This window comes from Cupriavidus sp. 05T313, from assembly GCF_056396665.1.
This window is the reverse complement of record NZ_JBFTLX010000087.1, coordinates 1-57,087: the sequence shown is the minus strand read 5'-3', so window position 1 is coordinate 57,087 and position 57,087 is coordinate 1. Positions and strand designations below refer to the sequence as shown.

The window sequence follows — 57,087 nt, the reverse complement described above, 5'->3', positions numbered from 1 at the left end:
GTCTCTGGCGGCACGCGCGGTGATTGTTCGGTCCCTGCCGTTCGCAGGGACGGGCGCCGCGCAACTTCGCAATGATGGGTTTCGTGGTGGGCGCGGTGGCCCGCGCTCAGTCGCCCGTGGCCTCGCGCATGTCATGGTAGTGAACCGCACAACACCATCGTCAGATTCTTTCGTGTTCGCTGACCGGGCCAAGGGGCCCACCACGAAACGAGGACGGCTGTATTCCGTCAAGGCAAGCGCCGGTACGGCAGGGTGTCGAATGGCAGGGTATTTGCCGTCAGAGACAAAACCACGAAACCAGCAAAGCATGAGATAGCGCAGCCCGTTGCATCGCGAACGGCAGATGGCCGAATGGGCACGGCGCCCGCCATCGGGGGCCGCACCACGAAACCACTGGGTCATGCAGTCGTGCTGCCGTTAAAGCCGGTAGAGCATGCCAGCCGAAGCCACTGCCCGTACGACGGAATCACTGCCGCCGAATCGCCTGATGGCTCTGCCCCCGGCAGGGTCGGCTTTCTTCTCGTTAGTCTTCTTTGCCGAAGCAAAGAAGAGTGACCGGCGTCCCCCGCAGGGGGATGTCGTACGCTGTTGGGTCCAAAAGCCAACACCGAACACCAAACAGCGAGAACCCCAGAGAACCTGCAGAGAACCTCAGAACCCCCCCTCTCAATCCGTAGTACTAGGACTCCAAAACGCCTGATGAACAAACTCCGCCTCAGCCAACCGCGCCATCAGCCGATCCAACACATCCCCATCGACGGAAGTCGAAGTCAACACCGCCTCAATCTCCACATCGCTATCCCCAAACGCACGCACCTCAAGATCCCGCGTTGGATAATTCCCCGCCTCCAGCGTCTGCTCCAGCAACCGCAAGGCCTGTTTCTGCGAAGCACGCGGCGCGATCACATAGACCGTATTGGTGACTTCCACCGCAGGCGTATCCATTGGCTGCTGGTTGATCCGGTTAACCACCGGCCTGAGCAACGTATTGGCGGCCAGCACGAACAGGCACCCCAGCCCGGCCTCCAGTATCAGGTCAGCACCGGCGCTGGCGCCGATCGCCGCCGATCCCCATAGCGTGGCGGCGGTATTCAGCCCGCGCACATTCCCTTCCTCGCGCATGATCACCCCGGCGCCGAGGAAGCCGATCCCCGACACCACATAGGCCACCACCCGCACCGCGCCGTCGTGCCCGGCCATGCGGTTGGCCATGTCGACGAAGATGGCGGCGCCCACCGCCACCAGCACATTGGTGCGCAGGCCGGCGGTGCGTTGGCGGATCTGCCGCTCGTAGCCGATCACCGCGCCCAGCACAAAGGCGGTGGTCAGGCTGACGGTGGTGTCGAGCAGCGAGTCCAGGTTGATGTTCTGGAAAGCTTGGAGGGACATGATGGTTTTCCCCGGTCTTGAAAGTTATTGTTTTTGGTACCTGTCATTCTGTCTTGCCTGCTTTTACGCCCGCCAGGTGTCATCCTGATGTCACGGGCGGCGCCCCCCGCAAGGGTGGCGGGGGCGCCGCCGGGCGCTTACTGCCACCCGAACCGCCGGATATAGAAGCGCTTGACCACCGTCACCAGCAAGGCGTAACCCAGCACGATGCCGATCATCCAGGGAAAATAGCCCGGCGGCAATGCCTCCAGCTTGAAGTATGCCGCCAGCGGTCCCATCGGCAGCCAGATGCCCACCGCCATGATCGCCACGGTGGCAATGGTCAGCGGCCAGGCCGCGCGGCTCTGGATAAAGGGCAGCCTGGGCGTGCGGATCATATGCACGATCAGCGTTTGCGTGAGCAGCCCGACCACGAACCAGCCGGACTGGAACAGCGCCTGCGCCTCCACGCTGTTGGCGGCGAACACGTACCACATCACCACATAGGTCGTGATATCGAAGATCGAGCTGATCGGGCCGAACACCACCATGAAGCGGCCGATATCGCCCGGGTTCCAGCGCAGCGGGCGCGAGACCAGTTCCTTGTCCACGCGATCGAACGGGATGGCGATCTGCGARACGTCRTASAGCAGGTTCTGCACCAGCAGTTGCAKCGGCAGCATSGGCAGGAAYGGMAKGAASGCGCTGGCCACCAGCACGGAGAAGACGTTGCCGAAATTSGAGCTGGCSGTCATGCGGATGTACTTCAGCATATTGCAGAAGGTGCGGCGGCCTTCGATCACGCCTTCCTCCAGCACCATCAGGCTCTTTTCCAGCAGGATGAGGTCGGCGGCTTCCTTGGCGATATCCACCGCGCTGTCCACCGAGATGCCGATGTCGGCAGCGCGCAGCGCGGGCGCGTCGTTGATGCCGTCGCCCATGAAGCCAACCACGTGGCCGTTGGCGCGCAGCGCCAGCACCAGTTGCTCCTTGTGCAGCGGCGACAGTTTGGCGAACACATTGTGCTCTTCCACCGCGCGCGCCAGCGTGGGCGCGTCCATCTTCTCGATGTCCGGCCCCAGCAGCACGCGCGTGACGGGCAGCCCCACTTCGCGGCAGATCTTGGCGGTGACCAGCTCGTTGTCGCCGGTCAGCACTTTGACCGCAACGCCGTGTTCCGCCAGCGCTTGCAGCGCGGGGCGGGTGGAGTCCTTGGGCGGATCGAGAAAGGCAATGTAGCCCACCAGGGTCAGCTCGCATTCGTCGGCCACGCCGTACTGCGTCTGCGTGGTGGGCGTTTCCTTCATCGCCACCGCCACCACGCGCAAGYCTTCCTCGTTGAGGTCGTGCGTCACCTGGCGCACGCGTGCCAGCATACCGGCGTCCAGCGCCTGCGCCGTGCCATCGATCTGCACGCGCGAGCAGATGCCCAGCATTTCCTCGACCGCGCCCTTGCAGATCAGCTCGTTGTGGTCCTCGCGCTCGGCCACCACCACCGACATGCGCCGCCGCTCGAAATCGAAGGGGATCTCATCGACCTTGCGGTAATGCTGCGTCAGCCTCAACTCGCTTTGCAACTCCACATGATCGAGCACCGCGCGGTCAAGCAGGTTCTTCAGCCCGGTCTGGTAGTAGCTGTTCAGGTAGGCGTGCTTGAGCACGTCGGTGCTCACGCGGCCGAGCACGTCGGTATGCCGCTCCAGCACGATCTTGTCCTGGGTCAGCGTGCCGGTCTTGTCGGTGCACAACACGTCCATCGCGCCGAAATTCTGGATGGCGTCGAGCCGCTTCACGATCACCTTGCGCCGCGACAGCATCACCGCGCCCTTGGCCAGCGTGGAGGTGACGATCATCGGTAGCATCTCCGGCGTCAGGCCCACCGCCACCGATAGCGCGAACAGGAAGGCCTGCATCCAGTCGCCCTTGGTGAAGCCGTTGACCAGCAGCACCAGCGGCGCCATCACCAGCGCGAAACGGATCAGCAGCCAACTCACCTGGTTGACGCCGGCCTGGAAGGCGGTGGCCGAGCGTTCGGTGCTGGTGACGCGCGCGGCGAGCGTGCCGAAGTAGGTCTGGTTGCCGGTGGCAAGCACCACGGCGGTGGCCGCGCCCGAGACCACATTGGTGCCCATGAAGACGATGTTGGAGAGTTCGAGCGGGCTGTCCTGCCGGTCGCGCAGTTCCGCGAATTTTTCCACGGGCAGCGATTCCCCCGTCATTGCCGCCTGGCTGATGAAGAGGTCCTTGGCGGCGATGATGCGGCAGTCGGCGGGAATCATGTCGCCGGCGGAAAGCGCTACCAGGTCGCCCGGCACCAGTTTGCGGATCGGCACTTCGATCCTGGCCGGCGGGCGGGAGTGCACGTGCACGTTGAAGTATTCCGCGCTGACGGCGGCAACGCCGGCGGCCAGGTCGCGGCGGATCACCGTGGCGGTGGTGCTGACCATGGCCTTGAGGCTTTCCGCGGCCTGGTTGGAGCGCCGTTCCTGGACGAAGCGCAGGATGGTGGACAACGTCACCATGGTGCCGATGACCAGCGTTGCCTTCATGTCCTCGGTGAAATAGGAAATCACCGCCAGCAGCGTCAGCAGCAGATTGAACGGGTTGCTGTAGGAATGCCACAGGTGCAGCCACGCAGGCAGCGGCTTCTCATGGTCGACTTCGTTGGGGCCGAACTGCTTGAGCCGTTCCTCCATCTCGGCGCCGGTCAGGCCGTCCTCGTGCGAGCGCATCCGTACCAGCACGTCAGGCACGTCTTCTCTGGCGGCGCGCTTCAGGGATTGCGCCAGTTGCTCCGGCACCGTGCGTGAGGGGCCCGGTTTGCCCAGCGACTCAAACATCGCCAGCCGGCGGAAGTGGTGGGTCGCCCGGCGCGTGCGCAGGAAGGCGACGAAGAGCGTTTTCATCAGGTTCATCGGTGCGGTTTTCCAGTGGTTCCCGGCGAGCCGGGCGGCGATGCGTGATCGGGGCGGCTAGGGCGAGGCGCCGCCATGGACGGATACTGCAAGTGCAAGAAAATGGGGGGCAGCGTGGGAGGCCAGCCTCGCCAGGGCTCGTATGCAGGTGCGAGCCGGCGTGCCGGCAATGCGGCGCCAGGCAGGGTGCGAGCGTTAGCCCGGCGGGGGGCGGTGCGCGTCGTCATGACGCGCTTCGGCAGGACAGACCGGCGGCAGCGCCAGTGCGAGCAGCAGCACGGCGGCGCGGCCGGGGCGGCCGGCGTGCCAGCGCAGCATCTGCAGCGCCAGCAAGGCGTGTTGTGCGATGAGGAGAGACGGCATGAGGCCTCCTTGCGCGATGGCCCGAAGGCGCGCGCTGGCAGGGGCGGGTACCACATCGCGGGGCGCGGACGAGCGCGCTCCGTGGCTGGATAGCCGCAGGCTTTTGCAACGAACTGGGAGGGAGTCGCACGGAGAACCCGTGCAACGGACCACTACCCGCCGGTATCGGCTAGGCAGTGGCGATAAGACGCCTGGACTTGCCTAGCCGTTCAGAGTTTGGCCGGAGGCCAACTAGAACAACTGTCCATGGAGATGACTCCGTAGCGATAACGGGGCGAAGCGTAGCAAAGGCGATGCGCGCTTGGCAACCCTTTTCTTCCGGCTTCGTCGCGCGCTAAGACGAGTCCTAAATTTCATGCCGTTCGGACCGTGCGCCGCTACGCCGGCGTGTCCGCGGGTGCGATCTCGTTGCGCTTTCATATGGCGCCTCGCACCAACCTTTGTCAGAATAGGGGGCTGCGATCCGCGCGGCATCGCGTTGTGCCCTGCACGCACCGGATCCCTTCGGTTTCCTGTGTTCCTCAACCAGCAAGAAGTCTATGACCATAGTGCTCCCAAGTGAAACGCAGGCTGCCTTGCGTGAGTTGATCCTGCTGATTTCCTTGCACGATCAGGATGCCGCGGAAGAATACTGGGCCTCGTTTCAGCGGGCGCTAGCGCGCGCTGAAACAGGCTGCGACGGCCAAATGCTGCTGTGGCCCCTGAATGAGGCGATCGGCCATGCGGCGGGCTTCTACGTGGAATGGAAGGACACTGCCGCCCTGGTCCGCAGCGTGCAGGCTCTGTGCGACCGCGTCGGCGTGCGTGTCGGCTGGGGCGTGACCGATCCGCTTTCAAGTGCCTTTCTCGCGCGGCACGATGTGCCGCAATTGATGGCCATCGCGCAGGCTTCATTGCGCGCGGCGGGCTTTACTTTGTGGTGCTGGGACACACAGGCCGATGCCTACGCAGGATGGATGATCCGCAGCCGCGACGAGGCCGCGCTGGCTGAACTCGCCAGCCGCCTGCACCTGATGATCGATCCCGCCGACGAAACCTACTGAGCCGCCGCCGCGGCCCCGCACTTGCAAACGGGGCCGCGGCGCGAATGTCGCTCGCATTCACATTTGTTGACATTTGCGCGCGTTGCGCATTGCCGTCGGCTTTCCCGTTCGCCGACCTTGGCTCGCGCAGCTAAAGCCAGCCTCCTCCACGATCCGCCGGATGCGTTCGGCCTGGCTCTTATCGTTTCCCACCGAAGCACGCGCCGTTCCCTTGAGGACAACATTGTGGCGGGCGCCGGGCAAGCCGCGTCAGTCCCCTCGCGTTACCACAATCGCAAGGCGCTAACCTGTTCGCCGAGGTGTCCCTTGCGGCATCTCATACCCGCCGGCAGCAGTGCCCCCTGCTGCCGTTTTGCCAACCAGGCCATGCAATGTGGCCTGGCTTTTTTGCCTGGGAGCGGCACTTACCCCGGCGTGCGTGATTGCGCCGCGCCGGCGCCGACGTACAATGCTGCGCCGGGGCTCGCCAGGGCCCTCACCCGGTTCGCCAATCCGCATCAACTCCTAGCCGCCAATCACGATGGAAAGCGCCGTCACCGAGATTTTCTACCGCCTTTCCACGGCGTTCTTCTGGCCGGTCGCGCTGGCGCTGCTGGCGTTGTTTGTCCTTTCGCTGGCCGATCTCGGCAGCCTGCTGGTGCAGTCGCGCCGCCGCGCCAATGCGCCGGCCAGCGATCTGCCCGCGCTGGCCAATGCGCTGGCCGCCAGCCTGCGCAACGGCACGCGGCCGCATCTGGGCGCGGCATCGTTGTCGCCTTCGCTCGCCCGATTCTGGGACATGCTGGAAGCACGGCTGGCCCGGCTCGATTCGCACGAACACCTCGACCTGTGGCTGGATGAAACGCTGCAACGCGAGGAAATGCGCGTGGCCAACCGGCTCGATCTGACCCGCACGCTGGTTCGCATCGCGCCGATGCTGGGCCTGGCCGGCACCATCATCCCGCTCGGGCCGGCGCTGCAATCGCTGCTGGCCGGCGACATGGCCGGCATGGTCAATCACCTGGTGATTGGCTTCGGCGCAGTGGTCTGCGGACTGGTGCTGGGCGGCATCGCCTACGTGCTGACGCTGACCCGCGAACGTTGGGCGCGGGTCGACCTCAAGGAAATGGAAAACCTGTGCGAGCTGGTGCTGCGGGCCTTGCCCGAGGCAGCGCATGTTCGCGGCGCGGCGCAGTTCGCCGGAGCGCACGCCTGATGGACGCGGGTCAAGGACACCAGTTCAGGCGCCGGCGCTTTGTGCGGCGCCGCCGCGCGCAGGGCGAGCTGGCGTCGGTGCACCGGGAAGACCCGCTGGCCGGCGTCGCCAACCTGTTCGACGCCTCCATCGTCTTTGCCGTGGGCCTGATGGTGGCGCTCACGCAAGCCTTCAGCCTGACCCAGCTGCTCAATCCCGATTCGCAATTCACCATGGTCCAGCGCGACCCGCGGACCGGCGAGCTGCAGTTGCTGGAGAAGAACCGCAGGGAGGTCAAGGTCAGCAAAATGTCCGCGCAGCAAAAGACCGGCGAGGGCACGCGGCTGGGCGTGGCCTACCAGTTGCCGGACGGCAGCGTGGTGTATGTGCCGGAAGGCGCGGCGCCGGGCACCCGGCCTGTCCCGGCGGCATCGGCGCCGGCTGCGCGTTGATGGGTTCGATGCCGCGCACGCCGTTCACGGTGTCCCTCGCACCGATGACGATGCTGGCGGATGCGCTGTTCCGGTCTCGCCCGTTGCATTGGCTGTTGCTCGCGCTTGTCCTGCTGTGCGGGCGAGCCCACGCGGCGGGGTTGGTGCAACCCGCAGCCGATGGCGGCCGTGCCCCTGTCCGCGTGTTGCTGATCACTACCAATACCCATCTGCTGCCCGCCGCCGAGGCGCGCCTGCGTGAACTGGCGGGGCCGGGCAGGGTGCGGCTCGACGCCGTCACCACGGCGCCCGATCCCGCGCAGGTGGCCGCCGCCGATGTCGTCTACGCCTACTTCGCGCCAACTGCCGTGCTCCGGCAGGTGGCACCGGCTGTGCGCCAGGCGCGGCAGCGCGGCGCGCTGGTGCTGGCGGCGCCGGCCGCCTCCGCCGAGGCCGCCTGGGGCATCGGCATGGACGCCGCGCGTAACCAGGCCGCCGAGGCTTACTGGAGCGCCGGCGGCGCCGACAACCTGGCCGGCTGGCTGGCCTGGCTGGTGGCCGCGGTGCGCGGGGAGCAAGCCATCGCCGTGCCGCCGCCGCGCCCGCTGCCCACGGCCGGCATCTATCATCCGCGCGCCGCGCAGCCCTTCGCCACGCTCAAGGACTACCTGGCCTGGTATCGCGGCGGCGGAGCCGGCGGCCTGCCTGCACAGGCGCCGCTGGTCGGCATCGCCTTCTACGCCAGCAACTATCGGCAGCAGGACCTTGCGCATATCGATGCCCTGATCGCGGCGCTGGAGCGCCAGGGCATCGGCGCGGTGCCGGCGTTTGGCTGGCCGCTGTCCGGGCTGGAACCGATGCTGGCGGCCGACGGCCACAGCCCTTTGCGCGCGCTGCTGACGCTGAACCTCACTATCAGCCGGGCCGAAGACAAGTCCTGGCTGGAACGCCGGGGCCTGCATGCCATCAACCTGATCGCCACGCGCGACAGCCAGGAAGCGTGGCGCGCGGACGTGCGCGGCATCGGCGGCGAGCGGTTGCCGCTGCTGCTCAACACGCCCGAGCGTGCCGGCGCCACGGAGCCGATCCTGTTCGCCACGCTGGAGGACGAGGGCGGCGCCAAGACCAGCCGGGCCGTGCCGGAGCGCGCGGACGCCGCGGTGGCCCGCGTGCGGCGCTGGATCGCGCTGCAGGACAAGCCCGCGGCGGACAAGCGCATCGCCATCCTCTACTACAACAACCCGCCGGGCCGCGGCAATATCGGCGCCAGTTACCTGGCCACGCTGCCGTCGCTGGTGCAAATCATGGCGCGCCTGCGGGAAGCCGGCTACCGCACCGGCACCGCGTTGCCGGACACGGCCGAACTCACCGCGCTGCTGGAACGCAACGGCCGCAACATGGAAGAATGGTCGCCCGGCGAACTGGCAGAGATGGTGTCGCGCGGCAGGGTCAGCTTGCTGCCGATGGCGCAGTACAAGCGCTGGTTCGACGCCTTGCCGGCGGCGTTCCGCCAGTCGGTGCTGGCAGCCTGGGGGCCGCCGGAGCGCAATCCGCTGATGCTGGTTGGCGATGGCCACGGCGGGCAGGATTTCGTCATTCCGGGCCTGCGCTTCGGCAACCTGTTCGTCGGCCCCCAGCCGCTGCGCTCCACGTTCGCGCGTGCGATGGACAGCTCGCACGATACGGTGACCCCGCCGCCGCACTCCTATATCGCGGCCTACCTCTGGTACCGCCACGCCTTTGGCGCCGACGCGATGGTCCACGTTGGCCGCCACGGCACGCTGGAATGGCTGCCGGGCAAACRGGTGGGGCAGAGCGGCGGCGACAGTGCCGAAGTGCTGCTGGGCGACCTGCCCAACGCCTACTACTACATCCAGGACGGCGGCGGCGAGGCGATCCAGGCCAAGCGCCGCAGCGCGGCCGTGCTGGTCAGCCACCTGACGCCGCTGATCGCCCGCGCGGGCTGGCCGGACGCGCTGGCGAAGCTGGACGAAGTGATCGAGCAGCAGGAAGCCGCCGCCGACAGCTCTCCGGCACTTGCCGAGCAATACCGTTTGCAGGCACTGGCGCAGATCCGCGCGCTGGGCCTGGACCGCCAGCTCGGGCTGGACCTCGGCGCGCCCTGGGCGCAGGTCGAGCCGGTGATCCACCGCTTCCTGCACAAGGTCGAGGCCGAGCCGGTGCCGCTGGGCATCCATGCGCTAGGCGAACTGCCACCGCCGGATATCCAGCAGCAGGCGCTGGCCACCGTGCTGGGGAGCGCCTTTGACGCGGGCGAGACGCGCCGCATCGGCCAGGATACCTTGTCCCGCTGGGCGGGCGCGCTGGTGGAGGGACGCGAGCCCGACACCGCCGGCGTCGGCGATGGGCAGCCGCTGGCGGACAAGGCGAAGGCCGCGTTGTCGATGGCGCGGGAGTGGCTGGCGCGGTTGCGCGAATCGCCGCGCCGCGAACTCGACGGCCTGATCACCGTGCTGGCGGGCCGCTACTTGCCGACCGCGCCGCTGGGCGATCCGGTTCGCACCCCGCAGGGCCTGCCCACCGGGCGCAACTTGCATGCCTTCGACGGCGCGCTGATCCCCACGCCGGCCGCCTGGGCACTCGGCAAGCAACTGGCGGCGCAGACACTGGCGCGCTATCGCGAGGAAACCGGCGCCGCGCCGGAACAGGTGTCGATGGTGCTGTGGTACGGCGAGACCGAACGCCACCAGGGCGCGATGGAGAGCGAGGCGCTTTACCTGATGGGCGTGGAGCCGGTCTGGAATGCCCGCGGCGTGGTTGAGGATGTGCGCCTGATTCCCGATGCCGAACTCGGCCGCCCGCGCGTGAACGTGCTGTTCACCATTTCCGGCATTTACCGCGACGGTTTCGGCGACAAGGTGGCGCTGCTGGACAAGGCCGCGCGCCTGGCCGCCGCCGCCGGCGACAACGCCATCAGCCGCCACGACCGCGAGGCGCGGGCAACGCTGCTGGCGGCCGGCGTGGAACCGCAACTGGCCGGCCGCCTGGCCCGCGCCCGCGTGTTTGYCGCCAAGCCCGGCAACTACAGCATCGGCGTGCAGCAGATGGTGGAGCAGAGCAAGGATGTGCCGCAGGCCGGGGAACAGCCGGGCGCGCTGGCGCGGCAATACCTGCGCTATATGAACTTCGCGTTTTCAAGCGAAGGCTGGGGCGAAACCGCGCCGCAGGCGCTGGCCAGCCATCTCAAGTCCAACCAGGCCGTGCTGTTCTCGCGCGCCAGCACGCTGTACGGCGCGCTCGACAACGACGATACCTACCAGTACGCCGGCGGCCTGAACATGGCCACGCGCGCGGTCAGCGGGCAGGCGCCGCGCTTCTGGCTGCACAACCTGCGCCGCGCCGGCGAGGAGCAGACTGTCGATGCCCGCACCTGGCTGGCAACCGAGCTCAACGCGCGCAACTGGAACCCGCGCTGGATCGAAAACATGCAGCGCTCCGGCTATGCCGGCGCGCGCGAGATGTTCAAGGAGATCGAGCATCTCTATGGCTTCCAGGCCACGAGCCCGGAGCAGATGAGCGGCAGCTTCTGGCAGAACACGTATGAAGTCTACGTGGCCGACAAGCACGGGCTGGGCATGGACCGCTTCTTTTCGCAAAGCAACCCGCACGCGCGGCAGGGCATCCTGGCACGGTTGCTTGAGGTGGACCGGCAGGGCAGCTATCGCTTCACGGCGCAAGAGCGCGCCGATATGGCGCGGCGCTATGTGGAATCGGTCAACCGCGACGGACTGTCGTGCTCGGCCAATAGCTGCGGCAATCCGGTGCTGATGCAATACATCGCCGGGCTGGGGCAGCAAGCCCGGCTGCCGTCGGATACGCTGCGCGCATTCGCCGAGCGGCTGGCGCGCGCCATGCCGGGGCGGGAGCCGGCCGCGCAGGGCGCACGCGCGGGATTGGCCGAGACGCTTGCGGCACGGCCTGCGCGCCAGGCCGCGCCGCAGCCACCGGCGCCGCGTCCCTCCACCGAGCCAGCCACCGGGCCAGTCACCGGCCATTTGCTGGAAAGCCGCGTGCTCAAGCTCGCGCCGCCCGCGCCCCTGACGGGCCTTGCGCCCCGCGAGGCACTCCGGGCCGCCGTGCTGATGCTGCTGCTGGTTGGCGCCGGCGCGGGCGCCGAGTGGTGGCGCGGCCGGCGGCGCGGACCGGCGCAAAGCTGACGCGGCGCCGGTGGACAGCACCTCCGTATCTCTTTATGCTGATCCCCTCGCAGCGGCCGGGACCGCCGCCGCTTACCGGCTGCGTGGTGCATAACTTGCCAAACGCCCGCATCGCTTCGCAAGCCCCGGTTCAACCCCAACGCCGAATTCGCAAATCCGCCCATGCAGACCCGTAAAATCCCCGYCAYCATCGTCACCGGCTTCCTTGGCAGCGGCAAGACCACCTTGCTGCGCCATATCCTTGAAAACGCCGGCGGCCGCCGCATCGCGGTGATCGTCAACGAGTTCGGCGAACTGGGCATCGACGGCGAGATCCTCAAGGGCTGCGGCATCGGCTGCGACGAGTCCGGCGAGAGCAATGGCCAGCTCTACGAACTGGCCAACGGCTGCCTGTGCTGCACGGTGCAGGAGGAATTCTTCCCGGTGATGGAGCAATTGCTGGAGCGGCGCGCCGACATCGACCATGTGCTGATCGAAACATCCGGCCTGGCGCTGCCCAAGCCGCTGGTGCAGGCCTTCAACTGGCCCAGCATCAAGAGCGCCTTCACGGTCGACGCGGTGGTCACCGTGGTGGACGGCGCCGCGGCCGCCGCCGGCCAGTTCGCCGCCGATCCGGACGCCGTGGACGCGCAGCGCAAGGCCGACCCCAATCTCGACCACGAATCCCCGCTGCATGAACTGTTCGAAGACCAGCTAGGCGCCGCCGACCTCGTCATCCTCAACAAGACCGACCTGATCGACGCGGCGCAGCGCGCCGAAGTGGAAGCGCTGATCCGTCCGGAAATCCCCGCCGAAGTGAAGATCGTCGGCGCGCAGGGCGGCAAGCTGGATATCGGGCTGCTGCTGGGGCTGAACCGTGCCTCGGAGGAGAGCATTCACCTGCGGCCCGACCACCACGGCTCGGCGGACGATCCCGATCACGCCGACCACCATCACGACGAGTTCGATTCGGTGGTGGTGGAGCTCGGCGAGGTGGACCGCGATCCACTGATCGATGGCCTGCGCCAACTGGTGGAAAGCCATACGATCTACCGCATCAAGGGCTTCGCCGCGTTGCCGGGCAAGGGCATGCGCCTGGTGCTGCATGGCGTGGGCCGCCGCTTCGACAGCTACTTCGACCGCCGCTGGCAAGCGGGCGAGACGCAGTCCACCCGCATCGTGCTGATCGGGCAGGATCTTGACCAGCCCGCCCTGCAGGCCGCCTTGCAAACCGCGCTGGCGGGCGCCGTGCGCGTGGCTTGAGGCAGACCCTAGCCCAGGCACCCGATGCATCTGCTTTCCACCCGCCCGGGCGGCTTCGTCGACGATAACGCCGGCGTGGTGCGCATCGAGCAGAGCCCGGCCGAGATCGTGGTGCTGAGCGCGGCGGATACCACGCTGTCGCTGCTGGCCGGCGTCTTTCCGCGCCTGGGCGCGGACTTCCCCACGGTGCGGCTGGCCAACCAGATGTACCTGCGCCAGCCGGCCTCGCTCGACATGTACGTCGACGATGTGCTGCAGCACGCGCGGGTGGTGGTGGTCGATCATCTCGGCGGCGATAGCGACTGGGCTTACGGCCTGGAGCGGCTGTCCGAACTGGCGCGCGCGCGCGGCCAGTTGCTGGTGATGTTCTCTGGCGACCTGGCCGAAGATGCCAACCTGCTTGCGCGCAGCAATGCGCCGCAAGCGCTGGCCAGCAACCTGTGGCGCTACCTGCGCGAAGGCGGCGCGGACAACGCGGAACAGTTCTTCCGCTGCCTCGCGCACCATGCCTTTGGCTGGGGCGAGCCGGCATTGCAGCCGCGCGTGCTGCCGCAGGCAGCGATCTATCATCCGGCGCACGGCGTGGCCACGGCGGCGGACTGGCAGCGCGAATGGGAGCGTGACGGCCATCCGGACGGGCCGGTGGTGGCGCTGGTCTTTTACCGCTCGCACCTGCAGGCCGGCAACACGGCCGTGTTCGATGCCCTGATCGCGGCCTTGCGCGCCGAGGGCATGCGCCCGCTGCCGCTGGCGGTCAGTTCGCTCAAGGACACGCTGTGCCGCGACGTCATGCAGCACTTGTGCGCGGAGCACGGCGCGGCGCTGGTGCTCAACACGACGGCGTTCGCGGTTTCCTCGCTCGATGCGCCCGAATCGCCGCAACTTGCCGGCGATGCGCCCGTGCTGCAGGTCATCCTGAGCGGCGGCAACCGCGAGGACTGGCTGCGCGACAGCCAGGGACTCGGGGCGCGCGATGTCGCCATGCATATCGCCATGCCCGAGGTCGATGGCCGCATCATCACGCGCGCGGTCAGCTTCAAGGGACTGGCCTATCGCTGTCCTTACACCGAGGTCGACGTGGTGCGCTACCAGCCTGACGCGGAGCGCATCGCCTTCGTGGCCGAGCTGGCCCGCCGCTGGTGCCGCCTGCGGCAGCTCGGCAATGCGGACAAGCGCGTAGCGCTGGTGCTGGCCAACTATCCGGCCAACGAAGGGCGCATCGGCAACGGCGTGGGCCTGGATACGCCCGCCTCGGTCGTGGGTATTCTCGCCATGCTGCGCGAACAGGGGTACCACTGCGAAGGCTTGCCGGCGGACGGCGACGACCTGATGCGCGGGCTGACCCGGGGCATCACCAACGACCTGGCGCAACGCGACCTGCGGCCGGCTTTCCAGAGCCTGCCGATGGCGGACTACCTGTGGCAACTGGCCGCCCTGCCGGAAGAGAACCGGCGCGCCATTGCCGAACGCTGGGGCCGCCCGGAACAGGATCCGATGGTGCGCGAAGGCCGTTTCATGATCGCCGGCGTGCGCAGCGGCCATTTGTTCGTGGGGCTGCAGCCGGCCCGCGCGTACGCGCTGCCCGGCGAAGCGGGCACCCAGGGCTATGCCAGCTACCACGATGCCGATCTGGTGCCGCCGCACGGCTACCTGGCCTTCTATTTCTGGCTGCGCCACAGTTTCGGCGCCGATGCCATCGTCCATGTGGGCAAGCATGGCAACCTGGAGTGGCTGCCCGGCAAGAGCGTGGCGCTGGCCGACAGCTGCTGGCCGGATGCCATCCTCGGGCCGCTGCCGCATCTCTATCCCTTTATCGTCAACGACCCGGGCGAGGGCGCGCAGGCCAAGCGGCGCGCGCAGGCCGTCATCATCGACCACCTGATGCCGCCGCTCACGCGCGCCGAGAACTACGGCCCGCTGCAAGACCTGGAGCGCCAGGTCGACGAATACTACGAGGCGCTGGCGGTGGACCCGCGCCGCGCGCGGCTGCTGCGCAAGGCCATCCTGACGCTGATCGTCGACCAGCAACTGCATCGCGAGCTCGGGCTGGATGCCCCCGCCGACAGCGATGGCGAGGACGCGCTGCTCAACCGCACCGACGCTTACCTGTGCGAGCTGAAGGAATCGCAGATCCGCGATGGCCTGCATGTTTTCGGCGTGTCGCCGGCGGGCCGCCAGCGGCGCGACACGCTGCTTGCGCTCGGGCGCTTTCCGGTGGGCGACGGCAAGGGCGCGCAGGCCAGCTTGCTGACGGCGCTGGCCGCCGACCTGGCGCTGGGCGGCGGCTTCGATCCGCTCGATGCCGACTGGTCCGCGCCATGGCAAGGGCCGCGTCCGGCGCAAATGGCGGCGCTCGACGCGGGGCCGTGGCGCCATCATGGCGATACGCGCGAGCGGCTGGAGATGTTGGCCACGGCATTGCTTGACGCGGCGGACGCCGGTGACGGCATGGCGCGTTCCCTGCCGCGGACCGCTGCCGTGCTGGCACGCCTGCAGCGGGACGTGATGCCGCGCCTGGATGCCTGCGGCCCGCAGGAAATGCTGCAACTGTCGCGCGGGCTGGCCGGGCGCTTCGTCCCGCCCGGCCCCAGCGGCGCGCCTTCGCGCGGACGGCCCGATGTACTGCCTACCGGGCGCAATTTCTACTCGGTCGATACGCGCGCGGTGCCCACCCGCACGGCCTGGACGCTGGGCCTGAAGTCCGCCAGCCAGCTGATCGAGCGCCACTTGCAGGAGCACGGCGAATATCCGCAGTCGATCGGGCTTTCCGTATGGGGCACCGCCACCATGCGCAGCGGCGGCGACGACATCGCGCAAGCGTTCGCCTTGCTGGGCGTGCGGCCGAAGTGGGCGCCCGGCAGCTACCGCGTGACCGATTTCGAGATCCTGCCGATGACGATCTTCGACCGCCCGCGCATTGATGTGACCTTGCGCGTGTCGGGTTTTTTCCGCGATGCCTTCGCCAACGTCATGCGCCTGTTCGATGCCGCCGTGCAGGCGGTGGCCGAACTGGACGAGCCGGCCGAACTCAACCCGGTGCGAGCACGCGTGCAAAGCGAGCGAGCGCGGCTGGAAGCGCAGGGCGTGCCGGCCGCCGAGGCGCGCCGCCGCGCGGGCTGGCGCGTGTTCGGCGCGCGGCCGGGCGGATACGGCACGGGCCTGCAGGATCTGATCGAAAGCCGCAACTGGCAGGACGACCACGATCTCGCCCAGGCTTACCTGCATGCCGGCGGCTACGCCTACGGACAGGGCACGGATGGCGTCGAAGCGCGCGCCAGCTTTGCCGAGCGGCTGGCCAGCCTGGATGCGGTGGTGCAGAATCAGGACAACCGCGAGCACGACCTGCTCGACGCCAACGATTACTACCAGTTCCAGGGCGGCATGGTGGCCGCCGCGCGCGCGTTCGGCGGTGCCCAGCCGGCCATCTATCACGGCGATCACAGCAATCCGGCGGCGCCGCGCATCCGTACCCTGCAGGAAGAAATCAGCCGCGTSATCCGCGCGCGCGTGGTCAAYCCSAAGTGGATCGACGGMGTSAAGCGGCATGGCTACAAGGGCGCCTTCGAGATGGCCGCCACCGTGGACTACCTGTTCGGATTCGATGCCACCACGCGCGTGGTGGCCGACCACCAGTACGCCCTGGTGACCGATGCCTATGTGAACGACGCGGACACCCGCGCCTTCCTGCGGCAGCACAATCCGCGCGCGCTGCACGCCATCTGCGAGCGCTTGCTCGAAGCGGTGCAACGTGGCCTGTGGCAGGAGCCGGGCGCACGCCGCGCCCAATTGGAACAACACCTGCTCGACAGCGAGCAGGCGCTTGAAGGAATGCCCTCATGAATGCGACCGCCCGGCTCCTGCGCGTGCCGTTTCCCTTCAGTGCCCTGGTGGGGCAGCAGCGTCTGCGGCAAGCGCTGCTGCTCGCCGCGGTGGACCCCGGCATCGGCGGCGTACTGGTCAGCGGCCCGCGCGGCACGGCCAAGTCGACCGCCGCGCGCGCGTTGGCCGAACTGCTGCCAGAGGGCCAGTTCGTCACGCTGCCGCTGGGCGCCAGCGAAGAGCAACTGACCGGCACGCTTGACCTTGGCCATGTGCTGCAGCAGAACGAGGTACGCTTCGCGCCCGGCCTGCTGGCGCGAGCGCACCAGGGGGTGTTGTACGTGGATGAGGTGAACCTGCTGCAGGATCACCTGGTCGACCAGTTGCTCGATGTAGCCGCCAGCGGCGTCAACGTGGTGGAGCGCGACGGCGTGTCGCACCAGCACGAGGCGCGCTTCGTGCTGGTCGGCACCATGAACCCGGAGGAGGGCGAGTTGCGTCCGCAACTGCTGGACCGCTTCGGTCTGGCGCTGGCGCTGGAGAACTGCACCGATCCCGCGCAGCGCCAGGCCATCGTCAAGGCGCGGCTGGCGTTCGACAGCGATCCCGGGGCGCTGCGCGCGCGCTTTGCCGCCGAGCAGGACACGCTGACGCGGCAGGTGCGGCTGGCGCGCGCGGCGCTGCCGTCGCTATCGTTCAGCGATGCCGTGCACGAGCATGTCAGCGCGCTGTGCCTGGCCGCTGCCGTCGACGGCGTGCGCGCCGACCTGGTGATGTTGCGCGCGGCGCGCGCGCTGGCGGCCCTGCAATGCGATGCGGCGGTGGTGCCGGCGCATGTGGATGCCGTCGCGGAACTGGTGCTGCACCATCGGCGCCAGGCGGCGCCCGATGCCGACAGGCATGGCGATGCCAGCGATGCCGGGGAATCCAGCCGTGCCAGCGATGGCGGGGGCGATAGGGCAGATACCGGCGCGGCGGGCGCCGGCAACCCCTGGGGAGCGCTTCCGCCGCCGTCGGCGGCCAGCACGACGGGCATCGCCGCCGTCAAATCCGTGAGGCCGCTGCCCGCAAAAAAAGCCTGAGCCACCGGCAGGCCGCCGCCGATTCCGGGCAAGGCGGCAACCGGTGGCAGGCACCCCGTTTCGCCTCTCCCCGAGGCCTCCCGGCAGGCCTGCGCATCCACTGGCCGCGCACGCTCGCGGCCAAGCGCACCGAACCGCTGGCCGCCGGCCACCTCCGCATGCGAACCCAGCAGGCACATGCCGGCGTGTTGCATTGTTTCGTGCTCGACTGCTCGGCATCGATGCTCCATGGCCGCCAATTGGCGCTTGCGAAAGGCGTGCTCCTGCGCTTGCTGGAGCGCGCCTACCAGGCGCGCGCCGAAGTGGCGCTGGTGTGCTTCGCCGGAGGCCGGGCGGAGGTGCGCCTGCAGCCAGCGCGGGCCCGTCCGTGGAGCGAAGCCTGGATCCGCCCGATTGCCGGTGGCGGCGGTACGCCGCTGGCGCTTGGCATGGAGCGTGCCGGCCAGCTGCTGGCGCAGGCTGCGCACCGCCGTCCGGCGCAGCAGCGCTGGTTGTGGCTGCTAAGCGATGGCCGCAGCATGGAGCAGCCGCCGCGTCCGCATGGGGCAGATGCGGTGATGGTGGTGGATTTCGAGCGGCAGGCGGTGGCGTTGGGGCGTTGCCGGCATTTGGCGCAGAGGTGGGAGGGAGAGTATCTGGTGGCGGATGCGTTGATCGGGTGAGATACCAGCACTGTATGTTTATACAGTGTGGTGTAGGATGCCATTTCCTCCGCCGGATCATGAGCGTGAAAGCGAAACGTACACTCGGTGGCCTGGATGGCGGCCTTGGGCGTTGGCGTCAGGCTTGTCATTCGTATAGTCAGGCTATACATTTCTCATGATTTTGCAATGAGCAAAAGCTTCGCTCACTCCGGCCTGCAGCGATTCTTCGAGACCGGATCGAAAGCCGGGATTCAGCCTCGGCATGCCGAGAAACTTCGGATACAGCTTGGTGCTTTAGACCACGCCATCAAGCCGGAGGACATGGGCGTGCCCAGTTGGAGATTGCACGAACTCAAAGGCCGCATGGCCGGACACTGGTCAATCAGCGTCAATGGGAATTGGCGCATTACCTTCAGATTCGAGGATGGTGATGCGCTGGTTGTGGACTACCGCGACTACCACTGACCCTCAAAGTACTGACATCAAGGAGCCCATCATGACTCGGATGCAAAAGCCTCCGCATCCCGGCACGGTCCTCGCTGAATGGCTGGCGGGCCTCGACGACATGACGATCACGGCGTTCGCCGAGCACATCGAAGTGACGCGTGCCACGCTCTCCCGTATCGTGAACGGCCATGCGGCAATTACGCCCGATATTGCCATTCGCCTGGAAGAAGCGTTGGGTGCCAGCCGCGAGATGTGGTGCGGTATGCAGACGGCCTACGACCTCTGGATGGCCGCGCAGAAGCCCCGGAAACACATCAAGCCGATTGCTCGTCCGGTCATGGACGAAGCGGAGCCGTCCTGCGCATAGGGCACCGGCGGGAAGCCCATATAAGTTCCGCTCCGGCCACACTCGCTCAATGGCTTGAGCAAGGGCGCCGATGTGGTTCCCATTTCAGCGAGCGGCGCAGGTCCGCCTCGCCAGACCTCACCCCATCCGCACCTCGATCTCATCGTAGCGCCGGACCCGGTACACCACCATCGAGATCAGCCAGCTCAGCACGAACACGCCGATGATCACATAGCCGAGCATGCCGAAATGTTCGTTCAGCTCCCCGATCACGTCCCACAGGCCGCCTTCCAGCCCGAGCTTGTCGGCGATTAGTCCGAGCGCTTCGATGCCACCGATCACTACCGCGACGATCACCGATACCAGCGTGATGGTCATGTTGTAGTAGAGCTTGCGGATCGGCTTGGTGAAGGCCCAGCCGTAGGCGCCCAGCATCAGGATGCCGTCGGTGGTGTCCACCAGCGACATGCCGGCGGTGAACAGCGCGGGGAACACCATGATGGTCCAGAACGGCACGCCTTTTGCCGCCTCCGCCGCCGATAGCCCGAACAGCGCCACCTCGGTGGCGGTATCGAAGCCGAGGCCGAACAGCAGCCCCATCGGGAACAGGTGCCAGCTGCGGCTGGCCAGCCGGAACAGCGGGCGGAACAGCCGCGACAGCACGCCGCGGTTGTTCAGCAGCAGGTCCAGGTCCTGCTCCTTGAGCGCCTCGCCGCGCTTGACCGCCCGGAAGGCGCGCCACACGGAGATCAGGATCAGCAGGTTGAAGAAGGCCAGCAGGAACAGGAACAGCGCGGACACGCTGGTGCCGATCATGCCGCCCACGGCTTTCATGTCCGCAAAGCGCGTTTGCAGCGCGGCGGCGGCAACGGCGATGCCGATCGACATCAGCGTGACCACGGTGGAATGGCCGAGCGAGAAGAAGAAGCCGACCGTCACCGGGCGCTTGCCTTCCTGCATCAGCTTGCGCGTGACGTTGTCGATGGCTGCGATATGGTCGGCATCGACGGCGTGGCGCAGGCCGAGCGTGTAGGCCAGGACCGCCGAGGCCAGCAGCATGGGGTGCTCGCGGAACGCCACCAGCGCCCACACCCACGCCCCGGCGTTGGCGGCGATCAGGAAGACATAGAGCGCAATGACCTTGCGGCGCACGTCGGCGTCCTGGTCGTTGAAGATGCTGGCGAGGAAGCGAAACATGGGGGCTCCGTGAACGGTCCGGAATGTTGGGTAAATGGGCGACCGCCGGGATTCATGCCCGGCGGCGGCGCCTGCGAAACAACCTGCGCCAGCCGATCACCACGCCGCTGACAGCGCCTGCCAGCCCGACGATCGAAAGCAGCCAGACCGCCAGGTCCCAGGCGGGGCGATGCCGCAGCAGCCAGCCGAGATCCCAGCTATGCGCGGCATTGAACAACCACCGGTAGGCGCGCCGGCTGCTGTCGCTGCGGCCGAGCAGGTTGCCGTTGTCGGGATCGATATACGCCCAGGTTTCGGCGGCATCGTCAAAGCGCACGCGCAGCACCGGCAGCTTGCGCGGCTGGTGGTGGCTGTACCAGTAGGCGTCGTCTTGTTGCAGCAGGTCGCTGCCAGCGACAGCCGCGTCCGGCACCAGCCGGGCGGCAGCCTGCGCGAGCGCCCCGGCGGAGATCGCAAGCGGCGCCCCGGTGTCGGCACGGTAAGCCTGCGTCGTGACCGCGGCGCCGGCAGCGGCCCGCGCCACCAGCAAGACCGGCAATCCGGCCTGCCAGGCCATCTTGATTTCCCGCGGGGGCGCGCCGGTGCCAGGCGGCATCCCCGCAAGCGCCGTGGCGTCCCTGGCGGGAAAGCGCGGCAGGACTTCGCCCGCATAGCGCTCCAGCGCGGGCTGCGCAAACGCGCGCCCCGGAAACCACTGGTTGGGATTGACCGATAGCCAGCCGCTTGCCAGCCAGGCCAGCAGGAACAGCGAACCGGCCAGGCCGGCGATATGGTGCCAGGCCATCCAGCCGTGATAGGGCGAGGTGCCGCCGGCGCTGCCATGCGCAAAGCGGCGGCGCACGCGCAGGCGCAGCCAGCCGATCCAGATGCCGCTGATCGCCACGGCGATGCAGACGCCGGATGTCCACAGCACCACCTGCCGCCACAGCGGCGGATCGGCCCGCACCGGCGTGAAGTAAAGCCAGTGCGGGACCGCGCCAAGCCAGTTCCAGAATCGCTCGTTGCGGTTCGTGTCGCGCATGACTTCGCCGGTGCGCGCGGAGACATACAGCTCGGTGCCGGCGGCATCGTCCAGCGCAATGCGGTGCAGCGGGCGCCAGGGATTCAGTCCGTTGGGCACGGTCCACTGGTCCCGCTCGGCGGTCTCGATCCAGCGCGCGCCGGCGGCGCCGGAGAAGCGCCGGGCGATCTCTTGCGCGGCGGGGGCATCCACCTGTTCGATGCGGGCCGCGTTGCGCGCGGACACGGTGTGTGGCTTCCCGTTCCAGTCGACCATGCGATAGACGGGGTGCGCGCCCATCATTTCCAGGCGCAGGCTGCGCGGAAAGCGGGCGAGGCCTGCGCCGGCCATCGCCGCATCGGGCGAGACCCGCACCGTGGCCACGTCCAGCGGCGGCAGCCCCGCGAGGCGCTCGGCGTCGGTCAGCGCGGGAAAGGCCACATACATCATGACCAGTCCCGACAGGAACCACATGGCGATCAGCAGGCAGCCGGCGATGCCGGCCCAGCGGTGCACCAGATAGAGCCAGCGGCGCGTGAAGCGCCAGCAGGACTCGCGCCAGGACAGGGGCGTGCTCGCCATGGCCTGGCCTAGAAGTAGAAGTTGGCCGACAGCTCAGCGGCGCGCGGCCGTCCCAGCAGCCACTGGGCGCCGCTGTTGCCGGACGATTCGGCGTAGTCGCGGTTGAACAGGTTGTAGACCCGCAGTGTCAGCGCCGTCTTGCGCGATATGCGCCATTGCAGCGAGGCATCGACCACCGTGTACGACGGCATGGCCGTCGTATTGGCATTGTTGGTATAACGCTTGCCCACGTAGCGCAGGCCGCCGCCGGCCTGCCACCGCGGCGCGAAGGCCCAGGTCAGCCACAGGTTGGCCGCCTGCTGCGGCACGTTCGTCGGCACGTTGCCGTTGCGCGAGACCAGGGCGCCGTTCACGCTTTCGGTGAAGTCGTCGTACCGGGCCCGCAGCAAGGTGCCGTTGGCATCCACGCGCAGGCCGCGCATCAGTTCCACGCTGACCGAGGCTTCCAGCCCGCGCGAGGACTGCTCGCCTACCTGCACCGAGAGCGCCGGGTTGCCGGCATCGCGCGTGAGGAGGTTCTTCTTGACGATCTGGTAGGCGGCAAAGGTCCACTCGCCGCGCTGGTTCCAGAACGACTGCTTGACCCCGGCTTCGATCTGCCTGCCGGTAGCGAGCTTGAAGTCCTTTTGCGCATCCGAGGTGGTGATCAGTGCGCCAAGGGGGTCGGTGGCCGTGGCGTACTGCGCGTAGACGGAAAAGGCGGGTGTGAATTCGTAGACCGTGCTCGCGCGCCAGGTGACGTTGTTGAAGCTGCGGGTCCAGTCGTCGCCGGAGACCAGGTTGCCGCGCTCCAGTTCGGCATGGTCGAGCCGCACGCCGCCGATCACCGACCATTGCCGGGTCAGCTTGAGGCGGTCTTCGCCAAACAGCGCGTATTGCGTGGTGTGGGTACGGAAGCGCGGCGACGTGACGATGCCCGGCGGGCTGAAGAACTGGCCCGGATCGAACTGGTAGGCATTCACGGTGGAGGTACCGCCGTAGGGCGAGTTGTTGCTGTGGGTGAAGTTGATCCGGTTGACGTCGAATCCCACCAGGGCGGTATTGGCCATGCCGAACAGCTGCCCGTCGATCTTCAGGTCGGCGCGGTCGCCCACCTGCTCCTGGTTGTGCAGGATTTCCAGGTAGTCGGTGCGGCGCACCTGGCCGGTTGCCGGCAGGAAGGTATAGGACTCGGCATCGCGCCAGTGGCGCTGGCTGGTGAGGTAGTAGAACTGGTTGCGCACCGTCACTCGCTCATTGGGCTGCCATTGCGCGGCGAGCCGGGTCCAGCGGTCGCGGTAGGTGATCTCGGCATCGCCGACGTTGTAGTTCTTCTTGCGCAGGGAGGTGTCCAGGCTGCCGCTGACCAGCGGCGTGCCCAGGTATTGCATCGGGTGCTGGTCGCCGTCGTCATAGGACAGCGTCATATTGAACTCCGGCGATACGTCGAGCCGCACCGCGGCCGACACCGCCACGCTGCGCGAATCGCCCCGGTCCACCCAGCCGCCGGAGCGCGCGTAGTTGGCATTGAAGCGGTACGAGAGATTCTCGTTGACCGCGCCGCCGCTGTCGAAGGCGGCGCGCGCGGTGCGCTGGGTGCCGCCGGTGAGCTGCAGCTCGTTGGCGATCGGCGCGCGCAGCGGCTTCTTGGGGATCACGTTGACCACGCCGCCGATCGCGCCCTCGCCGTACATGACCGAGGCCGCGCCGCGCAGGACTTCGATGCGGTCCGYCGACCAGGTGTCGAAGGGGAAGGTCACGGTGCCGGAGGCGACGTAGAGCCGTGTGCCGTCGTACAGCTGCATCACCGAGCCTTGTCCGGAGAAGCCGCGCGCCGTGAGCGACGTGCCGCCGTTGCCGGGGGCGCCGTTGGAGGTTATGCCGGTGGTGCGGGTAACGGCTTCGCGCACCGACTGGTCGCCGCGCTCGCGTATCGTCTCGCCGGACAGCACCTCGACGCTGGCAGGCGTTTCCAGCGGGGTCAGGCCAAGCCGGCTGCCCGTGCCCGTGGGCTCCGACAGTGCCAGCCCTGGCAACTGCGAGTCACCGGTGACCATCACCGCCGGTAGCACCGTGGTGTCTTTCCGAGACGGCTGGGAGCGCTCCGAGGCTGGCGTATCGTCCGCGGCCCAGGCCGCGTCCGTGCCCAGCGTGGCAAAGGCCCCGAGCGAGAGCGCGAGCGCGCAGTGGTGCGCCAGCTTGCGCGGGGCGGGAGTGAAAAGGTGCCTGGAGGAGCCCGGCAGGGGGGTGCGGGCAATGCGAGGGCGCGCGGACATGGACTTTCCATCGTTGGCCGCAGGCGACCCCGCCTGGCGGCAATGAACGAAGAAGCCACGGACGAGCGCGCAGTGGCGGCGGGCCCATGGCCAGCCGCCTCACGCCTGGCCGCCCGTCCGCAGCCTCGGTGATCGGTCGAAGGCCGGTATCCGGGCTCGCAGGGGGACGCCTGCCACTGGGGCGCGTCCGGGGTGCCGCCTTCCCACGCATCGATGCGCAGTGGCTGCCGCTGCCTACGGGCGCGGCGTTCACGACGGGATCTCTCTTCACTGTGGTGCTTTGTACGATATAGATGCCGCTTCTTGCTTTTTTCTTGCGGGCTTTCCCCAGTTGACGCTAAAGAAGGCGCAAGCCGTTCCGATATCCCGGAGATGCCGCGTGTCTCCCGCATCGCTGGTACTTGCCTAGAAAAAGCGAACTTCATGAATCAACTGACCTTGCGAAAAAAGCTGTGGATCCCTCTCGTGCTGGCCTGGCTAGGTCTGCTCCTGCTGACCGTGATGCACGCCTTCCAGACCCGCCAGTTGCAGATGGCGGACCGTCGTGGCGAACTGGCCAACGTGGTCGATATGTCGCTGTCCCTGGTGCGCGACTATGCCGAGCAGGCACGCCAGGGGAAGATGACCGAGGATGAGGCCAAGGCCCAGGCCACTGCCCGCATCGCCGCGCAGCGCTATGGCAAGGACGGCTACATCACCATCGTCAGCGCGGATTCCGTGATGCTGATGCATCCCATCAACGCCAAGCTCAATGGCAAGAACCTGCGCGATTTCAAGGACGCCAAGGGCAACGCCTTGTACGTCGATATCGCGGCGCGTGGCGCTTCGGCGGAAGGCTCGGGTCATCTGGACTACTGGTGGCCCAAGCCTGGCAGCGACCAGCCAAGCCCGAAGGTCGGCTACGTGGCACGCTACAAGCCATGGAACTGGGACCTCGTCGCGGGCACCTATATGGATGACGTGGAGGCGCAATTCCGCACCTCGCTGTATCAGTCGCTCGGGCTGCTGGTGTTGCTCGGCATCGTGATTTCCGTGGTGGCGACGCTCCTGATCCGCAGCATCCAGCGCTCGGTCGGCGGCGAGCCCGCCACCGCGGCGGCGCTTGCGTTGCGCATGGCTGGCGGYGACCTCACCGCGCAGGTCACGGTCGCCCCGGATGACCGCGCCAGCCTGATGTACGCGATCGGCCATATGCGCGACCAGCTCGCGCGCACGGTCTCGGGGATCCAGCAGTCGGCCGAATCCATTACTTCGGCCGCGCAGGAGATTGCCTCCGGCAATACCGACCTGTCGAGCCGTACCGAGCAGCAGGCTGCCTCGCTGCAGCAGACCGCGGCCAGCATGGAGCAGATCACGGCGACGGTGCGCCAGAATGCCGACAACGCCACCGAGGCCAGCCAGTACGTGGCCGACGCCTCGCAGATTGCGCAGCAGGGCGGCAGCGTGGTGAGCCAGGTGGTGGACAAGATGCGCGGCATCACCGCCAGCTCGCGCAAGATCAACGACATCATCGGCGTGATCGACGGCATCGCCTTCCAGACCAATATCCTGGCGCTGAACGCCGCGGTGGAAGCCGCTCGCGCCGGCGAGCAGGGGCGCGGCTTCGCCGTGGTGGCGGGGGAAGTGCGCAATCTAGCGCAACGCAGCGCGGGCGCGGCCAAGGAGATCAAGACGCTGATCGTCGAGTCGGTGGGCCAGGTCGACAGCGGCTCTGCCCTGGTCGAGCAGGCTGGCCAGACCATGGCCGAGATCGTCAACGCGGTCAGCCGCGTGACGTCCATCATGGATGGCATCGCATCGGCCACCGCGGAGCAGCGCACCGGCATCGAAGAGGTCAATCGCGCGGTCGCGCAGATGGACCAGATGACGCAGCAGAACGCGGCGCTGGTGGAGCAGGCGAGCGCCGCCGCCGCTTCGCTGGAAGATCAGGCCGACGCGCTGCATCACGCGGTGTCGGCGTTCCGCCTGGCTGCCTGAGTATCCGCCCCGGCAGGGGCGGCAAGCCGCTGCTTACAGCAGCGACTTGCCCTGGGCGAGGACCTTGTCGCAGACCTGCCTGGTGACCTGATCCTTGAGGCCGCCGCCGCTCAGGTCGAACTGCTTGCCGTCGCTGTTGTGCAGGATGCCCTTGGCACCGTCGGTATAGCCGCTATCGGCGGTGGGCGAGCCACCTTCAACCTTGCCCAGCAGTTTGTCCTTGACGGAAGCGGCGCCGCTGGCGCCGCCGAGATAGTTGTTCTTGACGCAGAATTCCAGTATGCCGGCGATATTGCCGGTGCTGCCGGACGTCAGGGATTGCAGCGAAGGCATGCTGCCCATCCCGCCCAGGCTGCCGAGTCCGCCGATGGCGCCCTCGCTGCCCTGCGTCGCGCCTTTGAGCATGTCCCCGAGCTGCGCGTGCGCTGCCGCCACCGGTATCAGCGTGGCGATCAGGATCTTCACGACTGTGTTGCGATAGATTCTGGCGTTCATGCGGCGATCCTCCCGGCTTGGTGGAAACCAGCTTCCACTATAGTGCGTGCCCGGATTGCCATTGCACGCAATCCGGGCGCAATCCAGGTGCAATCCAGGTGCAATCGGGGCGCAATCCGCCACCGTCCGCCCCGATGCCAGGCTGCGCCGGGAGACGCCGCGGCTACACCCCCTATCCGGCCTCAGGCCTTGCGTGCCGTCAGCCACTCGGCGGCTTGCAGGGCCTTGCCCACGATGCGGATCTCGCCAATGCTGCCAAAGAAGCCGTCGGCGCGCGCACCGTCCCAGGAACCGCCGCCGATTACCCAGGGCATGTCCGCCGCGAGCGTGGCCAGGCCTGGGGCGTTGCCGGCATTGCGCAGCACCGGCGCGCCTTCCACGTAGAGAATGGTTTCATGGCTGACATCGTCGTTGACGATGGCCACGTGCAGCCACTTGTCGGCAATGATCTCGCCGGACCAGTTGGTCTTGCCGTCGCGGCTGCCGCTCAGCACCGGCACGACTTCCCATTGCACTTCGCGCAGGCTGGAGATGGCGAACAGCAGCGGCGGCGACTCGGGGTCGCCCCCGGTAAAGCCGGCCAGGCTCCCGCGTTTGCCGTCGCGCGTCATGATATTCATCCACGCGTTGTTGCCGGCGCTCCAGTTCTTGTCGATCTTGATGAAAGCTTCGACGGTGTAGCCGCTTTCCAGGGTGGCGGCATTGATGGGTGCCGTGCTTCCCGTGACGAAATAGCTCATGCGCAGCGGCGCGTTCTTGTTGGTGTTCAGGAAGCGCACGCTGCCCGGCGCGGCCGACAGGTAGTGGTGGTCGTCGGACCACACCACATCGCCCAGCTGGGCGGCAGTCACGCCGTCCACATTGAGCGCGGCGCGGCTTAGCGGGTTGGCGCCGGACTGGTCGGCCACGACCTGTCCCACCGGCACCGCGCTGCCCGCGGCGCCCCCGAAGAAGCGCCAGTGCGCCACGGTTTGCGCCACGTGCGGATAGTCCTCCGAATTGCTGGCAGGCTTCTGTTCGGCCTTCACAGGTTCCTTGAAGCCCGCGAGAATCATCGCCTTGGCCTGGTCCGCCAGCGATGTACGCGTTGCCGTGGCGGCCTTGAAGCCCGGATTGAAGCGCGCAAAGCGTTTGGCGAAGTCCATCTGGATGGTGAAGGTCTCGTTGGGCGCGTCGAGCACGGCCTGGTCGAAGCCATTGAGCGTGTGCTTGGGCTTTTGCGGCACCCACGGCGAGAATGACAGCACCTTGATCTGGTTGGCGGTGAGGTCGAATTCGTACAGCCGCATCAGGCCGTTGCCGCCCTGGTAGGCCATCTGATAGTCGACCACCATTTCCTCGACGGCGTTGCCGTAGACATTGGTCTTGGTAAGCCGCGCGGCGCCGTGGTAGTGGCCGTTCAGCGTCATGAAGATCTGGTCGTTGTCCTTGATCAGTTTTTCCCACAGCAGCAGGCCGTAGGGCACCTCGAGCGGTGTAACCCCGTCCTTGTCGATATTGATCAACTGGTGGTTGGCGAGAATGGCTGGCAGCGTCGGGTTGTTGCGCAGTACCTGGCGTGCCCACGCGATGCCGTTGTCGGAGACGCGCCACGATAGCGAGAGCACCAGGAACTTCTGCCCTTCGGCTTCGAACACGTGGTACTCGTGGAAGCCGCTCGGGTCGCGGCCGCCGAAGGTGGCCTGCTTGCTGGCCCGGGCCGTGCCGAACGTCTTCAGGTAGGGCTCGTTGGCCAGCGTGCGCTCCGTGTCGGTGCCGGTGTCGTTCGGGCCGCCGCTGTAGTCGAGGTCGAGAATGACATCGTGATTCCCGGCCAGGATCGAATACGGGATCTTGGCGCTCTCAAGCACCTTCATGGCCTGGTCGGCCACCACCCACTGCTCGGGCTTGCCTTGCTGGTCCACGACGTCGCCGAGATGGATCAGGAAGGGGATGTTGAGCGCCTTGGCATTGTCCGCGACCCAGTTGGTCTGCGCCTGGAACGGCTCGCTGTTGAATTTGCGGCCGAACTGGTCGTTCTCCGCCAGCGTTGCATAGCGCGAGTAGAACTGCGTATCGGGCAGTACCGCCAGCGCGAAATTGGATGCCAGCTGCGGGCCGGCCGGTGGCTGCGGTGCCGGGCTGCCGGTGCTCGGCGCGGCGGGCGCGTCGTCGCCACCCCCACCCCCGCACGCAGCCAGCAATGCACTGCCGCCTGCCGGCAGCAGGCAGCAGCGTCGCACCCAGTCCGGCCCTGAGCAAGCTCCTGCGGCGTTCGTCCGGCACGCTGGTTGTTGTCTTCTGTACCTGTTGCCGCGCATCGGCTTCGTGCTTCTTTGTCATGACTTTCCATGTGGAACAGGAAGCGGCAAAGCTAGCCAGCAGAGATGACATGCGCATGAAGAGATGTCGCAGGCATTTGTTTTTTGTTCTGTAGGTTGGAATTTTGTCTCGAAGAGGCGACATTAGGCTGACTAAGTGTATCGTTTTACCAAAAAACAGGATTTGTTTTCCCGACGTCACCTTTCTGTCACTAACGATCGTCAACATCGGCGCCCACAAGAATCTTTGCCAGTGCGTCCGGGCAAGGGGTGATGCCAGTGACACGCATCGCCCGGCGGCCCAGGGCGCGCGGACAGATCGGGTCAATACGTAAAACGTCACCAGGGAAATCCAATGCGTCACTCCAAATCCATCATCGGCCTGGCCGCCTCGCTATGCATCGCCGGCGGCTTCTACGGTTGCAACGGCAACGGCGACCAATCCAGCCCCGCCGCTCCGGCCACCCCCGGCGCACCGGCCGCGCCGGCCGCGCCGGTCACCCCGCCGGTCGCGGAAGTCACGGGCAAGTGGACCACCGGCGACCTGCATGTACATACGATCCAGTCCAACGATGCGCAGAGCCCCCTGGCCACGGTGCTCGACCAGGCGTTCACCGCGAGCAACCTCGACTGGATGGCCTTGTCGAACCACCTGCGCGTCTCGGATCGCGACCCGGCCGGCACGGCCATCCCTGGCGGCTCGGTGGCATTCTCGAAGGGCATGGCGGACTACGAAGTGCCTGCCGTCAAGCAAATGCAGGCTGACGGCCGCTATCCCGGCAAGCTGATCTTCTCCGCCTTCGAGTGGGACATGCCGACCCACGACCACATGAACGTGGGCATCTTCTCCGGCTCGCCCGCGCTCGCACCGGCCCTCAAGGCCGCCAACGAGTTCGAGTATTTCTTCACCAACCGCGCCGACACCCTGTTCAATCCGGTGGACGTGGCGGCGTGGAATGCCAAAGGCCCGCGCGCCTTTACCACGCACGCCGACGCGCTGCTGGCCTTCAACTGGCTCAAGACAAATTACCCGGACAGCAGCTACGCGCTGATCAACCACCCGTCGCGCAATCCGGGCAAGTACACCGCCGCCAACTATCGTGAGTTGAACGACCTCGCGCCGAATATCGTGTTCGCGGTGGAAGGCATGGTCGGCAACCAGATGGAGCCGGATCGCGGCGGCTACAACAGCGCCTATATCGATGCCAACCTGAAGTCGCGCACCTATGGCGGCGTGGACTATGTGGTGGCGCAAGTCGGTGGCATCTGGGATGCCCTGCTGGGCGACGGGCGCCGCTTCTGGAACCTCGCCAACTCGGACCACCATTTCAAGACCGCGGGCGGCCAGTTCAGCAGCGGCTACTTCCCGGGCGAATACGCACGCAACTACCTGTGGATGGAAGGCACCGGCATCAAGGGCTTGCTGGACAGCCTGCGTGCGGGCAAGTCCTTCTCGGTGTTCGGCGACCTGATCAATGCACTGGATTTCAATGTGGCGGCCGGCAGCACCAAGCGCGAGATGGGCGGCGAACTCATGGCCAAGGCGGGTGACAAGGTCACTGTCACGATCCGTTTCAAGAGCCCGGACCGGAACCGGTTCGAGTATCCGCTGGACAGCGGCGTCAATGTCAACGTCAGGCCGACCGTGGACCATATCGACCTGATCGCCGGCGACGTCACCCGTCGCCCCGCGCCTGGTACGCCGGAATACAGCAAGGAGACCAATGATTCCACGAAGGTCATCGCAACCTTCACCAAGACCGACTGGAAGCTGGACAAGGATGGCTACAACACGGTGACCTACACGTTCACCGCGGCCAAGAGCCAGTACTTCCGCCTGCGGGGCACCAATCTCGGGCTGAACGTGCCGGGAGAAACCGCGAACGGCAACCCGCTGCCCGACACCAAGACCGACCTGGTCGAGAATGCGGCACGCTTCGATGCCATCAACGCGCGCAACTACAACGACCTGTGGTTCTATTCGAACCCGGTGTTCGTGACGGTCGCGTCCGGCGCGTAAGCGCGTAGGCACGTAAGGCCGCAAGCCGCTGGACCGGCATGGCGATACCATGCGATCTGAACGTTTTCGATTGCAGTGTTCAGATCTTTGCGCATTGCCATGCCGGCGGCACGATTACGCGGCACCGCGTCTTGACGACAGCGATGAATCGGCTTTCACTGGCGGGCCGGACGCGCAATGCACCGGCCCTTAGCGGCGCGGCCTGCCCGGCAATGGCAGGCGCGCTTGTGAAGCCTCCTGGAGCAAGGACACGGATCGCCATGGCCATTACCCCCAGCGTCAGCAAGAAGACGTAGCGACACCAGCGGACCACCCTCGATCAACAGAACCCACTCGCGCACCAGTTCAAAGGCAGCCTGGCCCCGGAGAGCCTGGCCGCGCGGAGCGTGACATCGCGCGAAATCCGCTCCGGAGCGTGTCTCAGGGCACATTCAACGGCCGGGACGCCGGCCTACACTGGCGACATCCATCCGGGGAAGGCCGCCATGAACAAGCTAAGGTCCAGCCGTCTGCTCGATCGTATCTCGCCGCTGGTGCTCGCCGACCTGCGCCGCATGCAGGCCGCCGCCGAAGCGGGGCGCGACCCGGCGTCGCAGGTGCAGCCCGCGCCGCTACCCGTGGTGGGTGCGGGTGAATTCGATAAAAATCAAAAAAATGCTGCCAATTGCGCGGAAATTGCCCGCTATGACCCGGAACGGGGTATTTTTGTGATGGAGCTTCGCCTCGCCGGCCGGCGTATCCGATAAGCGCGCCGCCCGCGCAGTTCCGCTGCTGCTCTTGTCGCACGGCTCCGGCTCGCGCCCCCCGCCAACACCCACCTTCGGCTGCCGGCCGCGCCCATGGCGGGACTTGGTATAATTGCCCACTACCCCAAACACATGCCGCCTTGTGCTGCGTGCCTGGCCGCGGCGACTAGCCAGGGCGAGGCAGCACAGCAGCACGGCGGTTCAACGCGTGACGAGGAGTTACGTGGCCGGAACAGAAATCGCAGTGCAAACCGTCCCGCCAGCGGGCAATGCCGTCTCGTCCGGCAGCTCATTCCATACCGCCCTCAAGATCCTGCCCCCCGCGCAACGCGAGGCGATGTTCGAGATCTATGGCTTTTGCCGCGCCGTGGACGATATCGCCGATGGCGACGGCCCGCGCGCCGCGCGCCTCGCCGGCCTGGATGCGTGGCGCGCGGATCTCGCCGCGTGCTATGCCGGTGYGCCGCCGGCCGCGCTGCGTGGCCTGGCCACCCAGATCCAGCGCTTCGGATTGCTGCAGGAAGACTTCCTCGCCGTCGTCGATGGCATGGCGATGGACGTCCTGGCCGATATCCGCGCACCGGACAACGCTACCCTTGACCTGTACTGCGACCGCGTGGCGAGCGCGGTAGGGCGGCTCGCAGTGCGCGTGTTCGGCATGGAGCACGACACCGGCGTGGCGCTGGCGCATCACCTCGGCCGCGCGCTGCAGCTCACCAATATCCTGCGCGATATCGACGAAGACGCCGGGCTCGGCCGCGTCTACCTGCCGGCCGAAGCGCTGGCGGCCGCCGGCGTGCCGCTCGGCGCGCCGCAAGCTATCGTCGGCCATCCCGCCATCGGCCGTGCCTGCGCGGAAGTGGCGCAGCAGGCTCAGGCGTACTATGCGCAGGCTTTCGCTATCATGGCGGGTTGTCCTCGCCGGATCGTGCGCTCGCCGCGCATCATGGGCGAGGTCTACCACGTAGTCCTGCAGCGTTTGCTGGCCCGCGGCTGGGCCAATCCGCGCGCGCGCGTTCGCGTGCCGCGGGCGCGGCTGTTCTGGATTCTGCTCCGGCATGGCCTCATCTGAGGCGATCCCGCGAGGTATTGCTGATTGCGTTGTTGAAAAGAGGACATCGAGACCGATGAGCCAAGTAGCACTATCCCCCACGCCGGCCACGGCCGTGCAGGGTGCGCCGGAGCATCACGAGCTGCAAGGCACGCTCGACCGTGCGCTTGACGCTTTGCTGGCGACCCAGCGGCCGGACGGCCACTGGGTATTCGAGCTGGAGGCCGACGCCACGATCCCGGCGGAATACGTACTGCTGGTGCACTACCTGGGCGAGACCCCGGATGCCGTGCTGGAAGCGCGTATCGCGCGCTACCTGCGCCGCATCCAGAATGCCGACGGCGGCTGGCCGCTGTTCCATCAGGGCCGCTCGGACATCAGCGCCAGCGTGAAAGCGTATTTCGCCCTCAAGATGATTGGCGACGATACCGAATCCGAGCCTATGCGCCGCGCCCGCGCGTCCATCCACGCCCAGGGCGGCGCCGAGGCCAGCAACGTCTTCACCCGCACGCTGCTGGCGCTGTACGGCGTGATGCCGTGGCAAGCGGTGCCGATGATGCCGGTCGAGATCATGCTGCTGCCGCTCTGGTTCCCGTTCCATTTGTCCAAGGTCGCGTACTGGGCCCGCACCGTGATCGTGCCGCTGCTGGTGCTCAACAGCCTGCGCCCCCAGGCCAGGAACCCGCGTGGCGTGGGCATCGACGAATTGTTTATCCGTCCTTGCCAGGCGGCCCGCCTGGCCCCGAGGGCGCCGCATCAGAACCGGGTCTGGTTCACCGTGTTCAGCGCGCTGGATGCTGGCCTGCGCGTGGCGGAGCCGTTGTTCCCCCGCAGCCTGCGCAAGCGTGCCATTGCCCGTGCCGAGAAATTCGTGCGCGAACGCCTGAACGGCGAGGACGGCCTGGGCGCCATCTTCCCGGCCATGGCGAACGCCGTCATGATGTTCGACGTGCTGGGCGTACCGCGTACCGATCCGGACGTGGCGGTGGCGCGCGCTTCCATCGAAAAGCTGCTGGTCGTGCATGGCGACGAAGCCTATTGCCAGCCGTGCCTGTCGCCGGTCTGGGATACCTCGCTGGCCAGCCACGCCTTGCTGGAGGTCGGCGGCCCGCGCGCCGAGGCGGCGGCCGAGCGCGGCCTGCAATGGCTGCGCCCCCTGCAGGTGCTGGACGTGCGCGGCGACTGGATTGTGCGGCGTCCCGACGTGCGTCCCGGCGGCTGGGCCTTCCAGTACGCCAATCCGCACTACCCGGACGTGGACGATACCGCCGTGGTGGCCATGGCCATGGACCGCGCGGCGCGTTCCGGCGCGGCGGCGCCGGCCGTCGCCCCGGCGAGCCATCGCGCGCGCTATGACGAAGCGGTTAGCCGCGCGCGCGAGTGGGTGGCCGGCATGCAGAGCGGCAACGGCGGCTGGGGCGCTTTCGAGCCCGAGAACACGCATGAATTCCTGAACAATATTCCGTTCGCCGACCACGGCGCCTTGCTCGATCCGCCCACCGCCGACGTCTCGGCGCGCTGCCTGTCGATGCTCGCGCAACTGGGTGAAAACTCGGCGAGCAGTCCGGCGTTCAAGCGCGCGCTGCGCTACCTGCTCGACGAGCAGATGGCCGACGGCAGCTGGTACGGCCGCTGGGGCATGAACTACATCTACGGCACCTGGAGCGCGCTGTGCGCGCTGAACGCTGCCGGCCTGCCACCGGAGGCCCCGGAGATGCGCCGCGCGGCAGCGTGGCTGGTGTCGATCCAGAACGCCGACGGCGGCTGGGGCGAGGATGGCAGCAGTTACCGCCTCGACTACCAGGGCTATGAGCCCGCGCCCAGCGTCCCTTCGCAAACCGCATGGGCCTTGCTGGGCCTGATGGCGGCGGGCGAGGTCGATCATCCCGCCGTGGCGCGGGGGATCGATTACCTGGTGCGCACGCAGCAGGCCGATGGCCTGTGGAACGAGGCACGCTTCACCGCGGTGGGCTTCCCGCGCGTGTTCTACCTGCGCTACCACGGTTATGCCCGCTTCTTCCCGCTCTGGGCCGTGGCGCGCTACCGCAACCTGCGCCGCGACGGCACGCGGGCAGTGGCGTGGGGGATGTGAGCGCGCCAGCTTCGCCCGGTTTGTCCGCGCGCCTGCCGCAACGGCAGGCCGCCGGTCCCACGCTGGTGGTGACCGGCATGCGCTTCGAGGCCCGCATTGCCGCGGGCCCCGGCATTGAAACCCTGCACGGCCTACGCGCCGAAGCCTTGGCGCAAGGCTTGCGGCAACGCCTGGCGCATCCCTGCGCGGGCGTGATCAGCTTTGGCGTGGCGGGCGGGCTAGATCCCGCGCTTGCGCCTGGCAAGGTGATTGTCGCCACCGCAGTACACGACGGCGATACGTCGCGGCCGGTCGATGCAAGCTGGTCTCGCGCACTGTCCCTTGCGTTGCCGGAAGCCGTTGCCGGGACGCTGGCGGGCTCAGACCAGGCGGTGACCTCGGTGGCTGCCAAGACGGCATTGCACGCTGCCACGGGGGCGCTGGCGGTCGATATGGAGTCTCATATCGCGGCGCGGATCGCCCAGGAATTCGGGGTGCCGTTTGCCGCCTGCCGGGTCGTGATCGATCCCGCGCAACGGGATGTGCCGCCCGCCGCGGTGGCGGGGATGGGGCCCGATGGCGGCACCGATATCCTGGCGTTGCTCAAGGCGCTGCTGGCGGGGCCGGGGCAGGTGCCGGACCTGATCCGGCTGGGTCGGGATGCCAGGCTGGCGAGGTTGGCGCTGGAGGTGGCGCGGGGCCGGGTGGGGGCGGGGTTTGGTTTAGGGTGAGCCGCCGCCCGGCCTTTGACCCGGGCGGCCGGATCGAAGACCGGGCAGCAAAAGCTTAAGGCTTCGTCCCTTCCGCTTCAGGCTTTTTCTCTTCCCCGCCGGCCGGCGCGGGCGCCGCTCCTTCGGCGGGCGCATCCGTATCCTCGTAATCCGGCAGCTTCCCGCCACCACCCTGGATCAGGTACTGCCGGCGCTGCCGGTACCCATCCCGCACGAAACTGTATTTATCCAGTGCCGCCAGCGACAACAGATCGGTCGCGGCCAGTGCATTGGTACGTGCATCGAGGAAACCCACGCCCCACAGCGCCCACTGCACGTCCTTTTCGACCCACGTGGTAGGCGACAGCTGGAAGTTCACATACAGGCCCACCCCGTCGCGGATCGAACTGGGACCGAACAGCGGCAGCACCAGGTACGGGCCGGCGGGCACGCCCCACACGCCCATCGTCAGCCCGAAGTCGGTGGAGTGCTTGCTCAGGCCGGCTGGCGTAGCGATATCGATCAGGCCGCCGACCCCGAGTACCGAATTCATGGCGACGCGCATGAAGCTTTCCGCCGCGTCCACGCCCTTGCCTTGCAGCAGGTTGTTGACTGTGTTGCCGACGTCGGCCAGGTTCGAGTAGAAATTGGTGACAGCGGTGCGCACCGGCTGTGGCGTGACGGCACGGTAGCCCTTGGCCAGCGGCGTTGCTACGTACTCGTCAGCCTTGTCGTTGACCTTGAAGACTGCGCGGTTGAGCGGCTCCAGCGGGTCGTCCGGGTTGGCTTGCGGGCCGGTGGCGCATGCCGTGGCCAGTAGCGACAGGGAAAGCGCCGACAGTAGGCGCGAGAAGCGAGGGACGGGGCGGTTCATCATGTTGAGATGGCGTTTCAATGGGCCGGTCCGGTAGCGGGCGCGGACCGCTCGCGCGGACGTCCCATCAGGATCGGCTGGAAAAATACGGCGCCGACCAGCGTGCATGCCAGCGCCAGCGCCAGCAGCTTGCCCATGCTGGCCGTGCCTGGATGCTGGGACAACCACAGGCTGCCGAAGGCGGCGGCCGTGGTGGCGGCGCTGAAGAGCACGGCGTGGGTGAGCGGGGACTGCAGCAAGTGTGTCTTGCCCTCGCGCCAGGCGAGCACGTAGTAGATCTTGAAGGCCACGCCGATGCCAAACAGCAGGGGCAGGGCAATCACGTTGGCGAAATTGAGCGGGATGCCGAACACCACGCAAAGTTCCAGCGTGACCAGCGCGGACACCAGCAGCGGCACCAGCGTGCGCAGCACATCGCCCACGCGGCGCAGCGTGATCCAAAGCAGCAGCGTGATCGACAGCACGGCCCAGATGCCGGCTTGGGCAAAGGCGGTCATGATGGTGTCGGCGGAGCCCCGGATCGAGATCGGGCCACCTACCGCGGCGGGCTCGACGCGCTGCACGGCATCGATAAAGCGCGTCAGCGCGGCGTCGCGCGCATCGCTGTTGCTGCTCGACGCATCTCCCGGCTTGGCCGCCGGGGGGAGCTTCGGGCTCACGCTGACCAGGGCCTGTCCGTCGGGGGCGACCCAGTCGCGTACCAGGGCGGGCGGCAAGGTCTCCCGGCTGATCGGCTGCGGCGACAGCATCCGCTGCAGGCGGGCCAGCGCGAGGCGCAGCGGCAGGGCGATGGCCTGTTCGGCGCGCGCGCGGGTGGCGGCGTCCGCGCCGGCAAGCTTGCGCAGCCCCGTAGCCAGGTGGGCGGCTTCGGTGGCGCCCGGGCCGGGATGATCCTCCGCCGCGAGGGTGAGCTGGCGCGCCGCGTTCTTGAGCGAATTGACGAGCCGCGCATCGTCCGCAGGCGTGGCCACGGTCTGCGTCAGCACCGGCATCAGGCTCGCCGATGCTTTGGCGATCAAGGCCAGCCGCGCTGGCTGGTCGTCGGGTATGAAAGTCTGCAGCGTGACGACGCGCGACACCTCCGGCAACGCTGCCAGGCGGTTGGCGGCGGCGACGGCCACGGCAAGAGAGGGCGCCAGCACGTTGACGTTGTCGGTGCCGGCCTGGGGCGCATCCTTGAGCGAGAGCAGGGTTGCCATCGATTCCGAGTGCGGATCCTTGAGGTGCAGCGGATCGAAGTCGAACCGCAGGTGCAACAGCAGGGGCGAGCCGGCCAGGATCAGGCCGCAGGTGACCAGCAGCACTTGCTTGCGATAGCGCTCGAAGAACACATCGGCCGGTGCCAGCCACTTGAAGCCAGGCACTTCGGTCCGTCCCGCTTCGTCCTTCGGGCGGAATACCGTGATCAGCGCGGGCAGCAGCGTGATGGTGGTGGTGAACGCGATCAGCATGCCCACCCCTGCGATCTGGCCCAGCTCGGCCACGCCGCGGTAGTCGGTGGGCAGGAAGCAGAAGAAGGCAGCCGCGGTAGCGGCGGCGGCAAGCGCCAGTGGCACGCCGACCGCCTTGGCGGCACTCGCCAGGGCTACCGGGATTTCGGGATGCACATGGCGCTCGGCGCGGTAGCGCACGCCGAACTGAATGCCGAARTCCACGCCMAGCCCGACAAACAGCACGGCGAAGGCCACGGAGATCATATTGAGCGCGCCGACCATGGCCAGCCCGAGCGCGGCGGTGATGACCAGGCCCACCAGCATGCTGGCCAGTACCGCCAGGATCAGCCGCTTGGAGCGCAATGCCAGCCACAGGATCAGGATCACCACCAGCAACGTCAGCACGCCATTGAAGGCGGCCCCTTCCTTGACCGAGGCAAATTCGTCATCCGCCAGCGCTTGCGAGCCGGTCAGGCGCACCGTGGCGCCGTACCGCTGGGCCAGCCCGAGCTTGGCCGCCGTGGCGCGAATAGCGCCGGCGGCATCCGCGCCGGCTTGCAGGCCGGCGTAGTCGAGCACGGGGCTGAGCGCGACGAACGCCGTGGCGACGCCGCCGGGCGCAGGTTGCAGGCTGCTGTCGACCAATCCGGTCCAGGACAGCGCTCCGGGCTTGCCTGCCAGTACCTGGTCCACCGTGCGCGCGCTGCTGCCGAGCAGCTTGGCCATGTCGCCCAGCTTGACCTGCCCGAGTTGCAGCGGCAACGACAGCGTAGTCGATAGCGTATCGGACAGGCCGCGCAGGGTCGGGTCATGCGCAAGGGCGTTGAGCAGGGGACGTGCCTGGGTCAGTTGCGTGGTGGTATCGCGCAGCTTTTCCGTTTCGACGAAGAGCAGTCCGTTACGCTCGAAGAATTCCCCGCCGCCCGGCTGGCTGACGGCGCGAAAGCGCTCGCCCTGCTGGCGCAGCGCCTTGGCCAGCTCGTCGGCGGCGGCGTCCGCCAGTTCCGCGGCCGGCGCCTGCACCACGGCCAGGATCATCTGGTCGCGCTGGGGAAAGGCGGCGCTCACGGCGGCATCGCGGCGCGCCCAGGGCTGGTCCGACTGGAGCAGGCGGCTGATATCGGTGTTGATGGCGAAATGGCCTGCCACATAGACGCCGCTGGCGGCAGTCAGCAGCAGCGTCAGCGCGATCACGGGCCACGCGCGGCGGGTAGAAAACTGGACGATGCGGATGACCAACGACGTCAACATGGGCGATAAGGGGGACAGTAACTGTGTGGCGCGCAACGAGGCGCGAAAAAAAGCGCAGCGCAGCGCGCAAAGCGGCAGCCGCGAGTATAACGGCAGGACGCGGCATAGCGCTGCCGCTTTGGCCGCGCCGTCATGCAATGCGCGGTTGCCGCCGGCGCGGCGAGCGCCGGCTTCGGTACGCTATACTGCCCCGGCACACGCGCGCGAGCCGGGCTGCGGTCTCGCAGCCCGCGGCGCGGCATGTTTCCCTTGGCAAGTCTGCCGGGCATTTCCGGCGGCGAACCGACTGGCATATTCAGGTCCAAATTCGCATGAAGAAATACGGTATTGCTTTCCAGGCTCTGGCCCCGCTCGCCGTGGTGGCGATGGTTTCCGCCGCACAGGCRCAAACGGTCGACAGGTCTTCGCCGGACCGCATGGTGCGGGCCGCCGTCGAAGGCGTGATCGGCACCATCCAGTCCAGCCCCGACACCCGCGGCGGCGATCTGGGCAAGATTACCGCAGTAGTGCAGCGCCAGTTCCTGCCCTACACCGATTTCGAGCGTACCACCCGGCTGGCGGTCGGCAGCGCGTGGCGCAATGCTACGCCCGAGCAGCAAAAGCAACTGTACGAGCAATTCCAGACCCTGCTGGTGCGCAGCTACGCGGTTTCGCTGTCGCAACTGCGCGAGCAGAACGTCAAGTTCCGCTACAAGCCCGCGCTGGCCGCCAGCGGCGCCACCGATGTGGTGGTCGAGACGCGCGTGCTCAACAACGGCGACGAGATGCAGATCGACTACCGCCTGCAGCGCGTCGGCAACGGCTGGAAGATCTACGACATCAATATGATGGGCGCCTGGCTGATCGAGGTCTACCGCCGGCAGTTCGCCGATATCGTCGCGCGTAACGGCATCGACGGCTTGCTCAAGTACCTGGCCAACCACAACGCGCGCCAGAACGCCGACGCTTGAGCCCCCGGCGTTACCGCCGGCATGGACGATAAAAGGCTCGCCCCCGGTACACGCGGTACCCAGGGTGCGAGCCTTTATGCATTCCGGATTGCCTGCGCTTCAGCGCGTGGCGGCTTTCCGTGTGGCGGCGGTGTCGTTGGCTGCCTTGGATGACTTGGCGCGGCCGATCTCTTCAAGCTTGATCTCGACGTGCTTCGAGAACACGTAGTCGGCAGGGCGTTGCTTGGTCAGGTCGATATCCGGCGCCATCGGGCCCGAGGTGCGCACGCCGCGCAGGCTAACGCCCAGCGCCTTGAGCGGATGGGCGATGGTGTCGGCCACCGCGGTGGCTTCAAAGCCGCTGTGGACCATGCAGTCGGCGCACTTCTCGTAGTTGCCGACGCCGTAGGCGTCCCAGTCGGTGCCTTCCATCAGTTCCTTGAAGGTGCCGACATAGCCTTCGCCGACCAGGTAACACGGACGCTGCCAGCCGAACACGGTGCGCGCCGGATTGCCCCAGGGCGTGCACTTGTAGGTCTGGTTGCCGGCCAGGAAGTCCAGGAACAGCGTGGACTGGCTGAAGGCCCAGTTCTTGCCGGCACGGCCGCGCGACAGGATGTCGCGGAACAACTGGCGGGTCTTGCCGCGGTTCAGGAAGTGCTGCTGGTCCGGCGCGCGCTCGTAGGCATAGCCCGGCGATACGGTGATGCCGTCCACGCCCATGGCCTTCACGGAGTCGAAGAAGCGGGYCACTTTTTCCGGCTCGGCATCGTTGAACAGCGTGCAGTTGATGTTGACGCGGAAGCCGCGCTTCTTGGCCGCGGCGATCGCCTCGACGCAACGGTCGTACACGCCTTCCTGGCTCACCGAACGGTCATGCATCTCGCGGTCGCCATCCAGGTGCACCGACCAGACGAAGTAAGGGCTGGGCTCGTACTGGTCCAGCTTCTTTTCCATCAGCAGTGCATTGGTGCACAGGTAGACGAACTTGCGGCGCGCAATGATGCCCTTGACGATGGTGGGCATGTCCTTGTGCAGCAGCGGTTCGCCGCCGGCGATGGAGACCACCGGGGCGCCGCATTCGTCGACCGCGCCCAGGCACTGCTCGATGGACAGGCGCTGGTTCAGGATGGGGTCCGGATAGTCGATCTTGCCGCAGCCGTTACAGGCCAGGTTGCAGCGGAACAGCGGTTCCAGCATCAGTGCCAGCGGATAGCGCTTGTTGCCGGACGGTTGGAGTTGGAGCTATTGGTGGCGCCGATCACAAGGATCACCTCCACCTGCTTGGACAGCTCGCGGACTGCGCTTTGCCGGTTTTGCGTGGCGTAGCAGATATCGCGCGTATCCGGCCCCACCAGGTTGGCAAAGCGCCGGCTCAGGGCGGCAATTATATTACGTGTATCGTCCACGCTCAGCGTGGTCTGCGTGACGTAGGCCACGGGGGTATCCGCGGGCAGGTCGAGTTGCGCGACCTCCGCCTCGCTTTGCACCAGGATGACCTTGCCCGGGATCTGTCCCATGGTGCCTTCGACCTCCGGATGGCCGGCATGGCCGATCAGGATCACCGTGCGGCCGCTGGCGGCATATTGCCGGCCCTGCGTATGTACCTTGATCACGAGCGGGCAGGTCGCGTCGATCGAGTGCAACTGGCGGGTCCGCGCATCGCTCTCGACGTCCTTGGAGACGCCATGCGCGCTGAAAATCGTGACGGCGCCGGTCGGCACTTCATGCAGTTCTTCCACGAAGCGCGCACCCTTTTGCCTTAGCCCTTCCACCACGTGCTTGTTGTGCACGATTTCGTGTCGCACGAACACCGGGGCTCCATGCTTGAGTAGGGCACGATCTACAATCTCGATCGCGCGCACCACGCCGGCACAAAAACCGCGGGGTTGAGCAAGAATCACCTGCATAAAAATAGGCCCCCCGACCCAGTCAACGGGTTCAGCATTAGTTGATATTCCGGAATCACTTTCCCGTCATACGGTGGTTACTATATACCCGTGCCGCAACCTTTGTCTGGCACCTGGCAAACGCCTGCAACACTTTGAGGGTTATTCCTGTGGGGAACATGACGTCAGGAGACTATGTCCTGGTAACGGGCGCATCGGGTTTTCTCGGTTCGGCGGTAGCGCGGCAGGCGCTGGAGCGCGGGTTCCGGGTGCGCGCGATGGTACGCGCGGGCAGCCCGCGCCGCAACCTGGAGGACCTGCCGGTTGAGATCGCCGAGGGCGATATGCGCGATGCACGCGCCATGGAAAGTGCGTTGAAAGGCGTGCGCTATCTGTTTCATGTGGCGGCGGATTACCGCCTGTGGGCTCCGGATCCCGAGGAAATCGTACGCACCAATGTGGCCGGGACCGAAACCGTGATGGGCGCGGCACTCGCCTGCGGCGTGGAACGCGTGGTGTACACAAGCAGCGTGGCGACGTTGCGGGTAGCGGGCGCCACGGCGCCGGTGGCAGAAGACGCCGCCATGGGCGACCATGAGGCGATCGGTGCCTACAAGCGCAGCAAGGTGCTGGCCGAGCGCGTGGTGGAGCGCATGGTGGCCCGCGACGGCCTCGAGGCGGTGATCGTCAATCCCTCCACGCCGATCGGCCCGCGCGACGTGCGGCCGACGCCTACCGGCCGCATCATTGTCGAAGCCGCCAGCGGCAAGATCCCCGCCTTTGTCGATACTGGCCTCAATCTGGTGCATGTGGACGACGTGGCGGCCGGGCATATGCTGGCGCTGGAGCGCGGCGTGACCGGCGAGCGGTATATTCTTGGCGGGCAGGACGTCTCCCTGCAGCAGATGCTGGCCGACATTGCCGCCATGACCGGGCGGCGCCCGCCCACCATCAGCCTGCCGCGCTGGCCGCTTTACCCGCTCGCTTTCGCGGCGGAGGCGGTGGCGCGCATGACGGGCAAAGAGCCCTTCCTGACGGCCGATGGCCTGTCGATGTCGAAATACCGGATGTTCTTCAGTTCGGAAAAAGCCCGCCAGGTGCTTGGCTACCAGGCACGGCCCTACCAGCAAGGCCTGGGCGAGGCGCTCGACTGGTTCCGTACCGCCGGCTACCTGCGCTGAAACTGGCTGGCGGCGCAGGCGCGCTGCCAGCCTCCGGCCCGCTGCCGTCAGCCGCGCTGCGGCGCTTGCGCACGGCCTTTCCACTGCCCGCCCTTGCGCAGCCAGTAGCGGCGCGCGGAATCGATGGTGGCGCCAAGGTAGAACAAGGCCGTCAGCGGCAGCAGCGGCGCCAGCCACAGGGGCTGGCGGTATTCGCGCAGCATGGGCATGTAGGCCAGCGTCATGGCCAGCCAGGCCGCCCATGCCGGCCATAGCCGCAGGCCGCCGCCAAGCGCCAGCAGGGGTGGCGCCAGGTAGGTCAGCACCATGCCAGCCACGGCGCCGGCCAGCAACAGCGGCGAGTAGCGCAGCTGGGTGTAGGCGCTGCGCGCGATCATATCCCACAGGCTGCGCCAGTCATCGTAGGGGCGCGCCGAGATGCTGTCGTCGGCGAGGTCCAGGCGGATCGAGCCGCCTTGCTTGATACAGGCTGCCAGGCTGCAGTCGTCGATCAGTTCTCCGCGGATCGCGGCAAATCCGCCGATGCGGGCCAGCGCSSWGCGCCGCGCCAGCATGCAGCCGCCGGCGGCCGCGGCCACGCCGCTGCGCGGGTTGTTGACGCGCGCGAACGGGTAGAGCTTGGCAAAAAAGAACACAAAGGCCGGGACGATCATGCGCTCCCACCAGGATGYGCAGCGCAGCCGCACCATCAATGAAACCAGGTCCCGCTGCTCGCATTCCGCGCGCGCCACCTGCTGCGCCAGCACACCGTGGCCGTGATGGATGTCGGCATCCGTCAGCCACACCCAGGTGGCCGCGGGAGCCAGCCTGTCAGCGGCTTCCAGGCCTTCCGACTGCGCCCAAACCTTGCCGCTCCAGCCGGGTGGCAGCTCGCGCGCCGTGATCACCGCAAGCGATTCCGCCTTGCCCAGCGCAGCCGCGGCGCTGCGTGCAATGTCGGCGGTACCGTCGGTGCTATGGTCGTCCACCACCATCAGCCGCAGGGGCGCGGGATAGGACTGACCCAGCACGCTGGTCACCGCGCCGCCGATGACGGCCGCCTCGTTGCGTGCCGGGATGATGGCGACCACTTCCGGCCATTGCGCCGGGGCGGGCGCGGGGCCGGGCTTGCGCACCCGCCAGAAGCCGGCGCGGCCAGCCAGCAGCACGCACCAGATGGCGAGGGGGATCAGGGACAACAGGAACATCTCAAAAGGCTCCAGAACAGCTTCAGGTGGGTCAAGGTGCGCTCAGCGCAGAAAGCGGCGGGCAAGCCGGGCCAGCTTGGGAACGGTCTCCGGCCGCAACAGGCGCGGATCGTAACCCGCCATGCGGCGTTCGTTCTCGGCCAGGCAAAGATCGATCATCTCGCGCGCGGACAAGGTCTCGGCGATCGCTGCCGTACTGTTCATCGGGAAATTGGCGTCCTTGGCCATGCCATCGGCATCGATGCCGCGCGCAATGCCAACGCGCTCCCAGATCAGGAAAGCCCACACCCGCATCACCTTGAGCGCGTACAGGGGGCGCCGCCACCAGGGCAGGCTGCGGCGGTACCAGGCGGCCCAGTTGACGAAAAACAGGATGTGCCGGCCTTCCTCCTGGATGACGGGTTCGAAGGTTTCGACCAGYTCGGCSGGAAAGAAGCCSGAGYSCYTGGCSGCGGCGAACAGYCCGAACGCGGCRAAGCTGTCGATACACTCGCTGTAGCCGGTCACCAGCCAGCCCCATTCGGCGTCGGCGGGGGGCAGGTACTCGGGTTCAGGCGCCAGCGCGATGCCATATGCCTCGACCAGTTTCGATAGCACCACCTTGTGCCGCGCCTCCTCTGCGCCGTCCATCTCAAGCGCGCTGCGCAGCAGCGGCTCGGCCACGGTATTGGCGAAGGACTGCACACGGATGGACGCGCGTCCCTCGGTCTGCACCGCGATATCCCAGATCGGCAGGGACGTCACCCGGTGCAAGGCGTCGGGGTCGAGGCTCGGCCAGTCGATGACGGCCGGTTTATAGGGGTTGTGGGTTTGCAGCAGCATGTTGCAGAACATGCGCAAGTGCCGGGGCGAGCCAATGCGGACCGGCCCGGGTTCGGGATCGGTCCAGTTGCGCATGGCATGGTCGGCCTGGTCGATCGCGGCCTTCGCGATGGTCGCTGCGACGGCGGTTGCGCGCGCTTCGGCGCTCGGCTTTTCGGATCTGCTGGGCGCCGCAAGTGCGTCTGACATCCCGCTCCCCCCTGGCTGTGGATGGTTTGGGGGTCATTCTAGCTTGGCCGACGCGCCCGCGCGTGCCGGACAAGCATCACGGCGCGGCGGGCGGGGACAGGGCTGGCCCTAGCCCTGGTACTGCACCGGCGRACGGGACTGCATGCCCAGCCGGTAATACAGCAAGGTCAGCAGGATCAGCCAGGCCGGGCCCACGTACAGCGCGATGCGCGTATCCGGGAAGTACGCCATCAGCGCGACCACCAGCCCCAGGAAGGCCAGCGCCACCCAGGAGCCATAGGGCCAGAACGGCATGCGGAAGGCGAGCTTGCTGCGTTCCGCCGAGGACAGGCCGCGGCGGAAGTTCATCTGCGTGACCAGGATCACGGCCCAGGTCCAGATGGCGCCGAAGGTGGAGATCGAGGTGACCCAGACGAACACCTTCTCGGGGACCAGGTAGTTCAGCAGCACGCCGCACAACAATGCGGCAATCGAAACGAGCAGGGCGCGGCGCGGCACGCCGTTGCGGTCCGTCACGGCAAAGGCGCGCGGCGCCTGGCCTTGCTGTGCCAGGTTGTAGAGCATGCGGCCCGTGCTGAAGATGCCGCCGTTGCAGGAGGACAGCGCGGCGGTCAGCACCACGAAGTTGATGATGCCGGCGGCGGTCTTGATGCCGAGGCGTTCGAACGTCATCACGAAGGGGCTGCCCTGCGTGCCGATTTCGTTCCAGGGGTAGATGGCGAGGATCACGAACAGCGCGCCCACGTAGAAGATCAGGATGCGCCAAAACACCGAGTTGATGGCGCCTGGGATCGATTTCCGCGGGTTTTTCGCCTCACCGGCGGTCAGGCCGATCATCTCCACGCCGAGGTAGGCGAACATCACCATCTGCAGCGACATCAGCACGCCGGAAGCGCCGTTCGGCATGAAGCCGCCATGGGTCCACAGGTTGGAAATGCCGATCGCCACGCCGCCATTGCCAAAGCCAGCCACGATCATGCCGGTGCCGCCGATCAGCATCAGCACGATGGTGACGATCTTGATCATGGCGAACCAGAACTCGAATTCGCCGTAGGCCTTGACCGCCAGCAGGTTGACCGAGCCCATCGCGGCCAGCGCCGCCAGCGCCCAGATCCAGCGGGGCACGTCGGGGAACCAGATGCCCATGTAGATGGCGACAGCGGTGATTTCGGCGATGCAGGTCACCAGCCACAGGAACCAGTAGTTCCAGCCCGTCAGGTAGCCGGCCAGCGGCCCCATATAGTCCTGCGCGTAGCGGCAGAAGGAACCTGCCACCGGGTTGTGCACGGCCATTTCGCCGAGCGCGCGCATGATCAGGAAGATCATGGCGCCGCCGATGATATAGGCCAGCATGATGGCCGGCCCGGCCATCTTGATGGCGCTCGCCGAGCCCAGGAACAGGCCCACGCCAATGGCCGAGCCCAGCGCCATCAGCCGGATCTGGCGTTCGCCAAGGCCGCGGTGCAGCGCTTCTCCGTTTTCACTCATCTCTTGTCTCCGATCGGTAATTGTCCGGAATCGCCCCTTTTGGGAGCGGTCCGGTTGCGCCTCCTGGCTTCCGTGGACAAGTCGCGCAGATGGTGCGGACAAGGCCGGCGCCGCATCTTCATAGGGGATGCCTGGTGGGCATGTCCTACTGAAAACWGGCCTTCCGGCGCAATTGTTTGCCTTTTAAGACAAGCATTGGCTGGAAAGCAAGCAGTCCGATGCGGTGCTATTGGACGGAAGTGGCGAGCAGATTAAAGACAATCGACCAGCATTTGTTTTTGAAATTTATATGAATAGCAGGAAAAAATGCTGAAATGGCTCCGGCGGGGTGGAAGTGCGGCGCGGCCGGGACACATCGTGTGGGGTCGCGCGGCGGCGGAGCGGCTAGCGGCGGCGCGATGCGCGGGCGGCGATACGCTCGGGCCCGAGGCCGGCGCGCCATGCGCCCGGCGGCATGCCAAAGCGCTGGGTGAAGCTGCGGGTAAAGGTGGTCTGGTCGGGAAAGCCGAGCGTCAGCGAAATATCCGCCAGCGCCTGGCTCCGGTCGGCCAGCAGGCGCGTGGCCTGGTCCAGCCGCATGCGTGTCTGGTAACGATGCGGCGTATCGCCAAAGGCGTCGCGGAACAGGGTGTGGAAACGCCTTACGCTCCAGCCGAAATGTGCCGCAAGCTGGCTGGCGCGCACAGGTGCCTCCAGATGCTGGCGCAGGTAGGCGTCGATTTCCGCCAGGGGGAAATGCGCCGGCCGGACACGGCCATCCACGCCGAGCGCTTGCGCGAGGTCGGAGGCAAGCGTGGCCGCCAACTGCCAGTGATGCTGGCGCGAGCCGGCCTGGCTCGTGCCTTGCTGCAGCATGGCCACGCGCCGCACGCCGGCGCTCCAGGCGTCGGTGACGGCAAACGCCCTCACACGGTCCGTCAGTGCCGCCGGCAACGCGAGCGAACCGGGCGGAACGTCCAGCACCAGTTGCCGGTTGTTCCCCAGCCCGAGGAAATCGTGGCACTCGCCGGCAGGTACGATCAGCCCGCTACGGGGATCGAGCCGGTGCAGGTGTCCGCCGATTTCCAACTCGCAGGCACCGTCCAGGCCGAACAGTACCTGGTAATAGTCATGGCGATGCCGCTCTGGCTCCGGCTGGTAGACGCGAGTCTCCACCAGCGGAGCCGGCAGGCTCGCCGGTATCGCCGGCAAGGCGCGCTTATCGGGCGGCGACATGGCCGGTTTTCCCAATGGCGTCGCCGCGCTTGCCGCCCTGGCCGGTCTGGCACAGCCAGACCCCAAGTCCGGCAACGATCAGGCCGAGCAATTGCAGGGGCCCGAGCCGGTCGCCAAACAGCCCCCAGGCCTGCAACGCGGCCAGCGGCGGAGCGAGGAACATCAGCGAGGCCGCCTTGGCGGCCTGGCCGCGCCTGACGATGCGCAGCAACAGGTAGGTGCCCAGGCCCGACAGCACCAGGGTGGCCCACGCCAGCGCGGACCACAGCGCCAGGCCCGGCTGCCAGTGCGTCTCGCCCAGCATCCAGGCCAGCGCGCCGGCCACCAGTGCGCCGCCCACGTTCTGCCACGCCGAGCTGGCACGCAGGTCGGCGGCGGCAATCGAGGTTTTTTGCAGGATCGTGCCCATGGTGATGGAGAGGATGGAAAGCCCCGCCACCAGCACCACCCACGGCGATACCGGGCTGGGCGCGCTGGCCAGGGTGGCCGGGGCCACTACCAATACTACGCCCAGCGAGCCCAGCGCAAGTCCGCCCCAGCCCCGGCGGGACGGGAATTCTCCCAGCAGCGGGATCGCCAGCAGCGCCGTCAGCAGCGGCTGCAAGGCGCCGAGCAAGGCCATGGCCGATGGCGCCAGGCCATGTGCAATGGCCCAGTAACCGCCACCCAGGTAGCTGCCGTGCAACAGGCCGCCGGCCAGCAAGTGTTTCGGCACATCGCGCAGTGCCGGCCAGCGCGCGCCGCCGGCCAGGGCTACGCCGGTGAACAGCAGGGCCGCCAGCGAGAAGCGGGCCAGCAGGAAGAGGCTGGGCTGCGCCACCGGCACGATCGCACGGCCCACGATGAAGCCGGTCGACCAGATCAGCACGAAGGCGAGGCTGGACAGCCAGATGGCGCTGGGTGGAACGGTGTGACGGGGTGACGGCATGGCGTATTGGGGTTTTGGGCGCGCGCGGCGCGGGCAGGGCGGACAACAATGAGCTGCAGGTTAGTAGCCGGATACCGTGCTGTCTTGGCGAATCCGGCAACGCGCGCCGCTGTGCGGCCGACCGGCCTCGGCTTCGGTTTATAGTTGGCCTTCGCCCCGGCCGGCCACATCATGGCCGTTGCAACGCCTTGCGCTGCGCCTGACGCTGTTTCCCGCGCAAGGCAGCCCAGGATTCGTCAATCTACAGCCCCCTTTCTCCATGTCCGAACTCTTGCTGGAACGCGTACTCCTTACGAACGATGACGGCATCGACGCCCCCGGCCTGGCCGTGCTCGAGGCCGTGGCCGCCAAGCTGGCGCGCGAGGTCTGGGTGGTCGCGCCCGAGCACGACCAGAGCGGGACCTCGCACTCGCTGAGCCTGCACTCGCCGTTGCGCATCAGCCAGCAGGGCGAACGCCGCTTTGGCGTGTCCGGCACGCCGGGCGACTGTGTCGTCATGGCCGCGCGGCACCTGATGGCCGATGCCCCGCCGAGCCTGGTCCTGTCGGGCATCAACCGCGGCGCCAACCTTGGGCTCGAAACCGTGTTCTCAGGCACCGTAGGCGCCGCCATGACCGGCGTATTGCTGGGCATCCCGGCGATCGCGCTGAGCCAGGCCTTTACCGATCGCAATGCGGTGCGCTGGGAAACTGCGGGCGAGCTGGCCCCTGAGGTGATCCGCCGCCTGCTTGCGGCAGGCTGGAACCAGCAGGCCTGCCTGAACGTCAACTTCCCCGATGTGGTACCCGAGTCGGCCGGCCCGCTGACGGTGACGCGCCAGGGCGTCGGCCTGGTCAAGGATCTCGCCGTCAGGGCGCATGTCGACCCGCGCGGGATCCCGTATCACTGGCTGCAGTTCTCTCGCGGCCCGCGCCCCGACGCCGAGGACAGCGAGGCCGTCGTGATCGGCCGCGGCGGCATCTCCGTCACGCCGCTGCGCTTCGAGCGCACCGACGAGGAGGCGGCGGCGGAACTGGCGGGGCGCCTGTGATGGCGCCGGGCCTTGATCGCTGGACCCAGGCGCAGGCCGCGACGTTCGGATAGCGCCCGGCGATGGGGGGCGGCCTTCAGCGCGGGGCCCGCTGCAGGCGCCGCCGAACGCGAGTCGCCGGCGCGCGCGTCAGGGCTCGTCCACGACAGGGTTGGAAAGCACGCCGATGCCATCGATCTCAATCTCGATCTTGTCGCCGGGCTTCATGAACACCGGCGGCGTGCGCGGATAGCCCACGCCGGCGGGCGTGCCCATGGCGATCACGTCGCCCGGCTCCAGGGTCAGGCATTCCGTCAGCAGGGCAATGGTTTCCGCCGCGTCCCAGATCATGTGCCTGGTGTTGGAATCCTGCATGACCTGCCCGTTCAGGCGGGACTGAATGCGCAGGCCGGCGGCGCCCGCCGGCAATGCGTCCGGTGTCACGATCCACGGCCCGAACGCCCCGGTGGCATCGAAATTCTTGCCGATCGTCCACTGCGCCGTCTTGCGCTGGTAATCGCGCAGCGACGCATCGTTGAAGCAGGCGTATCCGGCCACGCAGTTCAGCGCATCGGTGCGGCTGGCATGCCGCACCCGCTTGCCGATGACGACCGCGAGTTCCGCTTCATAGTCGAGTTTGTCGGAGCAGCGCGGGCGCTGGATCGGGGCTTCCGTCGCCAGCAGGGACGTGGCGCCGCGGAAGAAAAAGGCCGGGTATTCCGGTTTCGCATTCCCGCCTTCCGCGGCGTGATCGTAGTAATTCAGGCCAAGGCAGATGATCTTGCCCGGCCTTGCCAGCGGGGTCAGCAGCCGCCAACGCGTGACGAAAATCGATAAAATCTCCCGATGCGCACCATGTCACCGTCACTTCCCGAAACCGCAGCCACCGGAGCCAGGACGCCGGCCGTCACGGTTGCCAGCTCCGTCTATGAACGATTGCGGGATGACCTCCTCACGGGTGGCATCGAGCCGGGTGTCAAGCTGCGTATCGAAACCATCTGCGAGCGCTACGCCGCCGGCAACACGCCAGTGCGCGAAGCGCTGAGCCGGCTGGCCGCGGAAGGGCTGGTAGTGCGCCACGACCAGCGCGGCTTCACGGCCGCTCCGGTGGACCTCGACGAGCTCGAAGCGCTCACGCGCACCCGCGCCGACATCGACCAGATGGCGCTGAAAGACGCGATGGCGCATCCGTCGACGCAATGGGAAGAGCAGATCGTGCTGGCCTTGCACCGGCTCTCGCGAACCCCGCGCTCGGCACAGGACGATACCTACGTACCCAACCGGGAGTGGGAGCGGCTGCACCGCGAGTTCCATCGCAGCCTGATCGCGAATTGCCGCTCCCGCTGGCTCCGGCAATTCAGCGAGGAGCTTGCCGACCAGGCCTATCGATACAGGCAATGCTCGATCCGCAATGCCTATGGCGTGCGGGATGTGCATGCGGAGCATGCGGCTGTGGCTGAAGCGGTATTGGCCGGGGATGTTGAGCGGGCAGTGTCATTGCTGACGCGGCACTACTGGCAGACGGCGGAATTTATTCAGGCGGCTGTCGGGCGGGATGACTAGACGGTGCTTTGGCGGTGGCGGAGCCTGTGCCTGCCAGTATCGAGACCCTCGAGGGACCGAGGGTCGCTGAGGGGGATATCTACCAGCATTTGCGCAGACAGGAGCGAGGGCGCCTCGAGCAGGAGTTCTTGCCGGGCGAACCCGTCGCCGCGGCGCTGTGTGCGTGGCGCGGCGGAGCGCCGGGTTGACGTCTGCGCGGCCAGTTCAAGCCGCTCCCGAAAATGGTCCTTCGGCAAACGGCCGTCTTGCGGCACTGCGTTGCTCGTTTGATAATTTCGCCTGCCCAGGCAATTTCATCAAACCGGTTTTGAATGTACTCCCTAGACGACCTGCGACTTTTTGTCCGCACCGCCGAACTTGAAAACCTCTCCGCCGCCGCCCGCGAGCTGGGCCGTACCGCGGCCACGGCCAGTGCGGCGTTGATCCGGCTTGAGCAGCGCCTGAGCGCGCGCTTGTTCGCCCGCACCACCCGCCGCATGCGCCTGACCGAGGAGGGGCGCGTGTTCCTGGAGGCCGCACGCAAGGCACTGGCGGCGTTGGAGGAGGGCGAGGGCGCGCTGGCGGAACAGCGAGAGGAACTCGCAGGGCCGCTGCGATTGTCGGCGCCGGCGGACCTCGGGCGCACCTTGCTGCGAGGCTGGCTGGACGATTTCCTGCTGGCGCATCCGCAGCTTTCGCTTGAGTTGTCCATCGGCGATACGCTCGCCGATCTTTATCGCAGCAACGTCGACCTGGCCGTGCGGGTGGGCTGGCTGGAGGATTCGGGGCTGGTGCGCCGGCAGCTTGCCTTGACGCGGCGCGTTGCGGTGGCCGCGCCGGGGTATCTCAAGCGCTGCGGTACACCGGCTTCGCCCGACGCGCTGGCGCAGCACCAGATGCTGTGCCTGGCACCGGGTGGCCAGGCGCGCATGCGCTGGCCGTTCCGTTCGCGCCAGACGAGGGTGGAGGTGGAAGCCAACGGGCGGCGCACCAGCGATGATGGCGCCGTGGTGCGCGACTGGGCCCTGGCGGGCCACGGCATCGCGTTCAAAAGCTGGTTCGATGTGGCGGCCGACGTCAGTGCCGGCCGCCTGGTGCTCCTGTTTCCCGACTGGTACCAGGACAGCGTGCCGCTGCAACTGGTGTTCCTGCAAAGCCGGTTTCCGTCTTACCGGCAGCGCCGCCTGATCGAGTTCCTGCAGGCCCGCTTCGCGGCGTTCGACGCCGATTACCCGTTCCCTGCCTAGCCCGCGGCGACACGCTTCGCGCGCAACGGGCGCGCAACCATTTACATCATGGCGTGCCATACCCGGCCGGTGCCTGCTTGCGCCTGTCTGCGCCCGCTCTCGCTCTCACCTGAATGACATCAATACAAGACATTCAGCCATTAGACATATGGCTTTCATATAAGACATGGACAATGCGTCTCACCGCTACGGGTGCGGTTCATGGCGTTTCCCGCATGGTTGCCCGCGGGCGGTGGCAGACCGCCTCATCCATCCATAAGACAGAGAAAATCCAGTGAAGAAAGCTCTCCTTGCAATGACTGCCGCAGCAGCAGCTGCAGCTTCCGGCGCAGCGTTCGCCCAAACCGCGTCCGGCGTCACGCTGTACGGCATCGCCGACGTCGGCATTGAAGTCATCAACCACATGCCTGCCGCCGGCTCCGCGGGCGGCACGGTCACGCGCATGAACTCCGGCAACTTGTCCGGCTCGCGCTGGGGCCTGCGCGGCACCGAAGACCTGGGCGGCGGCCTGAAGGGTATCTTCGTGCTGGAAAGCGGCTTCGATATCGACTCCGGCACGTCCGGCCAGGGCAACCGCCTGTTTGGCCGCCAGTCTTATGTCGGCCTGCAGGGCAATTTCGGCGCCGTCACGCTGGGCCGCCAGCAGAACTCGCTGTATGACCTGTTCGGTGCCTATGATCCGATGGCCGTCGGCCCGCGTTACTCGCTCAACAGCGTCGATTCGCAGTTCAACGGCCGTGCGGACAACGCCATCAAGTACACCGGCAAGTTCGGCGGCCTGACCGCTACCGGCTTCTACAGCACCGGGCGCGATGCCACCGTGGCCAATGGCAGCGAAGTGCCGGGCGAAAGCAAGGTCGGCCGCAACTACGGCGCGGGCCTGGCCTACGCAGCGGGTGGCTTCTCGGTCGGCGCCGCCTATGACCAGTTCCAGGGTTCTTCCGTCGCATTGAAGGATCGCAGCGCCAAGCGCGCCGCCATTGGCGCGGCTTATGCCTTTGGCGATGCCAAGGTGTTTGCTGGCTATCGCTGGCTGCGTGACGATGGCACGGCAAGCGCCACGGCCGCCGTCACCCGCAGCAATGTGTACTGGACCGGCGCGCAGTACAAGTTCACCCCCGCCTTGCAGCTGACGGGCGCGGCCTACTACACCGACATGAAGGACAGCGACGCGGATCCGTGGATGTTCGTGCTGTCGGCCGACTACTCGCTGTCAAAGCGCACCGACGCCTACCTGAACGTGGGTTATGTGAAGAACAAGTCCGGCTCCACGCTGGGCCTGAACGGCAGCGGCACGGCATTGCCGGGCGCGAACCAGACCGGCGCCACCGTCGGCATGCGTCACCGCTTCTGAGCGGAGCGCATGCGCGGTTGCCGGGGGCGCCGCGCTGACCGGCGGCTCCTTCCTGGGGAGGATGCCGCCAATCATCATATCGACCTTGCCTTGCCGCGAGGATCGTTGGGCCGGTTGATCGACTGGCCTTTTTTCTCTGCTTCGCCGAAGCGGGTGAGGTGCTGAAGGCTGCCGTCGCCGTAGACGCGCTCCACCCTGGATACCACGACGTGATAGCCGTCATACCATTTGCGGTACTGGCGCTTCGCGTCCAGGTGCCGCGGGTCGGTGGCGAAGGCACGCAGGGCTTCCTGGTCCCGCCAGTAGTAGCTGGCGTTGACCAGCTTGCCGTCCGGCGAGCGCCATGACTCGGCGCCCAGAAACCCGGGGCTGGCGGCCGCCACTTCGTCGATGACCGCGCTCAATCGCCTGAATTCCTCGTCGGTCTCGCCTGGCTTGTAGATAAAGGCTGCGATGTACATCTCATGCTCTCCGTTGCTGGTTTGCTTGGGGATGGGGCTGTCGGCCTAGGACGCCCTCGGCATGGCGATCAGCCTTAGCGCCAGCAGCGCCAGCACCACCGCCAGCCCGTACTTCTGGAAGATGGCGGCGCGCGGATTGCGGCTCAGGAAACGGCGCGCCGAGCCGCCGGCCGCGCCCAGCAGCGCGTGAAAGACGGTACTGATCAGCGTCAGCACGCAGCCAAGGACAACCAGTTGCCTGGCTACGTTCCCCTTGGCCGGGTCGACGAACTGCGGCAGGAAGACCATGAAGAACAGCAGGGCTTTCGGGTTCAACAGGCTGTTTAGCGTGGACCGGAAAAAAACGGATATCAACGAGGCTTGCTGTGCCACCGTGCCCAGCGGCGCAAGGGGGCGGCGCAGCGCCTTGCAGGCCATCCACAGCAGGTATAAGGCGCCGGCGTAGCGGATGAGGTCGAAGGCGGGCGGCCACGCGGCGATGACGGCAGTGATGCCGGTGGCGGTCAGGACGGTCAGCACAAGGTCCGCCGCCGCGATGCCCAGCGCCGCGGCGGTGCCGCCGCCTGCTCCGTAGGTGATGCCGTGCGCCATGACAAAGGCCATGTTTGGCCCGGGTGACAGCAGCAGGACCATCACTGCCGCGGCGAATACGGACAAGGTTGCGAGTTCGATCATGCCTGCAACTCCCCGGTGCTCGTGGAAGCCCGCCGGAGCCCTTTACGTTGATGAGGGTGGTAGCGTAATCTTTGTGTCTGGTACAAACAAAAAATTGTTCTAGATACAAAGACAAGGCAGAAAGCGGAAGGCAGAACGCAGAAGGCAGAGGATGATCCCCGCACCGACCCGGTACAAAACCATCATGGACGAGATCGCCGGCCGCATCCGCGAGGGGATGTTGCCGCCAGGCACGCAGCTGCCGACCGTTCGTGCCCTGATGAAGCAGCATGGCATCGCCCTGGCCACGGCTTCGCGCATCTACAAGGAACTGGAATCGATCGGACTCGTCGTCGGCGAGACGGGCCGGGGGACGTTCGTGCGGGACACGTCGCTGCCGCGCGGCCTGGGCATGGAGCAGCATCCCGCGCGCTTCGGCGCGGTGGATCTCACCTTCAACTATCCGTCCTTGCCGGGCCAGGCCGATATGCTCCGGGACGGCCTGCGCACCATCGCCGCCTCGGGCGATCTCGATGCGCTGCTTCACTCGGCGCCGCAGGGCGGGCGGCCGCACGAGCGGCAGACGGCGGCCCGGCACCTGCGCAACCGGGGTATCCGGGTGGGCGGCGATCAGGTGCTGATCGTCAACGGCGCGCAGCAGGGACTGGCCGTGACGGTGATGGCGCTGCTCAAGCCGGGCGATGTACTGGCCGTCGATGCSTTGACCTATCCGGGCATGAAGATGCTGGCTCAGGCGCATCGCCTCGATCTGGAGCCGGTGCCGCACACGGTTGGCGGCATGGACGTGGACAGGCTGGCCGCGCTTTGCAAGCGGCGTCCGGTACGCGCGGTCTACGCCATGCCCACGATGCACAATCCGCTGGGCACGGTGATGGCGGAGGCGGAACGCATCGGTCTGGCCGAACTGGCCGCGCGTCACGATTTCCTGATCATCGAGGACGGTGCGTATGCCTTCCTTGCCGAGCCGGCGCCAAGGCCGGTCTTTACCTACGCACCCATGCGGACGGTCTATGTATCGGGCCTGTCGAAGAGCGTGGCATCCGGCCTGCGCGTGGGGTTTGTCGCAGCCCCCGCCGCGCTGGTGCCGGCGATCGAGCGCGCCATCCGTGTCTCGACATGGAACACCCCGTCACTCACCGTGGCGCTTGGCTGCCATTGGATCGAAACCGGTCAGGTCGACGATCTGGAAGACCGGAAACGCAAGGACGCGCGGCTGCGCCAAAGCCTGGCGCGCCGCGTGCTGCGCGGCAGCGATATCGTGGCGCACCGCTCGTCCTACTATCTCTGGCTGACCTTGCCCGAGGACCTGCGCGCCGACCGCGTCGCCGCCGCGCTGGAGGGCGAAGGCGTCCTGGTGACAACCGCGGAGCCTTTCGCCGTTACGCCCAACGTGCCGCATGCGTTGCGGCTCGCCATTGGCTCCATCTCACATGAAGCCCTGGAAGACGCGCTGATGAAGGTGCGCCGGGCGGCGGCCGCTTAGCCGTTTAGCCGCCTAGCCGCCCGGCGCGGTTCGCCCTCACTCGATGACATCGCCCACCCAGACACGATCGAAGCTCGCCGCCGCTTCGTGCTGGATCTTGCGTACCGTCTCGGCATCGGCGGCCTCGTACTCGCAGACCATGCGCTTGCGGTCGGCAGCGATCAGGCTGCGTTTCCAGGTGACGTTGTAGAGGGCGAGGCAAGGGCGCTCGCGGTCGGCGACGATCTTCATATCTTCGTCGGATTGCGGGGTGGTGAAACTGCGCTCAACGATGATGCGTGACATGGCGGGCCTCCTGTCGGGGTGCGGAAAGTGCGGAAGTGCATGCAGGTAGGCTAGTGCCCCGGCGTTGGCGCAAGCGTTGGAATGGCACGGCATGCCAGCACCGCGCGATCCAGCGCCGCCGCCGCCCGCGCGCCCGGCTGGTGGCCGGCCGCCAGCCAGCGCAGGTCCGCGAGCCACCCGGCCGCGCTG

General features: G+C 67.1%; 41 protein-coding genes and 3 pseudogenes. 23 read left to right on the top strand and 21 right to left on the bottom strand.

The features are described 5' to 3' along the window. Window positions 1–666: 666 nt before the first annotated feature. From AC1DKD_RS19705 to AC1DKD_RS19695, 3 genes are all read right to left on the bottom strand, one after another. Window positions 667–1,389 (bottom strand): MgtC/SapB family protein, encoded by a 723-nt coding sequence (locus AC1DKD_RS19705; RefSeq protein WP_441636456.1) that lies wholly within the window; start codon window positions 1,387–1,389, stop codon window positions 667–669. Between the two features lie 137 nt (window positions 1,390–1,526). Continuing rightward, window positions 1,527–4,283, bottom strand: a complete 2,757-nt coding sequence (gene mgtA, locus AC1DKD_RS19700) for a magnesium-translocating P-type ATPase (RefSeq protein WP_477143600.1) — start codon at window positions 4,281–4,283, stop codon at window positions 1,527–1,529. 195 nt (window positions 4,284–4,478) lie between these two features. Further along, the gene (locus AC1DKD_RS19695; RefSeq protein ID WP_441636452.1) at window positions 4,479–4,646 is read right to left on the bottom strand and encodes a hypothetical protein; all 168 of its coding nucleotides are present in this window, start codon (window positions 4,644–4,646) and stop codon (window positions 4,479–4,481) included. Window positions 4,647–5,185: 539 nt separating this feature from the next. Here AC1DKD_RS19695 and AC1DKD_RS19690 point away from each other — a divergent pair. The 10 genes from AC1DKD_RS19690 to AC1DKD_RS19645 all read left to right on the top strand — a co-directional run bounded on the left by AC1DKD_RS19690 (window position 5,186) and on the right by AC1DKD_RS19645 (window position 19,073). After that, the gene (locus AC1DKD_RS19690; protein WP_441636450.1) at window positions 5,186–5,689 is read left to right on the top strand and encodes a DUF6630 family protein; all 504 of its coding nucleotides are present in this window, start codon (window positions 5,186–5,188) and stop codon (window positions 5,687–5,689) included. 520 nt (window positions 5,690–6,209) lie between these two features. After that, window positions 6,210–6,884, top strand: coding sequence for a MotA/TolQ/ExbB proton channel family protein (locus tag AC1DKD_RS19685; protein WP_441636448.1), 675 nt, complete (start codon window positions 6,210–6,212; stop codon window positions 6,882–6,884). Beyond that, on the top strand, window positions 6,884–7,315 hold the full coding sequence (locus AC1DKD_RS19680; protein WP_441636446.1) for a DUF2149 domain-containing protein: 432 nt from the start codon (window positions 6,884–6,886) through the stop codon (window positions 7,313–7,315). The genes AC1DKD_RS19685 and AC1DKD_RS19680 overlap by 1 nt, the downstream gene beginning before the upstream one ends. Window positions 7,316–7,323: 8 nt before the next feature. Beyond that, window positions 7,324–11,472 (top strand): cobaltochelatase subunit CobN, encoded by a 4,149-nt coding sequence (locus tag AC1DKD_RS19675; protein ID WP_477143599.1) that lies wholly within the window; start codon window positions 7,324–7,326, stop codon window positions 11,470–11,472. A 162-nt stretch (window positions 11,473–11,634) separates the two neighbouring features. Beyond that, a complete protein-coding gene (cobW, locus tag AC1DKD_RS19670) occupies window positions 11,635–12,714 on the top strand; it encodes a cobalamin biosynthesis protein CobW (RefSeq protein WP_477143598.1) in 1,080 nt (359 codons plus the stop codon). 24 nt (window positions 12,715–12,738) lie between these two features. Continuing rightward, window positions 12,739–16,554, top strand: a complete 3,816-nt coding sequence (cobN, locus tag AC1DKD_RS19665; protein WP_441632418.1) for a cobaltochelatase subunit CobN — start codon at window positions 12,739–12,741, stop codon at window positions 16,552–16,554. Next, entirely contained in the window at window positions 16,551–17,615 is a 1,065-nt protein-coding gene (locus tag AC1DKD_RS19660; RefSeq protein ID WP_441632416.1) for a magnesium chelatase ATPase subunit I, read from the top strand. The genes cobN and AC1DKD_RS19660 overlap by 4 nt, the downstream gene beginning before the upstream one ends. Window positions 17,616–17,773: 158 nt before the next feature. After that, on the top strand, window positions 17,774–18,277 hold the full coding sequence (locus tag AC1DKD_RS19655) for a vWA domain-containing protein (RefSeq protein ID WP_441632414.1): 504 nt from the start codon (window positions 17,774–17,776) through the stop codon (window positions 18,275–18,277). Window positions 18,278–18,445: 168 nt separating this feature from the next. After that, complete coding sequence (locus tag AC1DKD_RS19650; protein WP_441632412.1) at window positions 18,446–18,724, top strand: type II toxin-antitoxin system RelE/ParE family toxin; 279 nt, start codon at window positions 18,446–18,448, stop codon at window positions 18,722–18,724. A gap of 31 nt (window positions 18,725–18,755) precedes the next feature. Then, the gene (locus AC1DKD_RS19645) at window positions 18,756–19,073 is read left to right on the top strand and encodes a HigA family addiction module antitoxin (RefSeq protein WP_441632410.1); all 318 of its coding nucleotides are present in this window, start codon (window positions 18,756–18,758) and stop codon (window positions 19,071–19,073) included. A 117-nt stretch (window positions 19,074–19,190) separates the two neighbouring features. Here the strand turns inward: AC1DKD_RS19645 and AC1DKD_RS19640 are convergent, their stop codons facing one another. Genes AC1DKD_RS19640 through AC1DKD_RS19630 form a run of 3 tightly spaced genes read right to left on the bottom strand, consistent with a single transcriptional unit; the run spans window position 19,191 to window position 24,086 of the window. After that, complete coding sequence (locus tag AC1DKD_RS19640; protein ID WP_441632408.1) at window positions 19,191–20,249, bottom strand: HoxN/HupN/NixA family nickel/cobalt transporter; 1,059 nt, start codon at window positions 20,247–20,249, stop codon at window positions 19,191–19,193. A gap of 52 nt (window positions 20,250–20,301) precedes the next feature. Further along, a complete protein-coding gene (locus tag AC1DKD_RS19635) occupies window positions 20,302–21,831 on the bottom strand; it encodes a PepSY domain-containing protein (protein WP_441632406.1) in 1,530 nt (509 codons plus the stop codon). A gap of 8 nt (window positions 21,832–21,839) precedes the next feature. Further along, entirely contained in the window at window positions 21,840–24,086 is a 2,247-nt protein-coding gene (locus AC1DKD_RS19630; protein WP_477143597.1) for a TonB-dependent receptor, read from the bottom strand. A 423-nt stretch (window positions 24,087–24,509) separates the two neighbouring features. Here AC1DKD_RS19630 and AC1DKD_RS19625 point away from each other — a divergent pair, with 423 nt between their 5' ends. Continuing rightward, entirely contained in the window at window positions 24,510–26,063 is a 1,554-nt protein-coding gene (locus AC1DKD_RS19625; RefSeq protein WP_035865338.1) for a methyl-accepting chemotaxis protein, read from the top strand. A 33-nt stretch (window positions 26,064–26,096) separates the two neighbouring features. Here AC1DKD_RS19625 and AC1DKD_RS19620 read toward each other — a convergent pair whose 3' ends face one another. Both AC1DKD_RS19620 and AC1DKD_RS19615 read right to left on the bottom strand, forming a co-directional pair. After that, window positions 26,097–26,558: a YjjA family protein gene (locus AC1DKD_RS19620; protein ID WP_441632401.1), complete on the bottom strand. Its 462-nt coding sequence runs from the start codon at window positions 26,556–26,558 to the stop codon at window positions 26,097–26,099. 182 nt (window positions 26,559–26,740) lie between these two features. Continuing rightward, window positions 26,741–28,780 carry a LamG-like jellyroll fold domain-containing protein gene (locus AC1DKD_RS19615; protein ID WP_477111520.1) on the bottom strand — a complete coding sequence of 680 codons (2,040 nt, stop codon included), beginning with the start codon at window positions 28,778–28,780 and terminating at the stop codon, window positions 26,741–26,743. 433 nt (window positions 28,781–29,213) lie between these two features. Between AC1DKD_RS19615 and AC1DKD_RS19610 the strand changes: the two genes are divergently transcribed. The 5 genes from AC1DKD_RS19610 (at window position 29,214) to AC1DKD_RS19590 (ending at window position 35,477) form a co-directional block, all read left to right on the top strand. Further along, on the top strand, window positions 29,214–30,878 hold the full coding sequence (locus AC1DKD_RS19610) for an S-layer protein (RefSeq protein ID WP_441632397.1): 1,665 nt from the start codon (window positions 29,214–29,216) through the stop codon (window positions 30,876–30,878). Window positions 30,879–31,363: 485 nt separating this feature from the next. Continuing rightward, entirely contained in the window at window positions 31,364–31,624 is a 261-nt protein-coding gene (locus AC1DKD_RS19605) for a hypothetical protein (RefSeq protein WP_441632395.1), read from the top strand. A 223-nt stretch (window positions 31,625–31,847) separates the two neighbouring features. After that, on the top strand, window positions 31,848–32,696 hold the full coding sequence (gene hpnD, locus AC1DKD_RS19600) for a presqualene diphosphate synthase HpnD (RefSeq protein ID WP_477143596.1): 849 nt from the start codon (window positions 31,848–31,850) through the stop codon (window positions 32,694–32,696). A 55-nt stretch (window positions 32,697–32,751) separates the two neighbouring features. Then, the gene (gene shc / locus AC1DKD_RS19595; RefSeq protein WP_441632391.1) at window positions 32,752–34,767 is read left to right on the top strand and encodes a squalene--hopene cyclase; all 2,016 of its coding nucleotides are present in this window, start codon (window positions 32,752–32,754) and stop codon (window positions 34,765–34,767) included. A gap of 32 nt (window positions 34,768–34,799) precedes the next feature. After that, on the top strand, window positions 34,800–35,477 hold the full coding sequence (locus tag AC1DKD_RS19590) for a phosphorylase (protein ID WP_441632424.1): 678 nt from the start codon (window positions 34,800–34,802) through the stop codon (window positions 35,475–35,477). Window positions 35,478–35,532: 55 nt separating this feature from the next. Here the strand turns inward: AC1DKD_RS19590 and AC1DKD_RS19585 are convergent, their stop codons facing one another. Together AC1DKD_RS19585 and hpnN are read right to left on the bottom strand one after the other, a co-directional pair. Further along, entirely contained in the window at window positions 35,533–36,330 is a 798-nt protein-coding gene (locus tag AC1DKD_RS19585) for an MlaA family lipoprotein (protein ID WP_477102210.1), read from the bottom strand. A gap of 17 nt (window positions 36,331–36,347) precedes the next feature. Continuing rightward, window positions 36,348–39,014 (bottom strand): hopanoid transporter HpnN, encoded by a 2,667-nt coding sequence (gene hpnN, locus AC1DKD_RS19580; RefSeq protein WP_441632389.1) that lies wholly within the window; start codon window positions 39,012–39,014, stop codon window positions 36,348–36,350. Between the two features lie 311 nt (window positions 39,015–39,325). On the opposite strand from hpnN, the gene AC1DKD_RS19575 reads away from it, so the two are divergent. Further along, window positions 39,326–39,964 (top strand): MlaC/ttg2D family ABC transporter substrate-binding protein, encoded by a 639-nt coding sequence (locus AC1DKD_RS19575; RefSeq protein ID WP_441632387.1) that lies wholly within the window; start codon window positions 39,326–39,328, stop codon window positions 39,962–39,964. 99 nt (window positions 39,965–40,063) lie between these two features. Here the strand turns inward: AC1DKD_RS19575 and hpnH are convergent. Continuing rightward, window positions 40,064–41,173, bottom strand: a pseudogene (hpnH, locus tag AC1DKD_RS19570) (adenosyl-hopene transferase HpnH); the annotation flags it as partial. Continuing rightward, window positions 41,173–41,853, bottom strand: a pseudogene (gene ispH / locus AC1DKD_RS19565) (4-hydroxy-3-methylbut-2-enyl diphosphate reductase); the annotation flags it as partial. The pseudogenes hpnH and ispH, both read right to left, overlap by 1 nt. Window positions 41,854–42,011: 158 nt before the next feature. Between ispH and hpnA the strand changes: the two are divergent. Further along, window positions 42,012–43,013 carry a hopanoid-associated sugar epimerase gene (hpnA, locus tag AC1DKD_RS19560; RefSeq protein WP_276285979.1) on the top strand — a complete coding sequence of 334 codons (1,002 nt, stop codon included), beginning with the start codon at window positions 42,012–42,014 and terminating at the stop codon, window positions 43,011–43,013. Window positions 43,014–43,060: 47 nt separating this feature from the next. Here hpnA and AC1DKD_RS19555 read toward each other — a convergent pair whose 3' ends face one another. The 5 genes from AC1DKD_RS19555 to AC1DKD_RS19535 all read right to left on the bottom strand — a co-directional run bounded on the left by AC1DKD_RS19555 (window position 43,061) and on the right by AC1DKD_RS19535 (window position 48,842). Further along, window positions 43,061–44,200: a glycosyltransferase gene (locus tag AC1DKD_RS19555; protein ID WP_477143595.1), complete on the bottom strand. Its 1,140-nt coding sequence runs from the start codon at window positions 44,198–44,200 to the stop codon at window positions 43,061–43,063. Window positions 44,201–44,242: 42 nt separating this feature from the next. After that, window positions 44,243–45,211, bottom strand: coding sequence for a ferritin-like domain-containing protein (locus AC1DKD_RS19550; RefSeq protein WP_477143594.1), 969 nt, complete (start codon window positions 45,209–45,211; stop codon window positions 44,243–44,245). A gap of 108 nt (window positions 45,212–45,319) precedes the next feature. Next, window positions 45,320–46,699, bottom strand: coding sequence for an amino acid permease (locus tag AC1DKD_RS19545; RefSeq protein ID WP_477143593.1), 1,380 nt, complete (start codon window positions 46,697–46,699; stop codon window positions 45,320–45,322). Window positions 46,700–47,083: 384 nt separating this feature from the next. Next, window positions 47,084–47,914, bottom strand: a complete 831-nt coding sequence (locus tag AC1DKD_RS19540; protein ID WP_441632376.1) for a helix-turn-helix transcriptional regulator — start codon at window positions 47,912–47,914, stop codon at window positions 47,084–47,086. Beyond that, window positions 47,898–48,842: a DMT family transporter gene (locus AC1DKD_RS19535; RefSeq protein WP_441632374.1), complete on the bottom strand. Its 945-nt coding sequence runs from the start codon at window positions 48,840–48,842 to the stop codon at window positions 47,898–47,900. The genes AC1DKD_RS19540 and AC1DKD_RS19535 overlap by 17 nt, the downstream gene beginning before the upstream one ends. Window positions 48,843–49,101: 259 nt before the next feature. On the opposite strand from AC1DKD_RS19535, the gene surE reads away from it, so the two are divergent. After that, window positions 49,102–49,872: a 5'/3'-nucleotidase SurE gene (gene surE, locus AC1DKD_RS19530; RefSeq protein WP_441632372.1), complete on the top strand. Its 771-nt coding sequence runs from the start codon at window positions 49,102–49,104 to the stop codon at window positions 49,870–49,872. A 129-nt stretch (window positions 49,873–50,001) separates the two neighbouring features. On the opposite strand, the pseudogene AC1DKD_RS19525 reads toward surE, so the two are convergent. Then, window positions 50,002–50,649: pseudogene (locus tag AC1DKD_RS19525) on the bottom strand (fumarylacetoacetate hydrolase family protein); the annotation flags it as partial. Between the two features lie 57 nt (window positions 50,650–50,706). Between AC1DKD_RS19525 and AC1DKD_RS19520 the strand changes: the two are divergent. From AC1DKD_RS19520 to AC1DKD_RS19510, 3 genes are all read left to right on the top strand, one after another. Further along, entirely contained in the window at window positions 50,707–51,414 is a 708-nt protein-coding gene (locus tag AC1DKD_RS19520; protein WP_441632368.1) for a GntR family transcriptional regulator, read from the top strand. A gap of 311 nt (window positions 51,415–51,725) precedes the next feature. Continuing rightward, window positions 51,726–52,640, top strand: coding sequence for a LysR family transcriptional regulator (locus tag AC1DKD_RS19515; protein WP_441632366.1), 915 nt, complete (start codon window positions 51,726–51,728; stop codon window positions 52,638–52,640). 274 nt (window positions 52,641–52,914) lie between these two features. After that, the gene (locus tag AC1DKD_RS19510) at window positions 52,915–53,994 is read left to right on the top strand and encodes a porin (protein WP_441632364.1); all 1,080 of its coding nucleotides are present in this window, start codon (window positions 52,915–52,917) and stop codon (window positions 53,992–53,994) included. Window positions 53,995–54,068: 74 nt separating this feature from the next. On the opposite strand, the gene AC1DKD_RS19505 is transcribed toward AC1DKD_RS19510, so the two are convergent. Both AC1DKD_RS19505 and AC1DKD_RS19500 read right to left on the bottom strand, forming a co-directional pair. Further along, a complete protein-coding gene (locus AC1DKD_RS19505; RefSeq protein WP_441632362.1) occupies window positions 54,069–54,455 on the bottom strand; it encodes an antibiotic biosynthesis monooxygenase family protein in 387 nt (128 codons plus the stop codon). 45 nt (window positions 54,456–54,500) lie between these two features. Further along, on the bottom strand, window positions 54,501–55,130 hold the full coding sequence (locus AC1DKD_RS19500) for a LysE family translocator (protein WP_441632360.1): 630 nt from the start codon (window positions 55,128–55,130) through the stop codon (window positions 54,501–54,503). 184 nt (window positions 55,131–55,314) lie between these two features. On the opposite strand from AC1DKD_RS19500, the gene AC1DKD_RS19495 reads away from it, so the two are divergent. Further along, entirely contained in the window at window positions 55,315–56,613 is a 1,299-nt protein-coding gene (locus tag AC1DKD_RS19495) for an aminotransferase-like domain-containing protein (RefSeq protein ID WP_441632358.1), read from the top strand. Between the two features lie 36 nt (window positions 56,614–56,649). Here the strand turns inward: AC1DKD_RS19495 and AC1DKD_RS19490 are convergent, their stop codons facing one another. Then, a complete protein-coding gene (locus tag AC1DKD_RS19490; RefSeq protein ID WP_441632356.1) occupies window positions 56,650–56,898 on the bottom strand; it encodes a nickel-binding protein in 249 nt (82 codons plus the stop codon). Window positions 56,899–57,087: the final 189 nt, after the last annotated feature.

Bases quoted from the DNA above. Each gene is read 5' to 3' on its own strand.
- AC1DKD_RS19705 (WP_441636456.1), bottom strand. From the start codon at position 1,389: ATGTCCCTCCAAGCTTTCCAGAACATCAACCTGGACTCGCTGCTCGAC.
- AC1DKD_RS19695 (WP_441636452.1), bottom strand. From the start codon at position 4,646: ATGCCGTCTCTCCTCATCGCACAACACGCCTTGCTGGCGCTGCAGATG.
- AC1DKD_RS19690 (WP_441636450.1), top strand. From the start codon at position 5,186: ATGACCATAGTGCTCCCAAGTGAAACGCAGGCTGCCTTGCGTGAGTTG.
- AC1DKD_RS19685 (WP_441636448.1), top strand. From the start codon at position 6,210: ATGGAAAGCGCCGTCACCGAGATTTTCTACCGCCTTTCCACGGCGTTC.
- AC1DKD_RS19680 (WP_441636446.1), top strand. From the start codon at position 6,884: ATGGACGCGGGTCAAGGACACCAGTTCAGGCGCCGGCGCTTTGTGCGG.
- AC1DKD_RS19660 (WP_441632416.1), top strand. From the start codon at position 16,551: ATGAATGCGACCGCCCGGCTCCTGCGCGTGCCGTTTCCCTTCAGTGCC.
- AC1DKD_RS19655 (WP_441632414.1), top strand. From the start codon at position 17,774: ATGCGAACCCAGCAGGCACATGCCGGCGTGTTGCATTGTTTCGTGCTC.
- AC1DKD_RS19650 (WP_441632412.1), top strand. From the start codon at position 18,446: ATGAGCAAAAGCTTCGCTCACTCCGGCCTGCAGCGATTCTTCGAGACC.
- AC1DKD_RS19645 (WP_441632410.1), top strand. From the start codon at position 18,756: ATGACTCGGATGCAAAAGCCTCCGCATCCCGGCACGGTCCTCGCTGAA.
- AC1DKD_RS19640 (WP_441632408.1), bottom strand. From the start codon at position 20,249: ATGTTTCGCTTCCTCGCCAGCATCTTCAACGACCAGGACGCCGACGTG.
- AC1DKD_RS19635 (WP_441632406.1), bottom strand. From the start codon at position 21,831: ATGGCGAGCACGCCCCTGTCCTGGCGCGAGTCCTGCTGGCGCTTCACG.
- AC1DKD_RS19620 (WP_441632401.1), bottom strand. From the start codon at position 26,558: ATGAACGCCAGAATCTATCGCAACACAGTCGTGAAGATCCTGATCGCC.
- AC1DKD_RS19610 (WP_441632397.1), top strand. From the start codon at position 29,214: ATGCGTCACTCCAAATCCATCATCGGCCTGGCCGCCTCGCTATGCATC.
- AC1DKD_RS19605 (WP_441632395.1), top strand. From the start codon at position 31,364: ATGAACAAGCTAAGGTCCAGCCGTCTGCTCGATCGTATCTCGCCGCTG.
- shc (WP_441632391.1), top strand. From the start codon at position 32,752: ATGAGCCAAGTAGCACTATCCCCCACGCCGGCCACGGCCGTGCAGGGT.
- AC1DKD_RS19585 (WP_477102210.1), bottom strand. From the start codon at position 36,330: ATGAACCGCCCCGTCCCTCGCTTCTCGCGCCTACTGTCGGCGCTTTCC.
- hpnA (WP_276285979.1), top strand. From the start codon at position 42,012: ATGACGTCAGGAGACTATGTCCTGGTAACGGGCGCATCGGGTTTTCTC.
- AC1DKD_RS19540 (WP_441632376.1), bottom strand. From the start codon at position 47,914: ATGTCGCCGCCCGATAAGCGCGCCTTGCCGGCGATACCGGCGAGCCTG.
- AC1DKD_RS19535 (WP_441632374.1), bottom strand. From the start codon at position 48,842: ATGCCGTCACCCCGTCACACCGTTCCACCCAGCGCCATCTGGCTGTCC.
- surE (WP_441632372.1), top strand. From the start codon at position 49,102: ATGTCCGAACTCTTGCTGGAACGCGTACTCCTTACGAACGATGACGGC.
- AC1DKD_RS19520 (WP_441632368.1), top strand. From the start codon at position 50,707: ATGTCACCGTCACTTCCCGAAACCGCAGCCACCGGAGCCAGGACGCCG.
- AC1DKD_RS19515 (WP_441632366.1), top strand. From the start codon at position 51,726: ATGTACTCCCTAGACGACCTGCGACTTTTTGTCCGCACCGCCGAACTT.
- AC1DKD_RS19505 (WP_441632362.1), bottom strand. From the start codon at position 54,455: ATGTACATCGCAGCCTTTATCTACAAGCCAGGCGAGACCGACGAGGAA.
- AC1DKD_RS19500 (WP_441632360.1), bottom strand. From the start codon at position 55,130: ATGATCGAACTCGCAACCTTGTCCGTATTCGCCGCGGCAGTGATGGTC.
- AC1DKD_RS19490 (WP_441632356.1), bottom strand. From the start codon at position 56,898: ATGTCACGCATCATCGTTGAGCGCAGTTTCACCACCCCGCAATCCGAC.